The following is a 45,204-nucleotide window of genomic DNA, read 5'->3' on the forward strand; positions in this document are numbered from 1 at the left end:
CCTCGTCTACGCGCGGGCGTCCGGCTGGGGCGAGGCCCTCGGGCCCACCCCGCCGCTCGGCACCGACTACCTGGTGCAGGCGGGCAGTGGTCTGGCCGGGCTGACCGCGCGGCACGGCGAGCCACCGACGCCCTCGCTGATGACGCTGCTCGACGTGCTCGGCGGCCTGGTCTGCGCCGAGGGGGTGCTGGCCGCGCTGGCGGCGCGCTCCACCAGCGGCCGGGACACGCACGGCAGCGCCCCACTGCTGCATGTGGACACCTCCCTGCTCTCCGCCGCGACCGTACTGACCCGGCACGGATCCGGCGCTGCCGCCTCCCGCCGTCCGGGGCCGTCGGTGCCGCTGACGTCCGACCTCACCGAACTCGCCGCGGACCCGCGGTTCGGCGCCGCACTGACCCGGGCCGGCTGCGTCCTGCCCGGCACGCCCTGGGAGTTCACCGCATGACGGGGACCTGGACCACGGCCGGAGGCGCCGAGGTGCCCGACCGGGTGCCGGCCCGGCTGCGCCGCCGGTACGTCGAACAGGGCCTCGTGCCCGGCCGTGACCTCTCCGCGCTCTTCCGCGCGCAGGCCACGGCCCACCCCGAACGGCCCGCGGTCATCGACCCCGAGGGCACGCTCGGTTATGCGGCCCTCGACCGGCGTGCCCGGCGGATCGCCGCGGCGCTGACGGCTTCCGGCGTCGGCGCGGGCGACGTGGTCGGCGTCCAACTGCCCAACGGATGGCGGGCGCTCGCCGCCGACCTCGCCCTGGCCGCGATCGGCGCCGTGGCGCTGCCCTATCCGGTCGGGCGCGGCCGCCGGGACTCCCTCGCACTGCTCGGCGGGGCGCGGGCCGGCGCCGTGATCACGACGGCCGAGTGGAGCGGCATCCCCCTGGCGCGGGTCCTGTCCGGACTGCGGGCCGACCTGCCGTGTCTGCGGACCGTCGCCGTCCTCGGCCCGGCACCGGACGGCTGCGTGCCCCTCGACCCCTGGCTCGCGTGCTCGACCGGCTCCGGCACACCGTCATCCGCGGCGGCTGCACCATCAGCCCGGCCGAGGTCGAGCGCCACCTCGGCGCACACCCGGCGGTCGGTGACGTGGCCTGCGTGCCGGTGCCCGACCCGGATCTGCAGGAGCGGCTGTGCGCCTGCGTGACGCGGCCCCGCGACGGCGAGACGCCCACCCTGGCGGAGCTTCAGCGGTTCCTGGAGCAGGAACGGGGGCTGGAGCGCCGCAAGCTGCCCGAGCGACTGCTGACGCTCGATCAGCTCCCGCTCGGCCCCACCGGGAAGGTGTGCCGCGCCACCCTGGCCCGTCTCGCCGCCGCGCAGGTCACCGGCTCCGCGCCGCCGGCCACGACCTCGCTGGGGGCCCCCGGATGAGCGGACGCGACCCTACCCGTGCCGTCGTGATCGGCGCCGGAGTGGCCGGGCTGCTGGCCGCGTTCGTGCTCGCCGGCAGCGTCGACGAGGTCACCGTGATCGAGCGGGACCGGCTGCCGGACGGGCCGGAGCCGAGGGCCGGAGTGCCGCAGGGCCATCACGCGCACGTCCTGCTGCCGTGCGGCGCCGCCGCGATCGACGAACTGGTTCCCGGCACCCTGGCCGCCCTCGTCGGGGCGGGCGCCCCCGGCGTCGGACTCCCCCGCGACATCGTGGTGCGTGGGCCCTTCGGCCGGCCGGCGCGCCACGGGCCCTGGGAGACGGTCCTCACCTGCACCCGGGGCCTGATCGAGTGGACGCTGCGCCAACGCCTCGTCGCGGACACCGGCACCACTCTGCCGGCGGGCACCGAGGTGGTGGGCCTGCTCGGCGGCCCCGGCCGGGTCACCGGCGTCCTGACCCGGCGGCGCGGCGACGGCCGCCTCGGCCGGGCCGAGGCGGACCTCGTCGTGGACGCGTCCGGCCACGGCTCGGCCGCACCACGCTGGCTCGCCGGCTTCGGCGCCTTCGTACGGGAGACGGTCGCCGACAGCGGCGTCGCCTACGCGACCCGCCCCTGCCGCCTGCCTTCGTCGCTCGCCGAAGGACTCCCCGCCGTGTACGTCAGGCTCGGCATGCGGAAGGTGAGCCGGGGCGGCCTGCTGGTGCCGGTGGAGGACGGCCGCCGGCTCGCCACGCTGTTCGGCACCCGGGGCGCCGTCCCGGCCTCCGGCGCCGACGGCCACACCGCGTTCGCGCGGGAGCTGCCGGACCCGCTCATCGCCGACATGCTGGCCCGTGCCGAACCCGCCGGGCCCGTCCGCGCGTTCCGCCGGACCGCCAGTCACCGCCCCCACTACGAGCGGATGCGGCAGCGGCCGGAGGGCTTCGTCGTGCTCGGCGACGCGGCCTGCACCTTCAACCCGGCCTACGGGCAGGGCGTCTCGGTCGCCGCGCTGGGCGCCCTCGCCCTGCGCGAGGCGTACGTGGCGGGCCCGCGTCCCGGCGCCGCGCGCGGCGCCCAGCGCGCGGTGGCACGCTCGGCGGACACCGCCAGGCGGATCGCGGTCGGCCTGGACCAGCGCCATCCGCCGGCCCGCGGCGCACGCCCGGGGCCTCCCCGCCGCCTGCTGAACCGCTACCTGGACCGGCTCGACGCGGTCTCGGCCCAGGACCCGCGCGTCCAGCGGTCGATGGTGGGGGTCTACGCGCTGACCGTCCCTCCGGCACGACTGCTCGGCCCCGCGACACTGCTCGCCGCCGTACGCGGCCCCCTCGTCCCGCCGGCCGCCGCTCACCCCGACGGAGCGGACCACGCTGGCCGGGGCGGGCCCCGCTCGGGCGACACCGCTGCTCCGCGTCCCGCGGACGCCCGACGCCACGACCACAGGGAGCGTCCATGACCAGTGAGCTCAGCACCGAAACCGCCACGGAGCCGCCGTCCCAGGAGGCCGGCGTCCGCACGGGCCGGCGTCCGGGGGCGCGGCTGCCCGCCTACCTTCGGCCGGCCAAGCTCGGCATGGTCGACTACTACCTCAGCCTGGCCGTCGTCTGGTCGCTGCTCCCCGCGTCCCAGCGGCTCGACGGGGCGTCCCTGGTGACGCTGGCGGCGTTCCTGCTGGGCGAGGTGTGCCTGGTGGCGGCGGCCGTCGCGTTCGACGACGTCACCGGCCACCGGGACGGAAGCGACGCCGCGAACTACGGCCCCGACGCCCCGGCTCGGGCACTGGCCCGCAAACCGCTGCTGGCCGGGACGCTCACCGAGGCAGCCGCGGTCCGTTTCGCCTGGTGCGCGCTCGTCGCCGGGTGCCTGTGCTGGACGGCGGCGCTGGTCTGGGCGCCGCACCGCCCGTTGTGGGCGGTGCTCGCCCTCGTGGCCGCCGCCGTCGTCGTCCCGCAGTACTCGTGGGGCCTGCGGCTCAGCTACCGGGGCTTCCAGGAAGTGTTCCTCGCCGTGGTCGGCTGGGCCTTCGTGCTGCCGCTGTTCGGCCTGCTCACCGGGGAGGTGACCGGGCTCGCGGCCGTGGAGGCGTTCCTGTTCGGGCTGGGTCCGGTCCTGTTCGGCGTGTACTCCAACACCCACGACGCCGAAGGGGACCGCGCGGTGGGCCGGCCGACCGCCGCGTGTCTGCTGTCCCTGCGTGGCAACCGCCGGTTCATCGGCGCGCTGTCGGTGCTCGAGACCACGGCGATCGTCACCGCGCCGCCGCTGGGGATCGCCCCGTGGTGGTTCCCGCTCGCCTTCGTCCCGCTGAAGGCGACCCGCGTCCGGCAGTTCACGGTCGGCATGGTGCGCGGCGACGTCCTGCGCGGCCGGCTGATCGGCATCCGGGCCCACCGGATCCTGGTCGTCACGCTCGTGGCGGTCAATCTCACGATCAGCGGCCTCCCCTGAGCCGGAAGGGCGGGGCGAGGACCCGAGCGGCGTCCCCGCGCTCCGTGCGGAAGCCCGCCCGAACCGCAGCCCCTCACCTTCCATCAGCTCCCGTGCGCCTAACGGGATTTCTCGGAGGTCACCCGATGAAACTCCTCGCCCCCGGACCGTTCTTCGACGTCCTGGCCGACCGCGGCACCGGAACGACGGTCCATCTGAGCCGGCCGCTGGACATCGCGGACGACGGCAGGACGACGTACGACATCCCGGACCTGGCCCACCTGGTGAGCCAGGCCGCGGGCTGGCTGGAGGGGCTGGGCGTGACGCCGGGCGACCGGGTCGCCGTGATCAAACCCAACCACTGGGACTACGTCCTGCTCGCCTGCGCCACCGCCCGCATCGGCGCGGTGCCCGCGCTGATCTCCGACCGCCTCCCGGTGGAGACGCTCCAGGTGCTGCTCAAACGCCTCGACGCCAAGGCCCTGGTCACCACCTCGGCCACGCTGGCGGCCGCGCGCGGCGCGGAGACCGACCTCACCGCCTTCACCCGCCGCACCCTCACCCTCGACGCCCCCGCACCCGGCGCGATCCCGCTCGCGGACGTGCGCGGCCACCGGACGCCGCCGCCCCGCCCCCGCCCGGACGACCTGACCCTGGCCATCATGCACACCTCGGGAACCACCGGGATCCCCAAGCTGGTCCGGCACTCCGCCAGAACGCTGATCCACCGGATCGCCGCGGCCGAGGCCCGGCGCCTGCCCCTGGTGTCCACCCGGCGTGCCGACACCGTCGCCCAGGCGGCGTCGTACGCGCACGGGCGGGGCCTCGCCTGGACGATCAGCGTGTTCTGGCTCGCCCCGCGCGCGGCGGTGATCCTGGACGCCTACGACGCCCGGCTCGCCGAACCCGTCCTGCGCGCGCATCCGCCGACCGTGCTGGAGGCCGCGCCCTCGGCCTTCGTGCGCTGGCAGCCGCTGGCGGCGGCGCCGGACAACCCCTTCCACGACGTGCGGCTCTACATCAACGCCTTCGACGCCGTGCACCCGCCCACGGTACGGACGTTCCTGACCGCGACCCGGCGCCGGCTGCCGTTGTGGGTGCAGGTCTGGGGGCAGTCCGAGACCGGGCCGCTCACCTTCCGCTGCCTGACGCGCAGGTCGGTACGCGCGACCGGGGAGCGCCACCCCACCACCCGGGACCTGGGGCGGACCGTGCCCGGCAGGGCCGGACTGCGCGTGGTGGACCCGACGACCCTCCAGCCGGTGGGGCGCGGCAGGCCCGGCCTGGTGCAGGCCCGTACCAGAACGCTGTGCGCCGGATACGTCAGCGAACCGGAGCGGATGCGCGCCAAGTTGTCCGGGCCCTGGTTCACCACCGGGGACCTCGGCCTCATCACCCACTCCGGCCGGCTGCTGCTGCTCGACCGCGAGGTGGACACGATTCCCGACGGCAGCTGCGTCGAGACCGAGGACGTGATCCACGACCGGCTGCCGGAGGTCGTCGAGGCGGTGGTGCTCGGTCGTGCGAGCGGACTGCCGCAGCCGGTCCTGGTGACCCGGGACGGCACGCTGGACCTCGGCGCGTGGAAGCAGGCCGTGACCGACCTTCCGCCGCTCGGCGAGCCGACGGTGCTGTCCCTGGACCAGCTCCCGCTCACCGCGACGGGCAAGGTCCGGCGGCAGGAACTGCGCGACCGGCTGCTCGACGGGGCACCGCCCTACGGCACCGGACGGTGGACCTGATCCGCACCCGGGCCCCGTCCGCGCGCCGCCGCCCATCCGCACGCGCGCGGCCACCCATCCGTACGCGCACCACCGCCCACCCGTACGCGCACCACCGCCCACCCGTCCACGCACCACCGCCCACCCGTCCACGCACCACCGCCCACCCGTCCACGCACCACCGCCCACCCGTACACGTGCGGTCACCCATCCGTCCGCGCACCACACCCGTTCCGTATGACACCTCGACAAGGGAGGGACCTCCGATGGCCGGGACAGACGTCGACATCGCCGTGGTGGGAGCCGGGATCTCCGGTCTGGCCTGCGCCTTCCATCTGGCCCGAGCGGGCCGCTCCGTGCGGGTGTTCGAGGCGGACGGCAGGGTGGGCGGGCGGATGGCCAGCCGCCGCCACGACGGCTACGTCCTGGACGAGGGAGCCGAACACATCGCGGTCCGGGGCTACGACAGCACCTGGCGGCTGCTGCGGGCGACCGGACTGGACCAGGACGCCGTCGTCCCCGTGGGAGGCCGGATCGCCGTGTGGCGCGACGGCCGCGCCCACGCCAACCTCGGCCATCCGGCGGGGCTGGTGACCGGCGCCGGCATGTCGTGGCGCGGACGGCTGGCCTGGCTGCGGTTCACCGGCGGGCTGCTGAGACGACGGGGAGCCTTCGACCAGGACCACCCCGAGGCGACGCCCCTGGGCGACGCGACCGTGACCGCGTACGCGCGCCGCTACCACCGAGACCTGCACGACCGGCTGTTGCAGCCGATGGCCAGTGGGTTCTTCGGCTGGCGGCCGGAGCGTTCGGCGATCGGGCCGATGGCCGCGCTGCTGCTCGCCGTCGGCGGCGCCGGGGCGCGCTGGGTGGCGTACCGCGACGGCATGGGCACCCTCGCCACGACGCTGGCCGAGCGGCTCGACGTCGTCACCGGCAGGGCGGCCCTCGCCGTCAAGCCGAAGGCGAACGCCGTGCGCCTGGACCTGACCGGTGGTCGGAGCGTGACCGCCCGGCGCGTCGTGCTCGCCGTCCCCGCCCCGGTGGCGCTGCGCCTCCACGCCGGCCTGCCGGACGACGAGCGTCCCTATCTCGCGGCGAGCACCTACAGCCCGATGCTGAAGGTGATGTGCCTGTTGGACCGCCCGCTGCCGAGCCCCACCCGGGAGCCGTCCTACGCACTGGAGGTTCCGGCCCTGGACGACCGGGTGTTCGCCGGCGCGATCCTCGACCACGTCAAGGTCCCCGACCGGGTCCCGCCCGGCCGCGGTCTGATCAGCCTCTTCGCCTCCCCGTACGCCTCACCGGACCTGCTGGAGCGGCCCGACGAGGAGGTCGTGTCCGTGGTCGCCGGGCGCGCCGAGCGGTATCTGCCGGGCCTGACGGAGGCGACCCGCGAGGCGCACGTGGTGCGCTGGCCGGTGGGGCTGCCGGAGGCGACGCCGGCCGCGCTGCGGCTGCGGCGGACGTTCCTGGACCGCCCTGCGCGCCGCGTCGACTACGCCGGGGACTGGGTGATGCTCCGTCCCAACAGCGAGGCCGCCGTCCGTTCGGCCGAGATCGCCGCCCATCGGGTCCTGTCCGCCGACGCGCGCTGAGGTCTCAGGGTCTGGTGGTCAGGACGACGCTGTTGGCCGCCTTGTCGTGCAGGCACTGCTGGAACGGCTTGTCCCACAGGCACCACAGCACGTCGAGCAGGCCCAGGAACGGCACGAATCCCATCAGGAAGCCGGTGAACCAGCGCAGCCACGCGCGTCCGAAGGAGAGGTGCCGCCCGTCGTCGAGCCTGGCGACACGCAACCCGCAGATCCGCTTGCCGTAGGTGGCGCCGGACTTCCAGTGCATGACGGGCTCGTAGCAGAGCAGGACCACGCCGATCCCGGAGTACCCGATCACCCCGGCCACCATGCCGATGCTGTCGTTGTCCACCGTCAGGTTCTGGATCAGGACGACCAGACCGGCCACGAGCAGCAGCGCCAGCAGCATGAACACCCCGTCCAGGAAGCGGGCGGCGAGCCGCGCGCCCTGGTTGCCGAGGGCCCCGGGAGGCGGGCCCACCGGAGCGGGCCCGGCGGGCGGGGGGTACGTCGGCTGCCCGTATCCGTAGGGCTGCTGCGGGGGCTGGTACATGCTCATGCGCGGTCCTGGGTCGTCGGAAGGTGGGTGAGCGGGGGCCGTCGTGACGCGAACCGTCCACGATCAGCGGGGTGGTCGGAGCGAGCCACGGTGTCCGGAGGGTCGCGGAGTCCTGACCGCACGTCAACGCCCTGGGCGATCTTGGCAGTTGCCCGCGTCGAACGCCCGTGTCCCGCGTGCCCGATCGCGGAACTGACAGGGTATTGACTCCCCTACGGCCATTAGGCTTTCCTAAGGGCATGAGGGAGGACCGGAGGCTACGTCGGCGCAACGACACCGTGCGGGAGATCCTCGACATCGCGCTCGAGGTGATGGCGGAAGAAGGCGTTGCCGCGCTGAGCATGGCCGAGGTGGCCCGGCGGATGGGCATGCGGCCGCCCTCGCTCTACCAGTACTTCCCGTCCAAGACGGCCGTCTACGACGCCCTGTTCGAGCGAGGGATGCGCGAGACGGTCGACGTCCTGGAGCCGTACCGGGCCATGCTCTCCCGCGATCCGCGCGGTGCCCTCCTGGCGGGCCAGCAGGCCACCGTCGCCTGGGCGATGGCCCATCCGGTCCTGGCACAACTGCTGTACTGGCGGCCCGTGCCCGGGTTCGAACCGACCCTGCGGGCCTTCGAACCCGCGGTGCGGCAACTGGAACTCCTGCGGGCCACCCTCCGGGCCGCGGTGCGCGCCGGGCAGCTGTCGCCCGCCGCGGCCGAGGAGGACGGGGTGGCCCTCTACACGGCGCTGATGGCCGGTGTGATCAGCCAGCAGCTCGCCAACGAGCCGTCCGCACGGGTCGAGGAGGGCCGTTTCACCCGGCTCACCCGGACGACGGTCGACATGTTCTTCCACTTCTACGCCCCCGAGGAGGGCGAGTGCGATGACTCAGACCTACGGGGAGGCCGCACGCCTGCCGCAGACCGGCCGTGACCAGTCGGCCGCGGTCGCCGAGGCGGAAGGCCGGGCCGCCATGGACGTACTCGGCAAGCTCGGGGACGAGGACTGGCACCGTCCGACCGACTGCGCGGAGTGGGACGTGCGCACGCTGGTCTCCCACCTCGTCGCCCAGTGCGAGGACAACATCTCCCTGGCCACCATGGTGCGCAGGGAGATCACGGGCAGGCGGCGCCACCGGGGCATGGGCCCGGTCGACGCGCACATGGCGGCGCAGGTCGCCGACCATGCCACCGCCTCCGGACCGGAGTTGGCCGAGCGGTTCACGCTGCTGTGGCCGCGCGCCGTACGGGCCCGTCGGCGCCGCCCGGGACTGATGCGGCGTGCCAGGGTCGACACCGGTGTGGCCGACGCACCCCGGATGTCCGTGGGCCATCTGCTCGACACCATCTACAACCGTGACCTGTGGATGCACCGCGTCGACCTGGCACGGGCCACGGGGCAGCCCCTCGTGGTGGGAGAGCACGACCGGCTCATCGTCGAGCAGGTGATCCGCGACCTGGCCCTGACCTGGTCCGGGGCACCCGTCGTGCTGGAGCTCACCGGGCCCGCCGGGGGCACGTGGCTGATCGGCTCGGGCGAGCCCGCGTCGGTCGTGCGGGCGGACGCCGTCGCCTATCTGCGCGCCCTGGCCGGACGCGATCCGGACGTGCCGCTGGAACTGCTCTCCGGATCCGACGCGGCCCTCGCGGCCGCCCGCCGGGCCCGGGTCGTGTTCTGATCCTCCGTCGGGCGCCCTGGGAGCGGACCCGGTCGGAATCGTGGGGCAGCCGTCGCGGTACCGACGCGCCGGTTGCCCGACCCGGTACGCTCGGCCCCCCGCCCCCAGCGGGAACTCGACCGCGCGTACACATGGCAGGAAGGGGCCGAAGAGCGTGCATCCCACAGTGCGGCCGGGCAACGGGCGGCCGTTGCCCGAAGGGCTCGCGGAGGCGATACGTGAGACCGCCGGTGACATCGCCGCACTGCTGCGGGGCGCGGCCGACTCGGCGCTTCCCGTTCCGGGGTCGGAGTGGACGGTCGGCGAGGCGGCGGCCCATCTGGCGCTGGCCAACGAGCTGATGGCCGACCTCGCACGCGGGCGGGAACGCCCCTACGGGGACGGCACACCGCAGAGCCTGGCCGCGGCCAACGCGCGGGCCCTCGACGCGTTCGAGGAGCGCCGGCCCGAGCCACTCGCGGCGCTGATCGCGGAACAGGCCGAGGCGTTCCTGGACGCCGTGGACCGGGCCGCGGACGAGGGCGCCGCGGACGACCCGGCACTCGTCACGCCGCTGGGCCCCATGGGCAGGGCCGCACTCGCGTCCTACCTACTGACGCACATGCTGGGCCACGGCTACGACCTGGCCCGGGCCCTGGGCCGCCCGCACATGGTCGACCGTGCCCGTGTCGGGCTGTGCATGCCGTTCATGCTCCTGGTCATGCCGAGGGTCACCGCCGCGTCCGCCGCGGGTATGACGGCGCGTTACGCCATCCGCCTGCGCGGCGGCGCCGCGTTCGGCGTCGCTCTCGACGACGGCGCCGTGCACGTGACCCCGGGGCCCGCGATCCGGCCCGACTGCACGATCCTGATCGAACCGGTCGCCTTCCTCCTCATCGCGCTGGGCCGCCTCAACCCGTGGCGGGCCATGGCCCGGGGGCACGTCATGGCCTGGGGCCGCAAGCCCTGGCTCGCGCCCCGCTTCCCGAACCTGTTCACGGCGCCCTGATCCGCCTTCCCGTGGCGCGGACCCCGGCCGTCCTGTCGGCGCCGCTACGAGGAGAAGGTCTCGACGTACTCCTCGGCCTCCCCCAGCTCCGGCGCGTCGCACAACTCGATCCGCTCCCCGAGGCGTTCCAGCTCCAGCAGGGTGACGGTGTTCTCGCCCGGCACCAGGAGCGGCGCCGGGACGTACAGCGTCGCCTGGGGGCCGATCTCCCAGTACCGCCCGAGCAGGAAGCCGTTGATCCAGACGAACCCCTTGCCGAAACCGGGAAATGCCAGGAAGGTGTCCGCCCGCTCGTCCACCGTGAACCCTGCCGTCGCGAATCCGGCCGGGCCCCGCGGGTCGGTGGCGGCCGCCGCGCGGCCGACCTCCTGCGGCGTCCACTCGTCCAGCGGCAGCGGGTGCGTCGTCCAGCCGTGGACCATCCGGCGTCCCACCCGGACATGGCCGAGGATGCCCTTGCCCTGGCCGAGGAGCGGGCCGTAGTTGATCCGCCCCTGGTTCTCGACGAGCAGTTCCAGCCGCACCCGCCGCCCCGTGCCGTGGAGGGTGAGCGAGCCGGTCTCCCGGTCGACCACGCCGGCCCGGGCGCCGTCCACGAAGACCTGGGCGCGGTCGTGCAGTCCGCTGACGGTCAATTCGAGGACGCCGTCGGGGAGTTTCGGGTGCGCACGGTAGAGCACCAGGCCGGATGACTGTCCCAGTTCCTCGAAGCTCGGCGGGTGGGGTGAGTCCACCGCCCGGGAGACGGCTTCCAGCCCGCCCAGCAGTTCGGCGCCCCGGACGACCGGGACGACGCGGGGTGCCAGCAGCGCGGGGTCGGTGGGCAGTGGCCGCTCCGGGAGGCCGGTCACGGCGCCGAGCCGGTCGCGCAGGGCGAAGAACTTCGCGGTGAGCCCGCCGTGTTCGGCGATCGGCGCGTCCGAGTCATAGCTGGTCACGGTCGGCTGGATGGCCTCGCCGTCGTGGTTGGCGCCTGCCCAGAGTCCGAAGTTGGTACCGCCGTGGGCCATGTAGAGGCTCACCGATCCACCGGCGTCGAGGATGTCGCCCAGCGTTCCCGCCGCGCTCCGCGGCGACCGGACGTGGTGCCGCTCCCCCCAGTGGTCGAACCAGCCGTTCCAGAACTCCGCGCAGAAGAACGGCTCGCCTCGGCGGCGCGCCCGCAGCAGTGCGGCGGCCTCTGCCGCCTGGGAGCCGAACGTCGCGGTCGCGAGCTCGTCGGGCAGCGTGCCGCCGTCGAGCATCAGCTCGGTCGGGCCGTCGGCCGTGAAGAGCAGTTCGGTGATGCCGCGTTCCACCAGGGCGTCGCGGACCCGGCGCAGATACACGTGGTCGTCGCCGTAGCTGCCGTACTCGTTCTCGACCTGCACCCCGACGACGGGGCCTCCCCGCGCCGACTGAAGCGCGGCGAGACGCGGGATCAACTGGTCGAACCAGCCCGCCACCGCGTCCAGGAAGGGGCCGTGCGAGGACCGCGGCCGCATCCCGGGGGTGCCCGTCAGCCAGGCGGGCAGCCCGCCGTTGTCCCATTCGGCACAGATGTACGGGCCGGGTCGCACGATCGCGTCCAGCCCGGCCTCCTGCGCGAGACGGAGGAACCGTTCGACGTCGCACCAGCCGTCGAAGCGCACGCGGCCCCGGTGCCGCTCGTGGAAGTTCCACGGCACGTAGGTGTCGACCGTGTTCAGCCCCAGGGCGGCGAGTCGTGCCAGCCGGTCCGGCCACTGGTCGGGATGGACTCGGAAGTAGTGCAGCGATCCGGCGAGGACACGGTGCGGGCGGCCGTGCCGCAGGAGTTCGCCGTCGGGGTGGGACAGGGCAGGCGTCGACCGGCGCATCGGGTGTGCCTCTCTCATGGCGCGGTGGTGCCCGAGGCCGGCCCGCGACCGCGGGGTCGGCGCGCGGGAACGGGTCCGGGCGGGACCGCGCTCGCCACTGCCGCCCTGCGCGTGGTTGGCTTCCTCACGGCCTCTCCTTCGACGTGGGGTGGGGAGGGCGGAACCCGGCTCCCCTGCGGTCCGCCGCACGGCCGGGACACGCTGACGTGCCGGAACTATGACACAGGATGATAGCGATGCCAATGGGGGGTCGCCGCCGCTGCGGTGGGCGCTCCGAGCAGCACGGACACCGCTGTACGGGCGCTATCATCACGGTGGGACGAGCGGACGAGGGAACGTATGAAGAAGCGGAGCGAGGACGACGGCGCCGCACGGCCCCCGGGCATGACCGATGTCGCCCGGCTCGCCGGGGTATCCCCGCAGACCGTGTCGCGGACCCTGTCCGGCCACCCCAACGTGCGGGAGAGGACGCGGGCCAAGGTCCTCGCGGCCGTCGACCAGCTCGGGTACCGCAAGAACAACGCGGCGCGGATGCTGTCGTCCGGCCGCAGCCGCACCATCGGCGTGGTGACGCTTCAGACCACCTTCTACTCGCGCACCGCCGTGCTGTACGGCATCGAGAGCGCGGCGCGCGAGGCGGGCTACTCGGTCTCCACCGCCACCACCGCCTCCCTGGACACCTCCGCCATCGAGGGAGCGCTGGCGCGGCTCGCGGAGCAGGATGTCGAGGGGATCGTCCTCGCCGTCCCGCTGATCCATGTGAGCAGGCGGATCGAGCAGCTCACGGGCTCGGTCCCCACCGTCACCATCGACGGGTCGCGCACCTCCGCCACCGAGGTGGTGGCCGTCGACCAGACCCAGGCCGCACGCCTGGCCACGAAGCATCTGCTGGACCTCGGGCACGAGACGGTCTGGCACGTCGCCGGTCCGCGCGAGTGGCTCGACGCGGTCAGCCGCACCCAGGGCTGGCGCGACACGCTGGAGGCCGAGGGCAGAAGCGTCCCGCCCGAGCTGGAGGGTGACTGGTCGCCCGCGTCCGGGTACCGCAACGGCCTCGTCCTGGGCCGGATCCCGGACGTCACGGCCGTCTTCGTGGCCAGCGACGAGATGGCGTTCGGAGTGATCCGGGCGCTGCACGAGCTCGGCAGGCGGGTGCCCGACGACATCTCCGTCGTCGGCGTCGACGACATCGCGCTGGCCGAGTACTGCTCGCCGTCGCTGACCACCGTCGCCCAGCCGTTCACGCAGATGGGAGCTCTCGCCGTCTCCCATCTGATGCGCCATCTGGAGAACCCGGACGCCGCCCCCGAACCCGCGTCCGTCGAGCCGGCCCTGGTCGTGCGCGCGAGCACCGCGCCGATGCGGCGGGGCGGCGGCCGGTAGAGAGCCTTCCGCTCCGGCCGCGGACGGCTGCCGGCGGACGCCGTTGTCCGGCGATGCACGGCGATGCCACATACACCGGGCAATCGCAGTCGGCATCTGGTGTTATCGATGCCATTCCCCTACTGTCTCCCCCGCCCCATCAGCGTCATGACGGCCCCGGCAGGGGCCACGCGTCTTCCTCGCTCTCCCGTAACGGAGTCATCAGGAGGCCCCACCGTGGATGCCATCCACCCGCAACGCCCTCGACGTACAACCCGGTCAAGAACAGGCGCCGCCGCCGCGACCGCCGCGCTGCTCACCCTGGGCACGCTGTCGGCCGGTGCCCTTCCCGCCCAGGCCGGCCCGGCCACCGCGTCCGCGACGGCGGCACCGGCTCCCCCGGACCACCCCGCGACACCGGTCGAGCTGACCGGTCCCGGCCTGACGGTCCAGGTGGCCAAGGAGTTCCCGCAGGTCATCTCGTACACGATGGGCGGCAGAACGCTCGGCGGCCAGGCTCGGGCCCTGGACACCTTCGTCGTCAACGGCACGGCGCACACCGCCACCACGACCATGACGGCGCGCGGCAACCAGGCCGTCTACACCTCGGTCTTCGCCGATCTGCCGGACCTCACCATCACCTCGACGATCACGGTGACCGACGAGCGGACCGTCGTCTTCGCGGTGAAGAGCATCGAGGGCGCCGCCGCGTCCACCGTCGACCAGCTGTCGATCCCCGACCAGTCACTCGTCTCCGCCGACTCCTCCTCCCCGCAAACAACCCTGGCCCGTACGAAGATCTCGACGAACTCGACCACCACAGCCGACGAGTTCGTCCCGATCACCGCCGCCACGGCCCCCGACAAGGCCGCCGTCGGCACGCCGTACGGCTTCGTGAGCAACGGCGATCTGGCGGGCGGCGTCATCACCAACGCCACCGACGACTCCGCGCAGGACAACAACGACAACTGGAACACCCGCCTCCAGTCGCGGATCGTGGACGCGGGCAACGGCGCCCGGCGCGCGGAGCTGTCGGCCGGCACGTACACCTACGCGCCCCGGGGCGCCACCGACCCGCGGGTGAGGACGTACGCCCTGCCCAAGGCGACCGTCGTACTCGCCGCGGACGCCAACGGGAACGGCCGGGTGGACTGGCAGGACGGCGCCATCGCCTACCGCGACCACATGCCCCGGCCACTCGGCGCGGAGCGGGTGCCCGAGCGCGTCGTGCAGCACATCCCGTTCAACTTCGCCAGCCAGGCGACCAATCCGTTCCTCAAGACGCTCGACAACGTCAAACGCGTCTCGATGGCCACCGACGACCTCGGCCAGTGGGTCCTGGAGAAGGGCTACGCGAGCGAGGGCCACGACTCGGCCCACCCGGACTACGGCGGCAACTACAACACCCGGGCCGGCGGGCTCGGCGACCTGAACAAGCTCACCAAGGCCGGTGCCGAGTACAACTCCGACTTCGCCGTGCACGTGAACGCCACCGAGGCGTACCCGCAGGCGAAGAACTTCAGTGAGGCCCTGGTCAAGGGCCAGGTCAACGGCTGGAACTGGCTGAACCAGTCGTACCACATCGACCAGCGCGCCGACCTGGGCTCCGGAGCCGTCCTCGACCGGTTCGAGCAGCTGCGCCGCGAGGCCCCGGGCGTCAAGGGCCTCTACATAGACGTCTACTACTCCAGCGGCTGGCTGGCCGACTCGCTGGCGGCGCGGCTGCGGACGATGGGCTTCGAGGTCGCGACCGAGTGGGCCTACAAGTTCGAGGGCACGTCGACCTGGTCCCACTGGGCGAGCGACAAGGGCTACGGCGGCGCCACCAACAAGGGCATCAACTCCAACATCGTCCGGTTCATCGCCAACTCCGACCGCGACGTGTGGAACGTGGACCCGCTGCTCGGCGGGGCCAGCGTCAGGGAGTTCGAGGGCTGGACCGGCCACGACGACTTCAACGCCTTCTACCGGAACATCTGGACCGACAACCTGCCGACCAAGTTCCTCCAGCACTACCAGGTCATGAACTGGGACTTCGGCAAGTCCGCCACCCTCACCGGCGGCGTCCGGGTCGCGATGGCCGACGGCAAGCGCCAGGTGTCGATGGACGGCACGGTCGTGCTCGACGGCGACACCTATCTGCTGCCCTGGGGCGAGGCGAAGGGCGGCAACGGCACCTCCTCGCCGAGCCGGGCCGACAAGATGTACTACTACAGCGCCTCCGGCGGCACCCGCACCTTCGACCTGACCCGGCAGTTCGCCTCCACCCGCAACTTCACGCTGTACAAGCTCACCGACCAGGGCCGGGTGAAGGCCGCCCAGGTGAAGGCCCAGGACGGGCGGGTGACGCTCACCGGCGACAAGGACCAGCCCTACGTCCTGGTGCCGAACGGGAACCAGGCCCCGCACCGCGACGCGCACTACGGCGAGGGCACCGGCCTGGCCGACCCCGGCTTCAACGCCGGTGACCTGGACGCCTGGAACCCGCGGGGCGGGGCGGCGGTCGCGCGCAGCGCCACCGGTGACAACGTCGCGCGGCTCGGCGCCGGCGAGTCCGGCATCTCCCAGCAGGTCAAGGATCTCAAGCCGGGCCGGCGGTACACGCTGAGCGCCCATGTCGAGGTCGCCGCCGGGCAGCGCCGCGCCGTCACACTGGGTGTGACCGGCGACGGGGTGAAGGCGCACAACGGTTTCGACACCACCCCGCTGCGGAACACCATGGCCGCCGACTCCAAGCAGGGCACCTACGCGCAGCGCGCGTCCGTCGCCTTCACCGCGCCCGCCGACGGCGAGGTCACCGTGGCGATCGGAGCGGCCGCCGGGGACGCGGCGGTCACCCTCGACGACGTGCGGATCATGGCCGACACCTCCACGCCGCTGCCGCGGGGCGCGAACGGCCCGTCCGGCGGCACCGTGGTCGCCCACGACGACTTCGAGGGCAACCAGCCCGGCTGGGGACCGTTCGTGAAGGGCGACGCGGGCGGCTCCACCGACCCGCGCACCAGCATCAGCGACCTGCACGCCCCGTACAGCCAGAAGACCTGGAAGAACACCTACTCGCCCTACGCCTCGGGCGCCCTCAAGGGCCAGGCGGTGGACGACGTCATCGGCGGGAAGCACTCGCTGAAGGCCCACGAGGAGAACACGGGACTGGTGTACCGGACGGTCCCCGCCACGGTGCCGTTCGTCGCCGGGCACAAGTACGCGGTCTCGTTCCGCTACCAGACCAACGTCGAAGGCCAGTGGGCCTGGGTGACGGGAGCGGACCGGGTCGGCGACGGCAAGGTGGTCTCGAAGGACATCACCCGCGAGACGCTCGCCCCCGCGCTGGACACCGCGACCTACTCCAAGGAGATCGTCGCCGGCTGCGGCGACACCTGGGTCGGCCTGCGCAAGCTCGGCGGCGCGGCCGGTACGGACTTCGTCCTCGACGACTTCCGCGTGACCGACCTCGGCCCGGTGAGCGGCGGCGCCGCCTGCGCGAGCGTGACCACCCCGGCCGGCGCCGACCTGAGCCCGGGTGTGCCGGGCGAGTACGTCACGACATTCACCAACAACGAGCAGAGCGACGTCACGAACGTCGCCCTGCGGCTCGACGGCCTGCCCGACGGCTGGACCGCGATGGTCGAGAAGCGCGACGGCAACCTCTTCGAGAGCGTGAAGCCGGGCGCGACCGTGAGCACCACCTGGATCCTCACGCCGCCGGCGAGCGCCGCGGGGACGTCGGCGACCTGGAAGGCGACGGCCGTCTACGCCGACTCCGGCGTCACCAAGACGGTGTCGGCGGACGCCAGGGCGACGGTCTCGACCGTGCCGGTCCTCTCGCCCGGCTCGATGACGGCGACCGCGGACTCGGAGAACCTCTCCTCGGGACCGGCGGAGGGCCCGGTGTCGAACGTGCTGGACGGTGACGCGGGCACCATCTGGCACACCGACTACAGCCACGGGAACGCGCCGTACCCGCACTGGGTGACGCTGAAGCCGGCCGGTCCGGCCGACGTGAACGGCTTCGGCTACCTCGACCGGCAGAGCGGCGGTCAGAACGGCCGTGTGGCGGACTACGAGGTGGCCGTCTCCGACGACGGCCGCACCTGGACCACGGTGGCCAGGGGCACCCTCGTCGACTCGCCGCAGATGCAGCGGATCTCCTTCCCCTCGGTGCGCGCCTCCTACGTGAGGTTCACCGCGCTGAACGCTCTCAACGGCCAGCCGTTCGCGGCCGCCGCCGAGATGCGCGTGTACGGCACTCCGGTGGACCTGCCCACCGGGTACCCGCCGGCCGACCGGCCGTAGCGGCCGTAACGGCACCACCCGCCTGCCGCCATCGGTGTGTTCACCACCGGTGGCGGCGGGCCCGTCTACGGGACGTGCCGGGCCGGCCCGGTGGCCACGTGGAGCAGGGACTCCAGGGGGCCGCGCCGGAACAGCCTGGTCCATGCCGTGGCCAGCAGCACGGCGGCGGCGATGAAGGCGAGGAGCACCGGAAGCGCGGACATGCCGTCGTCGTCGATCGCGGCCACGTGCCAGACGTCGGAGAGCAGCCACAGGGCGACGATGTGCAGGACGTACACGGTCAGCGCGGTCATGCCGACCGCGGCGACGGGCCTGGCCGCGCGCGTGAACCGTGGCAGCCGGTCGGCGACGGTCAGGCACACGGCCATCACGGCCAGGGCCACGCCCGTGTTGCCGAGGATGGAGAACGTCGTCTCACTGTGCGGTGCGGCCACCAGCAGCCAGGCGGGCGGGATGTGGTGCCCGGTGTCGCCGACCCGGTCGGACCACCACGCCGAGTTCGCCGCGCCCCCGTCCGTGGCGGCCGAGATGGCCGACAGGGCGCGCGGGACCAGGCGCAGGGCCAGCCAGGAGCCGCCGTAACCGAGCAGGACGAGGGCGCCGCCGGCGGCGGCCAGCCGGGACCGGACGCCGGGCCGGGTGAGGTCGAGCCGGGCCACCGCCATGCCCGCGATCAGGTACGGCACCCAGGCGAGGACCGGATACCCCCCGGTGAACAGCAGTTCGATGACGCCGTTCGTGCCGGTGATCCGGGCCAGCGGATCCCGGGCGACGACCGCGTCCGCCCAGTGCCCCTCCTCGATCGACGTCCGCACCACGTAGAGGATCTGCGGCAGGACCAGCGCACCGGCGGCGGCAATGAGCGCCAGCGCCCCGGCCCGCAGCCGGTACAGCGGCAGGACGGCCAGGAAGAGCAGTCCGTAGAAGCTGAGGATCACCTCGACGCCGGTGTCGAGGGCGGTCAGGGCGTAGCCGAGCGGGACGAGCACGGCGGAGCGGATCATGATCCTGGCCATCGCCTGACGGCCGGCCCGCCCGGTCCGGGGGCGCGGCCGGCCGGTCAGGATGATCAACGAGAAGCCGGCCAGCAGCGCGAAGAGCGCGGACGACCGGCCCCGTGCCGCCTCCAGCAGGAACCCCACCGGTCCGCCCACGGTCACGTCGGGGCCGACATGGGCGGAGTACATGCCGAAGACCGCGAGTCCGCGGGCCAGGTCGATGCCGATCATCCGTCCCGTCGACGGGGGCCCGGCGGGCGTGGCGGTGGGCTCGGTCCCCGGCCCGGACGGCGCCTGTGACGGCACGGTCGACGATGCGTTCTGCGTCATGTCATCAGACTCTGCCAAATACCCGGCACAACGTACATGTCTCCTTTCCGGAAGCACCCGGCTGGTCGGCCGGAGGAGCCCGGGTCCGCGAGCGGGCGGACACCCCGCGTGATGCCGACATCCGCAAACACGCGCCCGGCGCCAGGGCGACCGTCCGCGTCCAGCACACAGCGGCGGCACCCTGCGCGCCACGGTCGCCAACACCGCCCCCACCCGGCCCGCCCTCCCGCTGCCCAGCGCCCGCCACGGCCTGGCGGGACTGCGCCGGCACGCCGAACTCCTCGGCGGCACCGTCACCTCCGGGCCCACGGCCGACGGGGGCTACGAACTCCTCCTGGAACTGCCGACCGGCGACCCGTCGTGACCACCCGCGGCGAACGGACCGCGACGGCGAAGCCGTCGGACGGCATGGCCTCACGCGGCCCGGGCGCCGGCCCCGAGTGCCCTGGCCGGCATGGAGAGTTCGGACAGGTGGTCGTCCTCGCTCAGGAACTCCTTCCCGACGGTGCCGGGACCCGCGTCCGACCGGGTGAACACATCGGTGTGCGGGCTGCGTCCGCCGCACGTCTCCAGGAACAGCGTCACGGTCGGCTCGCTCGTGTCGCACCATGCGCGGTGCAGGGTGCGCGCGGGAAGGGCGCAGGAGGAGCCCGCGGCGTACCGGGCGGTGCGGAGCGACCGCAGCCGCGCCGGTCCCACGGCGGTGAGCTGCCCGTGCGCGTCGTGTTCCGACAGTGATTGGCCTTGATCCGCCGTGCGGTGTTCGCGGTGTCCCCGGGCGCGGCCGGAGTCGAGGTGTGCAGGACGTACTCGATGGGTGTGGGCCGTCCTGTCCCCCGAAGACGCACCCGCGCAGCGACAGCGCCAGGACAGACCCGGGATGCCCGGTTGGTCGTCCGCCGGGACGGCTGTCCCGCACCGTCAGGACCTCCATCGCACATATGACTTGAAGGCCGGGCCGGGCAGCCGGGCGGCGAGGCGGTCCTGGCTGTGGCGGGACAGGCCGGCGAACGCGCAGCCGATCGCCGGGGCGGCGAGGAGCGCGATGAGGACGGCGACCAGTGCCGCGTCGAGCGCGCTCTCCCTCTGGTAGCCGCCGATGATCAGGGAGCGGACCCGGATCCGTCCTCCCGCCTCGCCCTCCGCCCAGTGCAGGACCGCGGCCGTGTCGACGAGGCTTCCGTCCTCGGCGACGAACGACCCGGAGCAGGCCATGCTCTTGCCTCCCCTGCCGCCCTCCTCCCGATGGCACTCGCGGGCCGTGAACATGCCCGGGGTGCCCGCCCATCCCACCGCGGAGGCGGCCACCGTGCCCAGCAGCACGATGCCGGTCAGGAACACGGCGGACCCGCACCACCACACGAGCCGCCGGAGCGGGGCGGCCGCGGACGCGTCCGCTCGATCGGCCAGTTTCCGCAGGGTCCGCTGCCGGTCCGTGCCGATGCCCCATCCGGCACCCCCCGGGACGCCGGGCGCGCGGTACGTGCGCGCGCCACCGGCCGCGGCCCTGCGGCGCCGCGCTCTCCGGCGCAGCGCCGACCTGTTGCGTGACCTCGCCACACCTGCCTCCCGCCCGACCGCGGCGTCGCCGCCGGCACGCCGGCTTCGTCGTCGACATCGGCCCGGCATCGTCGCCCGTCTCAGAGGCGACTGTACGTCTCGATGTCCTCGGTGAACTCCTCGATCGCTCGCGCGGTGAGCGTGGGCCGGGTGTCGGCTATGGCGTCGAGGTAGTCCTCGGTGGTGGCCGGACGGCCCTGCCGATGCGTGACCTCGCGTTCGAACGCCGCCTGCGCGCCCTTGCGGGCGGCGAACTCGATGTCGGCCGGGGTGAACAGCTCGCTGGCGGCGACCAGTTGTGCCACGTCCACCGAGTCGGCGGCCCGGAGATAGCGGTCCCAGATCGCCGAGCGGGCCGTCGCGTCGGGGGGTCCGATCGGGATGACGTAGTCGAACCGGCCCGGCCGCAGGAACGCCGGGTCGAGGGAGCGCACCGAGTTCGTGGCGCAGGCCAGCAGCCGGGAGTCGTGCTCGCGGAAGCCGGGTATGAGCTTCAGCAGTTCGTTGGTCACCCCGTGCCCCGGGTCCACCGCCATGCCGGATCGCACACCGGCGATCTCCTCGACCTCGTCGATGAACAGCAGCACCGAGTCCAGTTCCGCCAGATCGGCGAACACCACCCGCAGCGCCGCAGCCAGCCCCTCGCTCGTGTCGGCGGCGAGCCGGGACGGGAAGAGTTCCACGAACGGCCAGCCGAGCCGCGAGGCCACCGCCTTGGCGAAACTGGTCTTCCCGGTGCCGGGCGGGCCGAAGAGGATGACCCCTTTCGGCGGGGCGACGCCGTAGCGGTCGGCGAGCGTCGGCTCCGCCAGGGGGAGCACGACACGCCGTTCGACGACCTGCTTCTCCCGTTCCATGCCGGCCATGCCGTCCCAGAGCCCCTCGGGAAGCATGCGACCGCCCAGTTCCGTGAGGGCGCCGGCGTTGGAGGGGCCCTGCGGTTCGAGTTTCTCGTAGTAGACCAGGTCGTCCCGGAGCCGGTAGCCGCAGTGTTCCAGGGCCGTGGTTCCGGCGGCACCGGGGGGCAGCAGGGCGCTGATGCGACGCACGCCCAGTGCCCTCAGACGCCGTTCCAGCTCGGTGAGGAGGGCGCTCCCGATGCCGCGCCGACGCCACCGGGCGGCGAGCGCCACCAGGAGGACCCATCCCCGCTGGCCGCTCGCCCGTGCCGCGGCCATGCCCACCAGTTCGTCACCCACGACGGCGACCACGGCGTTCTGTCCGGCCCGGGCCTCGGCCATCACCTCCGAGACCGGGAAGACCGGATCCTCGTTGGCCTGCCGGCTCTCCTCCCAGATCAGGATCGCCTGGTCAAGATCGTCGTCGCGATAGTCGCGCAGGTGCCATGGGGGCATCGCAACCACCTCACCGCTCCCGGCAGTCCATTGTCTCCGCCGGGGCGCCGGGCGGCGAGCCATGCAGGCCGGGGTGGGTGCGACACGCACTGGTACGCACCCTTCCCGGTTCGTCAGCTTCGCGAGCTCGAGGCGAGGTGGGCGAACACGACCACGTTCTCCTGGTAGCCCCCCTTGGCACGGTCGAATTTCCCGCCGCAGGTGATCAGCCGCAGCTGGGGAGTCGCGGTGTCCGCGTAGACCCTGTCGTCGGGGAAGTGCGCCTTGCTGAAGGCGTCGATGGAGTCGACCTTGAAGCGGGCGACGGTGCCGTCCGCGCGGGTGATGTTCACGACGGCTCCGGGTTCGAGCGAGTCCAGCTCGGCGAAGACCGCGGGACCGGTCTTGGTGTCCAGATGACCGACGACGACCGAGGCTCCGCGCTCGCCGGGCGACGGCCCGCCCTTGAACCATCCGACCAGGTTGGTGTTCTCGGCCGGCGGCGAATTCAGTTGTCCCGAGGCGTTGACGGACAGTTTGGTGAACGGCGCGTCCACCCCGATGTCCGGGATCGAGATCCGTGTCGGTGCCGAGCGGGGCAACGACTTGCCGGCTTTGGTGCCGGACTTGGTGCCGGTCCTGGCGTGCGTTCCGGGGTCGGTCGTCGTGCCGGTCCTGGGATCGATCGTGGAGCCGGTCCTGGGATCGGCCGTCGAGCCGGTCCTGGGACCGCTCGTCGAGCCGGCCTTGGGCTCGGCCCTCGTGCCGGTGTCGACGCTCGGCTCCGGAGACATGGGAGCCAGGGAGGTGACCGCCGCCGGACGGTTCGTGTGCGTGGGGTGCGCCACGGGCGCGGCGACCAGGGAGTTGTGAATGAGAGCGATGCCCAGCCCGACCGCTGCCGCGGGCCACAGCAGGCGGAGCCGAAAACGACGCCTGGCGGGCTTGATCCCGCTCTGCTCCGTCTGGGGCGGCTGCTGAGAAGCCATGGACGGTGCCTTTCGTCAAGAGGTGGTACTGGCCGCGGGCGACGGTTGGGGTCGGCCGCCGCTGCCGCGGCCCGCGCTGCCCTCCTGGGGAGGTGACGCGGACCGCGGCAGCCCAGCGACAAGCAAGAGCAGCCCGATCAGGCCGCGGAGGGGTCCGACGCCTGACGGCGGCGGAGCATGTACGCACCGGCGCCCAGGCCGCCGAGCAGCAGCGCGGCACCCGCCCCGAGGCCCAGGGTGTTGGAGGACTGGGCCAGCCCGCCACCGCCGGCGTGCACGCCGCCGTGCAGCCGGCCCTCACGGCCCTCGCCACCGCCCTTGCCGCCCTTGTCACGGCCCTCGCGACCCTCGCCACGGTCCTCGCCGCCGTCGTCACGGCCCTCGCGACCCTCGTCACGGTCACCGCGCTCGTCCTCGTCACGACCACCGCGCTCGCTGTCGGCCTTCAACATGGCCAGGGCTCCGCCACCGGCGTGCACGCCACCGTGCGGCCGGCCCTTACGACCCTCACGGCAACCGTCGTCGCAACCCTCGCCACGGCCCTTGCCGCCCTTGTCACGGCCCTCGCGACCCTCTTCACGGTCACCGCGCTCGTCCTCGTCACGACCACCGCGCTCGCTGTCGGCCTTCAACATGGCCAGGGCTCCGCCACCGGCGTGCACGCCACCGTGCGGCCGGCCCTCACGGCCCTCGCCACCGCCCTTGCCGCCCTTGCCGCCCTTGTCACGGCCCTCGCGACCCTCGCCACGGTCCTCGCCGCCGTTGTCACGGCCCTCGCCGCCCTTGTCGCCGTAGTCGCGGCCCTCGTCGCCGTTGTCGCGGCCTTCGTCGTCGCCGCGGCCCTCGCTCTTCTGGCCCTCGTCGCTGTCGTTGTCGTCGGAGTCCTCGCCGCCGGAGTCGTCGGCCTTGACGGCCTGCTGCTGCGAGGAGGGGAGCGCGGTCAGGGTCAGCGCGCTCACAGCAGGGGCGGAGAACGCCACAGCCGCGGCCAGGGCCGCGGAGGTGAACAGAGTACGGGTGATACGCATGGGTGTTCCTTCCGTCACGACTGCGAGAGCCGGCCCAACGCCCACTCAATCGGGAATCGCAGCCGCGACGTGATCACCTTCAGCGGAATCCTGACGCCCCACCACCTGAGCGTCGCATTCGGACTACTGACGCCCTCTCCATACCTCCGCACGAGGGAACGAGGGCGTTCTTGGCCGCGGCTGCCCCTCGCTAGGTCGGGAAGGGCCCAATCCCGTTGTCCGGGTCGGTCTCCCGTTCTCCGGAGCCGTCCGCGGGCCGGCCGCGGGCCGAACGAAGCCGTGCGGGGGTCAGCGGCCCGTGCCGACCATCCATATGGCCCACAGCCGATCAATGACAGCCCGTTTTCAGCGTCGAACAGCCATCCGTCTTTGGTAAACCCGCGCACTGAATACGCAAAGAGGACACAAAGATTCATGAAACCACACAAAGACGCGACGGTCGCGCATCACCGCACGTGAGTCACGCGTTCGGAACAACGGCGGGGACGGAATCGGCACCCGATTGTCGTACGGCGTGTGTCGAAGTGTCCCCGAAGTCGTGGGCACGCCTGCACAGATGGGTCACCGGTGCGGTCAACCCCCCTCATGCGCCGTACCGGTTGAGTGGAGACCCCGGCCTGCCCCGTGCTTGGATCCTTCGCGTCGCGGGGGTGATCCAGTCGCGACCCGCACCCTGTCCCCAGCGGGTCGGCCCCCGTCGGCGGACATCGGTACGAAGGGAAGTTTCATGAACACCGCTCCCCGGATCCAGACGGCCGAGATCTCCGAGGCCGCGCTCGACGACATCTCCGGCGGCCTGAGCCCGCACGCCGGCATCGCCGTCGGCCCCACGGAGGTCAGCGACTCGGACCTGCTGGGCCAGGTCGCCGCCACCGGCGAACAGGTCCTCGGCACCGTCGGCCAGTACCGTCAGGCGAGCGTCAGCGTCTCCTTCTGAGCCGCACTGACGAGCACTGACCAGCACTGACCAGCACTGACCAGTGCTGACCGACACGGATCGACACCGGCCCGCGCCATGGACCGGTCTCTCCCGGCGGGAACGGGTGACACCTGCGCCCGCCGGGCACGTCGGACCCGCCTCCGGGCCGCGGTTCGGATCGCGCTTCCGGACCGTGGTTCCGGACCGTGGTTCCGGACCGTGGTTCCGGACCGTGGTTCCGGACCGCTCAGGGGGCTCTGCCCGCCCCTCGAGGAGTATAATTTTCATCATCTGATGAATTACTGCTCTCCTGAGAGGCAGGGCCGTGATGGAGCGGACCACATGTTGTGTGGTGGGGGGCGGTCCCGCGGGCATGGTGTTCGCCCTGCTGCTGGCCCGGTCGGGCGTCCCCGTGACCGTGCTGGAACAGCACGGCGACTTCCTGCGCGACTTCCGCGGCGACACCGTGCACCCCTCGACCTTGGCGTTGCTGGACGACCTGGGACTGGCCGAGCGCTTCGCGCGGCTGCCCCAGCGCCGGGTGCGCACCGTCCAACTGCCCGCCGGACCCGGCCGGTCGATGGTGACGGTGGCGGACCTCGCGGCGCTTCCCGGCCCGTACAACTACGTCGCGATGGTGCCCCAGTGGGACCTGCTCGACCTCCTCGTGGACGAGGCCCGACGCGAGCCGTCCTTCGACGTGCGCATGAACACCGAGGCGACCTCCTTCCTGATCGAGCACGGACGGGTCACCGGGGTGCGCTACCGCACCTCCGACGGCCGCACCGGTGAACTGCGCGCGGTCCTCACGGTCGCCTGCGACGGCCGCGGCTCACTGGCCCGCTCGCGGCCGGAACTGGGGCTGCGCCGCTTCGACTGCCCGATGGACGCCTGGTGGTTCCGGCTGCCGCGGCACGACGGCGACCCGAGCGGACTGGTCGGCGGCGCGGGCGACCGCATCCTGACGGCGATGATCGACCGCGGGTCGTACTGGCAGTGCGCCGCGCTCATTCCCAAGGGCACCGACGCCGAGCGCCGCGCCGCCGGCCTCGACCGCTTCCTGGCCGACTTCACCACCGCCGTGCCCTGGGTCGCGGACCGCACGCACACCCTGCGCTCCTGGGACGAGGTCAAGCTCCTGGACGTGCGGCTGGACAGGCTGCGCCGCTGGCACCGGCCGGGGCTGCTGTGCATCGGCGACGCGGCGCACGCGATGTCCCCGGTCTTCGGCATCGGCATCAACCTCGCCGTGGAGGACGCCGTCGCCGCCGCCCGGCACCTGGTCGAGCCGCTGCGCCGAGGGACCGTGGGCCTGCGCGACGTACGCGCCGTGCAGCGCCGCCGCCGTCCCACCACCGTCGTGACGCAGGGGCTGCAACGGGCCGCCCACGCCGGATTCATCGCGCCCGTCCTGCGGGGGCGGCAACCCCTCGGCAGCGCCGACCGGGCCCGGCGCACCGCCGGCCTGCTCACCGGATCCCGGCTGGTCCGGCGGCTGCCCGCGTACTTCCTCGCCTACGGCGCGCTGCGCGAGCGCCCACCGGAGAGCGCCGTCCGCCGGCTCGGGCGGCCGTAAGACCGGGCCGTAAGACCGGAAGACCCGACGGCGGCTCGGCAGGACCGGCACCGATGGATTCGGGGCGGGGCCTCTCAGCCGGTGCCGTCGCGCAGTGCCTGGTGGATCTCCCGCAGCGAGCCGGTCAGCCGGGCGTAGTCGTCGCCCGCCACCGGTGTGACGAAGTAGCGCTCGACGACGTCCGCGTGCACGGCCGCGGCCCGGAGGAAGACGGCACGGCCCTGTTCGGTCGGCTCCACCAGGACGCTTCTGCGGTCCTCGGGGGACGGCACGCGCCGGACCAGGCCGGCCTCCTCCATACGGTCCACCAGGCGGGTGATGCCGCTGCTGGTGAGGGTGAGGTCGGTGGCGAGCACACGCTGCGAGACCTCCTCGTCCGGCTGCCGGCAGAGCCGTATGAGGACCTCGAACATCGTGTGGCCGATCCCGCACTCATGACGCAGAGCGGTGTCGATCCGCTGCTCCAGGCGGGTGGCGGCCTTGATCAGCAGGCCGAAGTCGTGCACGAGCGGACTGTTCGCGGCACGGGCGGCCTCGTCGTCCTGCCGGGTCGTGTCATTCACCTGCCTGACGTCCTCTCCCACTTCGGCGCTGCGCGGTCCCGTCCCGCCTACTTTACTGCCGAATCACCTACCGACAACTCAATCACTGAGCAATCAATTGCTGATCAGTCAACGAAGTTCTATGGTGGCCGGGTCCGCACGAGAGCCGGAGAGAGGGAGAGCAGTGGACCTGCAGCACTGGCTCGGCCGAGCCACCCAGGCGATACAGGAGTGGGCCGACACCTTCGCCCCCTACCAGCCGCACCCGTCGCTCCAGGTCGACGACGACCGGTTCGCCGCCGCCTTCGAGGAGTTCACCGGCCGGCTGAAGGACAACTACCCCTTCTTCCACCCGTCCTACGTGGGCCAGATGCTCAAGCCCCCGCACCCCGCGGCCGTGGCCGGCTACCTCACCGCCATGCTGATCAACCCCAACAACCACGCCCTGGACGGCGGTCCGGCCACCGCCCGCATGGAACGGGAGGCAGTCGCGCAACTCGCCGCGATGTTCGGCTACGACACCCACCTCGGCCACCTCACCACCAGCGGCACGATCGCCAACCTCGAAGCCCTCCATGTCGCCCGGGAACTCCACCCCGGGAGGGGCGTCGCCTACAGCGAGGACGCCCACTACACCCACGGCCGCATGTGCCGCGTCCTGGGCGTGGAGGGCCACTCCGTCCCCACCGACGACCGGGGCCGTATGGACCTCGGCGCGCTGGAGGACCTGCTGCGGACCGGCCGGGTGGGCACGGTGGTCGTCACCGCGGGCACCACGGGGCTCGGGGCCGTCGACCCGATCCACGACGCCGTACCCCTCGCGCGGCGTCACGGCGTCCGCGTCCACGTCGACGCCGCGTACGGCGGCTTCTTCACCCTGCTCGCGGGCGCCGACGGTGACGCGGGGCTGCCGCCCGAGCCGTGGCGGGCGATCGCCGGGTGCGACTCGGTCGTCGTCGACCCGCACAAGCACGGACTTCAGCCCTACGGCTGCGGTGCCGTCCTCTTCCGCGACCCGGAGGTGGGACGCTTCTATCTGCACGACTCCCCGTACACCTACTTCACCTCCGCCGAACTGCACCTCGGCGAGATCAGCCTGGAGTGCTCGCGCGCCGGCGCCTCGGCGGCCGCCCTGTGGCTCACGTTCCGGCTTCTCCCGCCCACGCCCGACGGTCTGGGCGGCGTCCTCGCGGCCGGCCGCCGGGCCGCGCTGAGGTGGGCGGACCTGATCGACGCCTCCGAGATCCTGGAGCTGTACCAGCGGCCCGAGTTGGACATCGTCACCTACTTCCCGGCGGTGGATCCCGCCACGCTGAGCGGCGTCGACGCCGCCTCCGCGCGCATCCTCGACGACGGCATGACCGGCCCCGACCCCGTGTTCCTGAGCACGCTGAGGGCAGGCCGTGAGGCGTTCACGGACCGCCACCCGAAGGTCACGGCGGACGCCGACGGCGCCCGCGTCCTGCGCAGCGTCCTGATGAAGCCGGAGTCCGAGCACCACGTGGAACACGTCCACGCCCGGGTGGAGCGGCTCGCCCGGTCGCGGTGACCGCCCGGAGCGGCCGCGACAGGCCCGCGCCCGGTGCGGAGCGCGGGCCCTCCCGCCCTCGCCTGGTCAGGGTCGCCGGGTGGTGCGACGCTAAGGGGGGTGAGGTGTCCGAGGAGAGGGTTCCGGGAGGGCCGATGGGACGTGACGTCCCGGCGCTGGTCTTCACCCGCGAGGACCGCCGCCGGTACCGGATCAAGATGCAGCAGTGCCTCGACGCGTTCGCGCAGATGCTGCGCGAGTCACGGTTCGAGTCCGAGCGGCCCCAGGTGGGGCTGGAGATCGAGCTGAACCTGGGCGACGACGGGGCGGAGCCCGCGATGCGCAACAGCGACGTGCTGGAGGCGATCGCGGACCCCGCCTGGGCGACGGAGCTGGGCCGGTTCAACCTCGAGATCAACATCCCGCCCCGCAGGCTGACCGAGGGCGGCCCGGACGCCTGGGAGTCCGAGATCCGCGCCGCGCTGAACCACGCGGAGGAACGTGCCGGTTCGGTGGGCGCGCATCTGATCATGATCGGCATCCTGCCCACGCTGCGGCAGGAGGACGTCGGCGAGGCGGCGCTGTCGGAGAACCCGCGCTACCGGCTGCTCAACGACCAGGTCTTCGCGGCCCGGGGCGAGGACCTGCACATCGAGGTGGACGGCGTGGACCGGCTGCGGACCTACGCCGACACGATCACTCCCGAGGCCGCGTGCACCAGTACCCAGTTCCACCTTCAGGTCTCCCCGGAGGAGTTCGCCGGCTACTGGAACGCCGCGCAGGCGATCGCCGGGGTCCAGGTCGCGCTGGCGGCCAATTCACCGTTCCTGTTCGGCAAGGAACTGTGGCACGAGACCCGTATCCCGCTGTTCGAGCAGGCCACCGACACCCGCCCGGAGGAGATCAAGGTGCAGGGGGTACGGCCCCGGGTGTGGTTCGGCGAGCGGTGGATCAACAGCGTCTTCGACCTCTTCGAGGAGAACCTGCGCTACTTCCCGGCGCTGCTGCCGCTGTGCGACGAGCAGGACCCCGCGGAGACACTGGACCGCGGCGACATCCCGGAGCTGGGCGAGCTCACCCTGCACAACGGCACCATCTACCGCTGGAACCGCCCCGTCTACGCCATCGACCACGACAAGCCGCACGTGCGGGTGGAGAACCGGGTGCTGCCCGCCGGCCCGACCGTCGCCGACACACTCGCCAACGGCGCCTTCTACTACGGGCTCACCCGCGCCCTGGTGGAGGAGGACCGGCCGGTGTGGTCGCGCATGTCCTTCTCGGCCGCCGAGGAGAACCTGCACACGGCGGCGCGGCACGGCATGGAGGCACGGCTGTACTGGCCCGGGATGGGTGAGGTGCCGGTGCCCGAACTCGTGCTGCGGCGGCTGCTGCCGCTGGCCCACCGTGGGCTGGAGCAGTCCGGCATGGACGACGCCTGGCGCGAGCCGCTGCTCGGCATCATCGAGCAGCGGTGCGTCACCGGCCGCAACGGTGCGATCTGGCAGAAGGAGATGTTCCACCACATCGACGCCACCACCCACTGCGGCCGGCACGAGGCGCTGCGGCGCATGACGCAGCAGTACGTCGACTACATGCACCTCAACGCCCCGGGCCATACGTGGCCGGTCGACTGACGGGACCGTCCGGGTATGTAATTGCGTTGCCGTGCAACTATGGTGGAGGTCCGCCGCCAACGCCGAGGAGGTGAGAGACATGGACTCCAGTAGTAGTCCGGGCCGTCCCCGGCCCCGCGTTCCCGTGTCCCCCAGCTCCTCGGGCATCCGGTAGCCCGCGGCCCCGCGCCGCCGGCGGCTGCCGTGCCCTCGTCCTGCCCCGCTCCCACGGGGCGAGGGGAGGTTCCATGGCGAACCCGACCACGTTCGATGTCGCTCTCCGGCCGGCGGCCTGCGCCGACTGCGACTCCGGCGGCCCCACCCGGACCGCCTCCTGCGTCGTCTCCGGCATCGGCTTCCTCGGCGGCGTCATCCCGCATGAGGGCGGCGGTGCTCGTGGCACCGACTGCGGGGTGGCCGCGACCGGGCCGCGGGTGCGGCGCGACAGCTGTAGGACCACGGCCCTGCGGGCCGCCGTCTCCCTGGCCAGGAGCCCGGCGGGCGGGCTGGAGCGGCTCGTCGCACGGCCGGCCCCGGAGTCCGGTGTCCGGGACCCGCGCCGGCATCCGGGCGACGCCAACCTCGGCACGGAGCGGAAGGCGGTGGCGGCATGAGCGACCTCGACGTGCTGCGCGCCCGCCGCGCCGTCCGCCGGGCGGCCCGGCAACTGGCCGAGGACGCCCCGAAGCTCGCCCGCGGCTCCGCGGCCGCGTACCGGGCCGGCCTCGCCGTACGCGCCGCCGCACTGCACAGGGCGGCGCTGGCCGCCTGGTCCTCCGGCATACCCGAGGACGTCATCGCGGCCGACGGGCACCTGCCGCGGGCCGTGGTGCGCCGATGGATCGCGGCCGGGTACCCGTCGCGACGCCCGTGCGACAGCCGCAGGTGACCGCCAGCGCCGGTGCCCACGAGGGCAGTCCGAGCCACTGACGCCAACCTGCCCCCGAACGCCACGACAGGCCCGCCGTGATGAGCGGCAACGCGGCGAAACAACGGGCAACGACCCGGACAGGTAAGGGCGGATGACGCCCGGCGCCCTGTGCGCGAGCCGGATCGTGTCCACGGCGACACGTGAGCCACCGCGGACCGGGGGCGGATCCCGCGCCTCGGTCGTCACGCTGTCCGAGGAGCGCCTGTATCCGGCGAACCTCGTCCGGTAGACGTGGAACGGCTCCGCCCGTTTCCGTCCGCATCCTACCCGGTGGTGATCATGGGCTCTCAACTCGCCCTGCCCGCACCCGTCCTCGGCCTCCCGCAGCACAAGCGCCCCTGGCGCGGCGCCCCGGCCACGGGAGCCGCCGGGTGACCGGCGACGGACCGGGCCCCGGCTTCCGGCCCCGGGCCGCGCCGGCCATGTCGCCGGACGCCGCCGCGGCCGTCCTCGACGTCGCCGAACCCGAAGTCCTGCCCGCCGACCACCCGTTGCGGGACTGGGAGCACGCGCTCCTGACCCCGCACCTCGCCGGATCCGAGGGCAACGCACGGCGGCGCCTGGCCGAGCCGGCCCTGGCCGGGACCGCCCGCTGGGCCTCGGGCTCCGGCTTCCACCGTCCCGTACGACACGAAAGGCCGGCCTTCCCCGCATGAGCAACCCTCTCGAACTCCCCGCCGAGGACCGCGTGTCGAGCCCGTACACCGGCTACACCCGGGCGCACTGGGAAACGGTGGCGGACGGCCTGACGGCGGCGGCCTGGCGGTGGAGCACCCCCGGCGACGCCCTGCTCGATCTGCCGGGGCGGCCCTCGCGTTCGGGAACGCGGTCCGACGGACTGGAGGGGTATGCCCGCACCTTTCTCGCCACCGCCTTCCGCGTGGCCGGTGCCGGCGGGGACGACCCGCGCGGCCTGCTGGAGCGCTACGCGCGCGGCCTCGCCTCGGGCACCCGTACGCCCGGCCGCGACGACACGGAGTCCTGGCCGTTGATCCTCGACCACCATGTGCGGGGCCAGCCGATGGTCGAGTCGGCGTCGGTCGCGCTCGGCCTGCGGCTGACCGCGCCCTGGCTGTGGAAGCACCTCGACGACGGCGTGCGGGACCGGGCGGAGGCCTGGCTGCGCGGGGCGCTGCGGCACACGCCCGCGCCGAACAACTGGTACCTCTTCCCGTTCACCGTCGCGGGGTTCCTGGACTCGGTGGGGCGCGGCGACGCGGAGACCGCCCGGGTCCGGGAGCGCGCGCTGGAGTTGTTGGAGGGCTGGTACGCGGGCGACGGCTGGTACTCCGACGGCGACGGCCGGGCCTTCGACCACTACAACGGCTGGGCGCTGCACCTGTATCCGGTGCTCGACGCCCACCTCGGCGGCGACACCGCGCTCCTCGCCCGCTACGGCGACCGGCTGCGCGCCCACCTGGAGAGCCTCTCGCTGATGTTCGGCGGGGACGGCGCCCCCGTGCACTACGGGCGCTCCCTCACCTACCGTTTCGCCGCGTCGGCCGCGGTCGGGCTCGGCGCCCTGACCGGCCACACGCCGCTGGCTCCGGGCACCTCGCGCCGCCTCCTGAGCGGCAGCCTGCGGTACTTCCTGGACCGGGGCGCGCTGACCGGCGACGGTCTGCTGAGCCTGGGCTGGCACGGTCCGCACGAGGCCACGCTCCAGGCGTACTCGGGGCCGGCCTCCCCGTACTGGGCGTCGAAGGCGTTCGTGTCGCTGCTGGCGCCGGCGACCCATCCGCTGTGGACGGCGGTGGAGACACCCGCGCCGGTGGAGGAGCGCGACCGCGTGCTCGCCCTGCCGGCCGCCGGGCTGCTGGTGCAGTCGACCCGCGCCGACGGGATCGTACGGCTGCACAACCACGGCAGCGACCACGTCGCTCCGCACGTGGGCGAGGCGGCGGCCGGCGACGCCCCGCACTACGGGCGACAGGCCTACTCGACCCGGACCGGCCCGACCGCGCCCGGGAACGTGGCGGACAACCACCTGTCGGTGGAGGTGGACGGCCGGCCCAGCACCCGGCGGCGCATCCACCCGCTGGGCGCCGGCCACGGCGACGGCTGGGGTCGGGCGGCGTCCTGGCACCGGCCCGTCTTCGTCACCGGGCCTCCGATGGTGCCGGGCCTGCGGGTGGAGAGCGTCACGGTGGCGTACGGACGTCACGAACTCCGGGTGCACCGGGTGGTCGGAGCCCCGGCCGATTCCCGTGTCACGCACACCGGTTGGGCCACCGGACCGGAGCAGGAGGTGGTCTCGGCGCTGCACGGGCTGCACGGCTGGGACCCCGCCCCCGGCACGGTCCGCGCTCCCCGGGACACCGCCTGCACCCGGCGGGCCCGGGTGCCGCGCCTCACGGGACGGGCGGAGGGCACGTGTGTGCGCGTCAGTCTCGCCACGCTGACTGCCGGGCCGGATCCCGCGCCCCTGGCGCAGGCCGTCTCCCGGTGCGTGGCCGACGAGACCGGCGTGGAAGTGACCTGGGCCGGCGGCGCGCGCACCCGGATCGCCTTCGACCCGCTGACCGTGTCGCACGACGGAACCGTTGAACGCCCGAGAGGCGTCCCTGCGTAATGACCTGTGGGCGTGGGCAGCCTCGTCTGTGAAAAAAGCGGTGCGGGGTTGTGAGCGTGTGGTGCGCCGGGCTCGCGATGGTCCGTCAGATCCACGCTGAGCGTGGGGACTTGACCGTATAAATCGTAGATATCCCGCAATCCGCCTTATGTAGCGAACACATAACGGTTAACGTCCCGGCTGCGGGAAGGCAACACCCCGCATATCAGGACGCGGCCAAGTGGCGAACGATGCCGGGCACTTGCTCTCGAGGAGTTGCGGAGGGTGCCCTAAGTCAGTGATAGCATCCCCGCGTCTGTGACCTTGGTCCACTCGGCTCGGGCACTGCATTGAGGTCGGCCTGCTCTCAACGCAACAGCGGTCGGGTCGCTCTGAGCGGTTGTGCCGCGGACTCCCACGAGGCGCCACCCACCGACGGCTGCAGGCTAAACGCCAGGAAAGGTTTCCATGATTCGAGACGCACTTGTTTGGTGCCTGGTTGCCGCGGTGGTGCTCGCCGTCGCCGCGGCCCTGGTGCTCTATCGTCGAAATAATGCCATCACGACGAAAAAGAGCCAGGCCGAGGCTGCCTACACACAGAAGCTGAGCGAGGCCGAGGGGCAACTTGCCACGGTGTGGCATGAATTGCAGCGTCACAAGGCCGAGCACGACCAGACCATCCAAGAAGCCGAAGAGGGGGCCGAGGAGAGCACCAAGGCCGTTCTCAAGGGTTCGGCCCGCTTTCTGCAGAGCCTTGCGGCCGAGCAGTTGGCACTCCTTGAGGAAATTCAGCGGAAGTACGGCGGCCACGCCGTACTGGCGGATCTGCTGGAAGTGAACCACGCCAATGCGCAAATGGCGCGGAAGGCTCAGGGTATTGCGGTGATGTGCGGTGCGCCGCTGGGTCGCCGCAGTAAGCCCGCCAGTGTTTATGACGTGGTGCGCAGCGCGCAGGGACAGATTCGCAACTTCCGCCGCGTCGAAATCATGCAGCAGACCGGTTTCGCGTTGAAGGCGTCCGCCGTTTCCCCGGTCGCTCTCGCCGTCGCGGAACTCCTCGACAACGCCGCCAGTTTCTCCCAGCAGGGTTCGCCGATCGAGGTGACCTTCCAGCGGGTGCAGAAGAACCTGTGCATCGTCATCGACGACGCCGGTGTCGGCATGAACGACGAGGACCGGCAGAAGGCGTCCACCCTGCTGTCCGGCGAGTTCCGCCCCCGGCTGTCCCAGCTGGGCAACCAGCCGAAGTTCGGTTTCCCCGTCATCGGCCTGCTCGCCCAGCAGTACGGGTTCCGGGTGGACGTCACCGGCATCTCCCGCTACGGCGGCGTCCGGGCGGTCGTCCTGCTGCCGGAGGAGCTGTGGACCGAGGAGGAGACCACGCCGACCGAACCGACCGAGGTCTCCCAGGTCAGCCCGATCCGCAGCGCGACGGGCCGGTCCGAGTCCGGTCCGCGCACCGCGCACGGTCTGCCCAAGCGGGGGGCGCGCCAGGTGCCCATCGCCAGTGTTCCCGACGCCGTTCCCGACAGCTTGCCCGACCGCGACGACTCGGGACAGTCCGTCGCGCCGCCGGACGAGGCCGGCCGCGCCGGCCGAAGCCTGGGAGCCTTCCAGCGCGGCACGCTCTCGGGCCGGAACCTCTCCGCGGCTCCGTTCGAAGGGTCCGATAACGCATGACCAACGACCTGTCGTGGATGCTCGAGGACATCGTGAGCAACGTGCCGAAGGCGCGGCACGCTGTTCTGCTGTCCGCAGACGGTCTCCCCCGCGGCGCGACCGACGGCATGTCGGAGAAGGACGTGCGCACCATATCCGCCGCCATGGCGGGGATGCAGGCGCTGAGCCGGGCGACCTCCCACTTCGCCGGTCCCGGCGAGGACAGGCAGTGGAACCAGACGATCATCGAGTTCTCCCACGGCTGGATCTTCCTGATCGGGGCGGGGCAGGGTGCCTACCTCGCCGCGGCCGCGGCGCCCGACGTCGACATGCAGCAGATCTCCTTCCGCATGCACCGGCTCGTCGCCCGGCTCGGCAACAACCTCACCTCGCCCCCCAGGGTCAACGCGGAGGCCGCGGCCGAGCGTTCCGACCGTGCCGGGGGCCAGTTGGGCGGCAGGCGGGGAACCGGCGTCCCGATCGCCGACCTCGACGAGGCGGTCGGCGAGGTGCGGGGCGCCCGCCACGCGGTGCTGCTGGGCGCCGACGGTCTGCCCCGCGGTGCCACCACGGGAATGAACCAGGACCTGGCGGACACGATCTCGGCGGCGATGACGGGCATCCACGCCTACAGCCGCGCCACCTCGCAGTTCGCCGGTGTGCACGAGCACGCCCGGTGGCGGCAGACCGTCATCGAGTTCCAGCACGGCTGGATCTTCCTGATCTCGGCCGGTCAGCGCGCCTTCCTGGCCGCGGCGGCCGACCACGACGCCGACATCGAGGAGTTCACGACCCGGCTGCACCAGGTGGTGCCTCGGCTGAGCGCGCATCTGTCACCACAGGGGGCGGTGAGCAGCAAGTGAACGACGAGCCCGATCTTGAGCTGACCTCGGCATTAGTGCCTCTGTTCGTGGTCACGAACGGGCGTTCCCTGCCCCCGGACCACGCCTACGAGCGCACGACCCTGGTGTCCGCGGAGGACGGTGCCTCCGCCGCCGGTCGCATGCTTTCCCCGGAGGCGGGCCAGGTTCTGGAGATGGTCACGGACGGCTTTCTGTCCGTCGCCGAAGTGGCCGGCCATACGCACCTGCCGCTGGGTATCGTCCGGATTCTTCTGGCGGAGTTGGAAGAGGGCGGCCTCGTCATCACGAGGAAGCCCGTCCCCCGCGCCGAACGTGTCGATCGAGAAATCCTCAGCGCGGTACTCGACGGCCTCAAAGCCCGATTCGGAGCGTGATACGTGTACCTGGATTCAGCGGTCTCCACCGCGGTCAAGATCCTTGTGGTGGGCCACTTCGGAGTCGGGAAGACCACGTGCATCGGAAGTATCTCCGAGATCGAGCCTTTGCGGACCGAAGAGGAGATCACCGAAGCGAGTGTGGGATTTGACGACCTGTCGGGAACTCCGGACAAGACGACCACGACGGTCGCCATGGACTTCGGCCGCCTGACCATCAGCGACGAGGTGGTGCTCTACCTCTTCGGAACGCCCGGTCAGGAACGTTTCAAGGAGATGTGGGAAGAGCTGTCCCGGGGCGCGCTCGGCGCCCTGGTGCTGGTCGACCCCGAGCGGCTCTCCGAGTCCTTCCCGGTCCTCGACCTGGTCGAGCGCTTCGGCCTGACCTACGCCATCGGCGTCAACCGCTTCGAAGGCACCACCAACTACCCGCTCTCGGAGGTGCGCGAGGCCCTGAACCTGTCCGCGGAGACCCCCGTCGTCGCCTGTGACGTACGGGACCAGAACTCGGCGGCGCAGGCCCTCATCACCCTCGTGCACCACCTCCTGTCCCTCATTTCTTAGGAGCCACCCGCTCATGCAGCAGCGTCCCGGCATACAGGGGCCACCTCCCGGCTGCCCCGCCCACGCCAATGTCCCGGTCTACGGAGCCCAGTTCGGCTCCGATCCCGACAGCCACTACGAGTACCTGCGCACCCTCGGCCCGAGCGCGCCGGTCGACGTCGCCCCGGACGTCCAGGTCGAGCTGGTCACCAGCTACGACGCCGCTCTGTACATCCTCCAGAACCCCGCCTCGTTCGTCCGGGACTCCCGGCGCTGGAACGCGCTGAACCAGGGACGTGTCCCCGAGGACAGCCCGGCGCTGCCGATGATGGGGTACCGGCCCAACGCGCTGTTCAGTGACGGCGCGGCGCACGCCCGCCTGCGCCAGGCGGTCACGGACAGTCTGGCCAGCGTCAACGAGCTCCAACTGGTGCGGCAGACCCAGCAGTCCGCCGACTACCTGATCAGCCGGTTCAGCACCGACCGACTGGGCCAGGCCGAGTTGATGGCCGACTACGCCCAGCCGCTGCCGCTGCTGGTCTTCAGCGACCTGTTCGGGTGCCCGCCGGAGATCGGCGACCGCGTCATCGTCGGCATCAGCGGCATCTTCGACGGCACCCCCAACGCCGACCAGGTACTGGGCGAGGCGCTCGCGGAGCTGATCGCCCTCAAGCGGCGCCGTCCCGGACAGGACCTGACCACCCGTCTGATGGAGCACGCCGCGGGGCTGACCGACGAGGAGGTGCTGCACCAGCTGGTGACCCTGCTCTCCGGAGGCACCGCTCCCCTGGCGGCGGCCATCGGCACGAGCAGCGCGCTGATCCTCGACGAGGGGTGGCAGGCCGGCCTGCCGATCGAGGACGCCGTCACGCAGGTCCTGTGGAACTACGCGCCGATCGCCAACTACGCGGCCCACTACCCGACCCACGACGTGGAGTTGGGTGGCAGGACGCTCAAGGCCAACGACCCGGTCCTCATCTCCTTCGCGGCGGCCAACACCGATCCCCGGCTGGCCGAGCACCGGGAGCAGCTCAGCGCGAAGGCGCATCTGGCCTTCGGCGCCGGCCCGCACGCCTGTCCGGCCAAGGACCCCGCGTTCATGATCGCCGTGACCGCCGTCGAGTCGCTCCTCAACCGGCTGCCCGACGTCGAAGTGCGCGTGCCGTTCAAGGACTTGAGCTGGGTTCCGGCCCCCTGGAGCCGTTCGCTGGTGACGCTCCCGGTCCGGTTCACGCCCCGGGCCGTGGCGCCGACGCCCGCGCAGACGCAGCAGGCGGCCGCCCCCGTCGCCCCGATGGCCGCCACCGCGGCGCCCAGGCCTGCGGTGACGTCCGCGGCCAAGCCCAAGGCGGGCATGTTCAGCCGCTTCCTGGCATGGACCCGAGGGGAGTGACGAAGGCAACCCCAACGCGCATAGTCATCTCGTATGTTTAAGCCACCGTTGGGGTATGCATGGCGGCTGATACCTAGAAAGGAGCCGTCGTGGAGACAGCGGTAACTCCGCCCCCCGACAGACGTTTTGCGGTCTCGCTCTTCTCTCGTCTACGGACAGCGAAGGGCCAGGCCAACCCCTTTCCGATCTACGCGGAGCTTCGGTCGAGGGGCGGAGTCGTCGCAGCGCCCTGGGGAGGTCATCTCGTCACTCGCTTCGATCTGTGCGATCAGATACTGCGCAACCGTGAGTGGCTGGAGCCCGACGCCCGCTGGCGAGAACAGCAGGGGGACGGCACCCGGTGGACCGCCCCCTCCTCTCGTGAGATGAGCAGGACGCTGCCCGCCCTCAATCCCCCCGAACACACCTGGGTGCGCCGGTCGGCCGGCATGTTCGACCGCACCTCCATGGAGGAGATCCGTGGCACGGTCGGCCGTATCACGGGTCGGCTCATGGACTCCCTCGCCGTTCAACTGCGCGACGGGGAAGCCGATTTCAACGCCCTGGTCAGCGAGGAGCTGCCGGTCGCCACCATCGGGCACTGGCTGGGCCTGCCGAGCGCCGACTTCCCCCGGCTGCGCGAGCTGACCCACGACCAGGTCTTCACCCAGGAGTTGCTGCCCTCGGCCAGTCAACTGGCGCTGTCCGACGCGGCCACGGCCGAGCTGCGCGCCTACTTCCTGGACCTGGTGCGCGAGCGGCGGGCCCACCCGGGCGACGACCCCGTATCGCGCTGGATCACCCTCTGGGACGCCATGGAGAGCGACCAGGACAAGGCGGACGAGGCCGTCTACTTCCTGGCGCTGTTCGTGCTGCTGGCGGCCCTGGAGACGACGTCCACCCTGTTGTCGACCATGACCCTGCTGCTCCTCGAACACCCCCGGCAGTGGAACCGGCTCACCATCCACCCCGACCTCGTGCCGGCCGCCGTGGAGGAGTCGTTGCGCTACGACCCGCCCACCCATGTGATCAGCCGCGTCTCCTCCAGGGACACCGAGCTGGGCGGTGTCGAGGTGCGCAAGGACGAGATGGTCCACCTCATGGTGGGAGCGGCCAACCGCGACCCCGCCAAGCACGAGGACCCCGAGCTGTTCAACCTGCACCGCAAACCGGCGCACCTGGCCTTCAGCGGCGGCATTCACTACTGCCTCGGTGCGCCCCTGGCCCGGCTGGAGGCCCAGACCCTCCTGCACCACCTGGTCAGGCGCTTCCCGCGGCTCACCCTCGTGCGCCGTCCGACGTGGGCGCCGCGCGTGGCCTTCCGGCGCCCGCTGAACCTGGATGTCGCTCTCATATGATTGAAATGACCAATACCTTCGACAACTTCCCCTACAAAGCGATACAAGTCGAGCACGACGGACCTGTCCTCCGGGTCCGGCTCAACCCGTCGGCGCAGGACAGCTCGCTGACGGTCGCGGCTCTCGACGACCTCGTCTCCCTGCTCAACAGCCTTCATGAACGGCCCGACATCCGGGTGCTGCTGCTGTCGGCGGAGGGCGACGACTTCTGCCTCGGCGCCGACCGCGACGAGTTCCAGGCGGCACTGGCGGAAGACCCGACCGGCGGCGCCATGCGCCGCATCGTGGACAAGGCCTACCGCGTGTGCGACGCCCTGGAGAACTCGCACGCGGTGACCATCGCCAGACTCCACGGCAGGGTCGTGGGCGCCGGCCTGGCGCTCGCCTCCTTCTGCGACCTGCGAGCGGGGGCGGACACCTGCCGGTTCCGTATGCCGGAGATCGCCCTCGGTCTGCCCCCCGCCTGGGGAGGCGCCATGGGCCGCCTGGTCGCCGAGGGCGGATCCGCCAGGATCCGTGAACTCATGCTCACCTGCGAACCGTTCGACGCGGCCACCGCGCACCGGCTCGGCCTCCTGCACAAGGTCGCGCCCGTGGAGGAGCTGGACGCGGCCGTCGACGCCTGGATCAGGCCCCTCGTCCGGCGCGCGCCGGAAGCCCTCACCCTCACCAAGCGCATGCTCGCCGGCTACGCGCGGGCCGACCGCACCGCGGACGTCGCGCTGCTCGACGCCCATCTCCTCACCGCACAGCTCAACCAGGGCCGGGCCATGGCCCAGCGCTGACCGCACTGCCGTCCGTACGCGCCCGACGCCCCTGGCGTCGGGCGCGTACGGCGTTTTCGGCGTCCCGACGACAGCGGGCCGACCGGGACGAGGGCAGGCCGGCCGGGACGACGCACGGGGACGCATCCGCCGCTCCCCTGCGGTGGCGGATGCGTCCCCGGTGCCCTAGCGGCACGGTGTGTGCCCGGAGCCGGTCAGGCGGTTCCTGCCTCCGGCGCCGGGCGGGTCAGGACGAGGGCGATGACGACGACGCTGAGGATCGTGAACACGGCGACCAGGGCGACCACCGCGGCCGGGACACCGCTGACGAAGAACGCCGGGAGGGCCGAGACCACCGACAGGATCCGGGAGGCCGCCACGACACGGGAGCCGGTCCGGTTCAGCGTGCGCCAGGTGTAGACGACCGCGAGCACCGTGATCACACCGAGCACGCCGTCTGCGATGCCGACGGCCATCGGCGGGCCCTGGGTGTCCGGGTCAGGTTCCGAGAGCGTGAAGAAGTTGGTCATGTCGAGCAGGCCCAGAAGACCCGCGAGGACGAGGCCCACCTTGTTCTTGCGGGTGAGGCCGGGGACGGTTTCCGTGCGGCTGGTCTGGCTCATCTGGGCTCCTGTGTCCGGGAGTCGGGGACGCCGGTGCGGCGACCCGGTGCGGTGAGCATGCGCCGGCGCCGGTCCGGCGCGCATCGGTGGACCGTCCCCGGCGGCAGGGAGGTTTTCCCGTACGTCCCGGGAGAAGAGCCTCCCCTCCGGGAACCGGTCTCCGCCATCATCGGGACATGACCTCCGCGGCCCGTCCCATCCGGGTGCTCATCGCCGACGACCATCCCGTAGTGCGACGCGGGATGAGCGCGCTGCTGACCTCGCTGGCCGGGGTGGACGTGGTGGCGGAGGCCGCCACGGGTGAAGAGGCGCTGCGCGAGGCGCAGTTGAGCCGTCCCGACGTGGTGGTGATGGACATCCGGATGCCGGCGATGGACGGGGTGGAGGCCACCCGGCGACTGACCGCCCTGCTGCCCCACGTCGCGGTGCTCGTCGTCACCATGTACGAGGACGACGAGACGGTGCTGTCGGCGCTGCGTGCCGGGGCCCGCGGCTATCTCCTCAAGGGGGCCCAGCAGGAGGAGATCCTGACCACCATCCGGTCCGTGGCGACCGGTCAGTTCGTCATCGCGCCGGGTGTGGCGGCCCGTCTGCTCGGCCAGGTCGGACCGCCGCCCCGGCCGGCCGATCCCTTCCCCGAACTGACCGCTCGCGAACGCGAGATCCTCGACCGGGTGGCACGCGGCCACGGCAACGCCCGTGTCGCGGCCGAGCTGGAACTGGCCGTCAAGACCGTCGCGAACCACCTGTCCGCCATCTTCGCCAAACTGGGGGTGAGCGGCCGGACCGAGGCCATCCTGCTCGCCCGCGAGCGGGGACTGGGCGACGACGCGTCCGGCACCACCTCATGACCGCGCGCCTGCGGACCGCTCTGCGGTGTGCGGCCCTCGCGCCGATCGCCGGTGCGTCGGTCGCGTCCCAGTGGTGGGCGCCGCCGTCGCCGTCCGGGCGGTGGGTCCTGTGGGCCGTCATCGTCGGCCTCGGGCTGACGGCGTCGTACGCCCTGGTCACCGCCCGGCGCGGGGCCTCGGCCGCCTCCCGGCTGCTCGGCCTGTCCGCGGCGGCGCTGCTGAGCGCACCGCTCCTGGCCGTGGCCGGTGTCCCGGAACTCGCCGTCGTACCGGTGGTGCTGGCCTCGACGGTCACCCTGCCGCTGGCCGCCCTCCGCGTCGTCGAGGTGCGGCCGGTGTCGCGGGCGCTGCGCTGGGCGGAGGCCTCGGTCGCCGTCTGCGGGGCGGGCTGCGCGGCCGCGTCGATGACGGGCGGCGAGCCGGCGCTGATCGCGGCCGGGGTGGCCTCCGGGACCGCGATGTGCGCCGGCACCTGGGTGCTGTTCGAGCTCACCTCCGGCGACGACCGGCGCCGCGTGCTGTGGCTGGTGCTGGGTACCGCCGCGACGACGCTGGCCGGGATGCTGCTCTTCGCGGTGGACAACTCCCTCACGCTGGGCTTCCCGGCCACCGCTGTGGCGGTCGGCGCGGTGTCCCTGCTGCTGCCGGGCTCCATCACGATGGCGCTGGTCGCGCCCCGCGCGGTGGACGTACGGGTGGTGATACGCGGCGCCGCCGTCCTCCTCGTCATGCTCGCGTTGAGCGCCGCGGTGTACGAGGGTGCCGCCGCCGTGTGGGAGCTGGCGGTGGGCGCCCGGCCGGGCAAGGGCGTACCGCCCCTGCTGGCGGCCGGGATCGCCGCCGGGTACCAGCCGGTCCGGCGTCATGTCGAGGCGGTGATGGACGAGATGCTGTTCGGCCGGTCGGCCGACCCGGTGGAGACGCTGACCCGGCTCGGCACGGACCTGACCACCGGCGCCCCGCCCCCGCTGTGGCTGCACACCCTGCGCACCACGCTCGGCGTGCCCGGCGTCGAGCTTCGCCAGGAGGACACCGTGGTCGCCACCGCGGGCACCGTCGACGCGGACCACGTCCAGGTCACCGCCCTGCGCGCGGACGGTGAGACGGTGGGCGATCTCGTGGTCGGTCTGCCGCCGGGACATCTGCGGCTGCCCCGCGCGGCCGCCGCGGTGGTCGACCTGGTCGCGGCCCCGCTCGCGCAGGCCCTGCACGCGGCCCGGCTCAGCGAGCAACTGCGCCTGTCCAGGGGCCGTACGGTGACCGCGCTGGAGGAGGAGCGGCGGCGCATGCGCCGCGATCTGCACGACGGGCTGGGCCCCACCCTGACCGGCATCGCCTACACGGCGGACGCGGTCGTCAACCTCATCGCCACCGACCCCGAGCACGCGGTCGGGACGCTGCGCGCGCTGCGCGCCGACGTGGGCGACACGATCACCGAGATCCGCCGGATCGTCTACGGGCTGCGCCCCCGCGCCCTCGACGAGCTCGGCCTCGTCGAGGCCATCCGCCAGCGCACCGCCCCGCTGCGGGTCGCCGACGGCCGCCTCCTCACGGTGACGGTCGACGCCCCGGAGCGGTTGCCGCAACTGCCCGCGGCCGTCGAGGTCGCCGCCTACCGGGTGGCGGTGGAGGCCGTCACCAACATCGCCCGGCACGCCGCCGTCACCGCCGCAACGCTCACCCTGGAACTGCGCGGCAGCACCCACCTGCGGGTGACGGTCGCCGACTCCGGCTGCTGCACCGAGCCGTGGACACCCGGCGTCGGCATCCAGTCCATGCACGAGCGCGTCGAGCAGATCGGCGGCACCCTGACCGTCCGCACCACGCCCGAGGGCGCCACGATCACCGCCGAACTGCCCCTGGCCATCCCGGAGTGACGCCGTGCGCCGCGCACGGCACAGCCGTCGTCCCCGGCCGCCGCCGCGAGAACACCGTCGCCGCTTCACACCTCTGGCCCCGGGGACTTACCGAACGGTATACAAGCCCAGTCGAACGTGCGACGGCGGTGCCCCGGTGCCGACGGCGTGCGATGTCCCGGCCCAGGGGGGAGAACTGATGGACCATCAGGAACGCACGGGTGCGGCGGTGGCGAGACGCCGGCGGTGGCCGGCCGCGGTGGGGGCGGCGCTCGGCGGATGCGCCCTCGTCGCCGCTTCCACGGCGCCCGCCTCGGCGCACGGTGCCGGGTCCGGCACGGGGTCCGGCCGCGCCGCGCACTACGTGTCGCTCGGGGACTCCTACACCTCCGGTCCCGGAATCCCACGGCAGGTCGACGACAACTGCGGTCGCTCGGACCGCAATTACCCGTCGCTCGTCGCGGCCGAGCGGAAGGTCGCCTCCTTCGAGGACGTGAGCTGCGGCGGGGCGACGACCGAGGAGATGTGGAAGCCTCAGGGCTCCAACGACGCCCAGCTCAACGCCCTGCGCAAGGACACGGACCTGGTGACGGTCCAGATCGGCGGCAACGACGTCGGGTTCGGCTCCATCATCGCCACCTGCGCCCAACTCGGCTCCCAGCAGCCGACCGGGGACCCCTGCCGGCGTCACTACGCCTCGTCCGGCATCGACCGGCTGGCGCTCGACATCGCGCGGACGGCACCGAAGGTGGACCGCGTGCTGCGGGCCGTGCACGCCAGGGCGCCGCACGCCCGGGTGCTCGTCGTCGGCTACCCGGACCTGCTGCCCGACGACGGCAGCGGCTGCTTTCCCTCGGTGCCGTTCGCCTCGCAGGACTTCCCCTATCTGCGGGACACCGAGAAACGGCTGAACACGATGCTCCGCCTGGTGGCCGCGTGGAACCACGCGGAGTACGTCGACACCTACCGGCCCACGGTCGGCCACGACATGTGCAAGGCCCCGGCGGACCGCTGGATCGAGCCCTTGCAGCCGGCCTCGCCCGCGGCCCCGGCCCACCCCAACGCCCGGGGCGAGGAGGCCATGGCACGCGCGGTGCTGGAAGTGCTGGGCAAGCGGCACGGGCGGGGCTGAGCCCCGGCCGGGGGGGGGGGGGGGGGGGGCCCCCCCCGGGGGCCCCCCCCCCCCCCCCGCCCCCCCGGGGCGCCCCCCCCCCCCCCCCCCCCCCCCCCCCCCCCCCCCCCCCCCCCCCCCGCCCCCC

39 protein-coding genes and 2 pseudogenes (1 of these 41 only partly in view) are annotated in these 45,204 nt (G+C 72.7%); 31 read left to right on the forward strand and 10 right to left on the reverse strand.

All coding sequences use genetic code 11. The features are described from left to right. From ACFY3J_RS24195 to ACFY3J_RS24225, 7 genes are all read left to right on the forward strand, one after another. Nucleotides 1-448 carry the end of a CoA transferase gene (locus ACFY3J_RS24195; protein ID WP_384178056.1) on the forward strand. Its footprint begins 1,322 nt before the window's first position, so 448 of the gene's 1,770 nt are visible here — the last part of the coding sequence; its start codon lies beyond the left edge, outside the window; its stop codon occupies nucleotides 446-448. Then, nucleotides 445-1,143 carry an AMP-binding protein gene (locus tag ACFY3J_RS24200; RefSeq protein ID WP_390841728.1) on the forward strand — a complete coding sequence of 233 codons (699 nt, stop codon included), beginning with the start codon at nucleotides 445-447 and terminating at the stop codon, nucleotides 1,141-1,143. Before ACFY3J_RS24195 ends, ACFY3J_RS24200 begins: the two co-directional genes overlap by 4 nt. After that, on the forward strand, nucleotides 1,101-1,370 hold the full coding sequence (locus tag ACFY3J_RS24205) for a hypothetical protein (protein ID WP_390841744.1): 270 nt from the start codon (nucleotides 1,101-1,103) through the stop codon (nucleotides 1,368-1,370). The genes ACFY3J_RS24200 and ACFY3J_RS24205 overlap by 43 nt, the downstream gene beginning before the upstream one ends. Further along, nucleotides 1,367-2,812, forward strand: coding sequence for an FAD-dependent oxidoreductase (locus ACFY3J_RS24210; RefSeq protein ID WP_390841729.1), 1,446 nt, complete (start codon nucleotides 1,367-1,369; stop codon nucleotides 2,810-2,812). Before ACFY3J_RS24205 ends, ACFY3J_RS24210 begins: the two co-directional genes overlap by 4 nt. Further along, nucleotides 2,809-3,804, forward strand: coding sequence for a UbiA family prenyltransferase (locus ACFY3J_RS24215; RefSeq protein WP_390841730.1), 996 nt, complete (start codon nucleotides 2,809-2,811; stop codon nucleotides 3,802-3,804). The genes ACFY3J_RS24210 and ACFY3J_RS24215 overlap by 4 nt, the downstream gene beginning before the upstream one ends. 125 nt (nucleotides 3,805-3,929) lie before the next feature. Continuing rightward, nucleotides 3,930-5,525, forward strand: a complete 1,596-nt coding sequence (locus tag ACFY3J_RS24220) for a class I adenylate-forming enzyme family protein (protein WP_390841731.1) — start codon at nucleotides 3,930-3,932, stop codon at nucleotides 5,523-5,525. Nucleotides 5,526-5,770: 245 nt separating this feature from the next. After that, nucleotides 5,771-7,102, forward strand: coding sequence for a protoporphyrinogen/coproporphyrinogen oxidase (locus ACFY3J_RS24225; protein WP_384178038.1), 1,332 nt, complete (start codon nucleotides 5,771-5,773; stop codon nucleotides 7,100-7,102). A gap of 4 nt (nucleotides 7,103-7,106) precedes the next feature. Here the strand turns inward: ACFY3J_RS24225 and ACFY3J_RS24230 are convergent, their stop codons facing one another. Next, entirely contained in the window at nucleotides 7,107-7,640 is a 534-nt protein-coding gene (locus ACFY3J_RS24230) for an RDD family protein (protein WP_384178035.1), read from the reverse strand. Nucleotides 7,641-7,879: 239 nt separating this feature from the next. Here ACFY3J_RS24230 and ACFY3J_RS24235 point away from each other — a divergent pair, with 239 nt between their 5' ends. From ACFY3J_RS24235 to ACFY3J_RS24245, 3 genes are all read left to right on the forward strand, one after another. Continuing rightward, nucleotides 7,880-8,557 (forward strand): TetR/AcrR family transcriptional regulator, encoded by a 678-nt coding sequence (locus ACFY3J_RS24235; protein ID WP_390841732.1) that lies wholly within the window; start codon nucleotides 7,880-7,882, stop codon nucleotides 8,555-8,557. Beyond that, nucleotides 8,508-9,302 (forward strand): maleylpyruvate isomerase family mycothiol-dependent enzyme, encoded by a 795-nt coding sequence (locus tag ACFY3J_RS24240; RefSeq protein ID WP_384178029.1) that lies wholly within the window; start codon nucleotides 8,508-8,510, stop codon nucleotides 9,300-9,302. Before ACFY3J_RS24235 ends, ACFY3J_RS24240 begins: the two co-directional genes overlap by 50 nt. 154 nt (nucleotides 9,303-9,456) lie before the next feature. Beyond that, nucleotides 9,457-10,290, forward strand: coding sequence for a maleylpyruvate isomerase family mycothiol-dependent enzyme (locus ACFY3J_RS24245; RefSeq protein WP_384178025.1), 834 nt, complete (start codon nucleotides 9,457-9,459; stop codon nucleotides 10,288-10,290). 44 nt (nucleotides 10,291-10,334) lie between these two features. On the opposite strand, the gene ACFY3J_RS24250 is transcribed toward ACFY3J_RS24245, so the two are convergent. Then, on the reverse strand, nucleotides 10,335-12,146 hold the full coding sequence (locus ACFY3J_RS24250) for a beta-galactosidase (protein ID WP_390841733.1): 1,812 nt from the start codon (nucleotides 12,144-12,146) through the stop codon (nucleotides 10,335-10,337). 321 nt (nucleotides 12,147-12,467) lie between these two features. On the opposite strand from ACFY3J_RS24250, the gene ACFY3J_RS24255 reads away from it, so the two are divergent. Then, nucleotides 12,468-13,511 carry a LacI family DNA-binding transcriptional regulator gene (locus ACFY3J_RS24255; RefSeq protein ID WP_384178019.1) on the forward strand — a complete coding sequence of 348 codons (1,044 nt, stop codon included), beginning with the start codon at nucleotides 12,468-12,470 and terminating at the stop codon, nucleotides 13,509-13,511. Nucleotides 13,512-13,727: 216 nt separating this feature from the next. Next, entirely contained in the window at nucleotides 13,728-17,783 is a 4,056-nt protein-coding gene (locus ACFY3J_RS24260; RefSeq protein WP_390841734.1) for an endo-alpha-N-acetylgalactosaminidase family protein, read from the forward strand. 65 nt (nucleotides 17,784-17,848) lie between these two features. Here ACFY3J_RS24260 and ACFY3J_RS24265 read toward each other — a convergent pair whose 3' ends face one another. Next, entirely contained in the window at nucleotides 17,849-19,111 is a 1,263-nt protein-coding gene (locus ACFY3J_RS24265) for a DUF418 domain-containing protein (protein WP_384178013.1), read from the reverse strand. Nucleotides 19,112-19,227: 116 nt separating this feature from the next. Here ACFY3J_RS24265 and ACFY3J_RS24270 point away from each other — a divergent pair. Continuing rightward, nucleotides 19,228-19,475, forward strand: a pseudogene (locus tag ACFY3J_RS24270) (two-component sensor histidine kinase); the annotation flags it as partial. Between the two features lie 50 nt (nucleotides 19,476-19,525). Here the strand turns inward: ACFY3J_RS24270 and ACFY3J_RS24275 are convergent. From ACFY3J_RS24275 to ACFY3J_RS24295, 5 genes are all read right to left on the reverse strand, one after another. After that, complete coding sequence (locus tag ACFY3J_RS24275; protein ID WP_384178010.1) at nucleotides 19,526-19,810, reverse strand: hypothetical protein; 285 nt, start codon at nucleotides 19,808-19,810, stop codon at nucleotides 19,526-19,528. A 222-nt stretch (nucleotides 19,811-20,032) separates the two neighbouring features. After that, on the reverse strand, nucleotides 20,033-20,671 hold the full coding sequence (locus tag ACFY3J_RS24280) for a hypothetical protein (protein WP_384178007.1): 639 nt from the start codon (nucleotides 20,669-20,671) through the stop codon (nucleotides 20,033-20,035). Nucleotides 20,672-20,751: 80 nt separating this feature from the next. After that, nucleotides 20,752-22,026: an ATP-binding protein gene (locus tag ACFY3J_RS24285; RefSeq protein ID WP_390841735.1), complete on the reverse strand. Its 1,275-nt coding sequence runs from the start codon at nucleotides 22,024-22,026 to the stop codon at nucleotides 20,752-20,754. A gap of 113 nt (nucleotides 22,027-22,139) precedes the next feature. After that, a complete protein-coding gene (locus ACFY3J_RS24290; protein WP_384178001.1) occupies nucleotides 22,140-22,994 on the reverse strand; it encodes a class F sortase in 855 nt (284 codons plus the stop codon). 137 nt (nucleotides 22,995-23,131) lie between these two features. After that, a complete protein-coding gene (locus ACFY3J_RS24295) occupies nucleotides 23,132-24,022 on the reverse strand; it encodes a hypothetical protein (protein ID WP_390841736.1) in 891 nt (296 codons plus the stop codon). A 727-nt stretch (nucleotides 24,023-24,749) separates the two neighbouring features. Here ACFY3J_RS24295 and ACFY3J_RS24300 point away from each other — a divergent pair. Both ACFY3J_RS24300 and ACFY3J_RS24305 read left to right on the forward strand, forming a co-directional pair. After that, nucleotides 24,750-24,959 (forward strand): hypothetical protein, encoded by a 210-nt coding sequence (locus tag ACFY3J_RS24300; protein ID WP_384177995.1) that lies wholly within the window; start codon nucleotides 24,750-24,752, stop codon nucleotides 24,957-24,959. A gap of 310 nt (nucleotides 24,960-25,269) precedes the next feature. Continuing rightward, nucleotides 25,270-26,517, forward strand: coding sequence for an FAD-dependent oxidoreductase (locus ACFY3J_RS24305; RefSeq protein ID WP_390841737.1), 1,248 nt, complete (start codon nucleotides 25,270-25,272; stop codon nucleotides 26,515-26,517). Between the two features lie 74 nt (nucleotides 26,518-26,591). On the opposite strand, the gene ACFY3J_RS24310 is transcribed toward ACFY3J_RS24305, so the two are convergent. After that, the gene (locus ACFY3J_RS24310) at nucleotides 26,592-27,080 is read right to left on the reverse strand and encodes a MarR family winged helix-turn-helix transcriptional regulator (RefSeq protein ID WP_384177989.1); all 489 of its coding nucleotides are present in this window, start codon (nucleotides 27,078-27,080) and stop codon (nucleotides 26,592-26,594) included. Nucleotides 27,081-27,243: 163 nt separating this feature from the next. Here ACFY3J_RS24310 and ACFY3J_RS24315 point away from each other — a divergent pair, with 163 nt between their 5' ends. The 13 genes and pseudogenes from ACFY3J_RS24315 to ACFY3J_RS24375 all read left to right on the forward strand — a co-directional run bounded on the left by ACFY3J_RS24315 (nucleotide 27,244) and on the right by ACFY3J_RS24375 (nucleotide 40,636). Further along, the gene (locus ACFY3J_RS24315; RefSeq protein ID WP_384177986.1) at nucleotides 27,244-28,608 is read left to right on the forward strand and encodes a pyridoxal phosphate-dependent decarboxylase family protein; all 1,365 of its coding nucleotides are present in this window, start codon (nucleotides 27,244-27,246) and stop codon (nucleotides 28,606-28,608) included. Nucleotides 28,609-28,742: 134 nt separating this feature from the next. Then, nucleotides 28,743-30,221 (forward strand): glutamate-cysteine ligase family protein, encoded by a 1,479-nt coding sequence (locus ACFY3J_RS24320; RefSeq protein ID WP_384177983.1) that lies wholly within the window; start codon nucleotides 28,743-28,745, stop codon nucleotides 30,219-30,221. A gap of 227 nt (nucleotides 30,222-30,448) precedes the next feature. Beyond that, nucleotides 30,449-30,814, forward strand: coding sequence for a hypothetical protein (locus ACFY3J_RS24325; RefSeq protein ID WP_390841738.1), 366 nt, complete (start codon nucleotides 30,449-30,451; stop codon nucleotides 30,812-30,814). After that, nucleotides 30,811-31,089: a hypothetical protein gene (locus ACFY3J_RS24330; protein WP_384177978.1), complete on the forward strand. Its 279-nt coding sequence runs from the start codon at nucleotides 30,811-30,813 to the stop codon at nucleotides 31,087-31,089. Before ACFY3J_RS24325 ends, ACFY3J_RS24330 begins: the two co-directional genes overlap by 4 nt. A 485-nt stretch (nucleotides 31,090-31,574) precedes the next feature. Further along, nucleotides 31,575-31,787 (forward strand): annotated as a pseudogene (locus ACFY3J_RS24335) (hydroxyacid dehydrogenase); the annotation flags it as partial. Next, nucleotides 31,784-33,703: a DUF2264 domain-containing protein gene (locus tag ACFY3J_RS24340; RefSeq protein ID WP_390841739.1), complete on the forward strand. Its 1,920-nt coding sequence runs from the start codon at nucleotides 31,784-31,786 to the stop codon at nucleotides 33,701-33,703. The pseudogene ACFY3J_RS24335 and the gene ACFY3J_RS24340, both read left to right, overlap by 4 nt. A 447-nt stretch (nucleotides 33,704-34,150) precedes the next feature. After that, a complete protein-coding gene (locus tag ACFY3J_RS24345; protein WP_384177972.1) occupies nucleotides 34,151-35,362 on the forward strand; it encodes an ATP-binding protein in 1,212 nt (403 codons plus the stop codon). Beyond that, the gene (locus ACFY3J_RS24350) at nucleotides 35,359-36,204 is read left to right on the forward strand and encodes a roadblock/LC7 domain-containing protein (protein ID WP_384177969.1); all 846 of its coding nucleotides are present in this window, start codon (nucleotides 35,359-35,361) and stop codon (nucleotides 36,202-36,204) included. The genes ACFY3J_RS24345 and ACFY3J_RS24350 overlap by 4 nt, the downstream gene beginning before the upstream one ends. Next, nucleotides 36,201-36,578 (forward strand): DUF742 domain-containing protein, encoded by a 378-nt coding sequence (locus ACFY3J_RS24355; protein ID WP_384177966.1) that lies wholly within the window; start codon nucleotides 36,201-36,203, stop codon nucleotides 36,576-36,578. Before ACFY3J_RS24350 ends, ACFY3J_RS24355 begins: the two co-directional genes overlap by 4 nt. 3 nt (nucleotides 36,579-36,581) lie before the next feature. Next, nucleotides 36,582-37,142, forward strand: a complete 561-nt coding sequence (locus ACFY3J_RS24360; protein WP_384177963.1) for an ATP/GTP-binding protein — start codon at nucleotides 36,582-36,584, stop codon at nucleotides 37,140-37,142. 13 nt (nucleotides 37,143-37,155) lie between these two features. Beyond that, the gene (locus ACFY3J_RS24365) at nucleotides 37,156-38,514 is read left to right on the forward strand and encodes a cytochrome P450 (protein WP_384177960.1); all 1,359 of its coding nucleotides are present in this window, start codon (nucleotides 37,156-37,158) and stop codon (nucleotides 38,512-38,514) included. Between the two features lie 89 nt (nucleotides 38,515-38,603). Next, on the forward strand, nucleotides 38,604-39,851 hold the full coding sequence (locus tag ACFY3J_RS24370) for a cytochrome P450 (protein ID WP_384177957.1): 1,248 nt from the start codon (nucleotides 38,604-38,606) through the stop codon (nucleotides 39,849-39,851). A gap of 5 nt (nucleotides 39,852-39,856) precedes the next feature. Next, entirely contained in the window at nucleotides 39,857-40,636 is a 780-nt protein-coding gene (locus tag ACFY3J_RS24375) for an enoyl-CoA hydratase/isomerase family protein (protein ID WP_384177954.1), read from the forward strand. 194 nt (nucleotides 40,637-40,830) lie between these two features. Here ACFY3J_RS24375 and ACFY3J_RS24380 read toward each other — a convergent pair whose 3' ends face one another. After that, the gene (locus ACFY3J_RS24380) at nucleotides 40,831-41,238 is read right to left on the reverse strand and encodes a hypothetical protein (RefSeq protein WP_384177951.1); all 408 of its coding nucleotides are present in this window, start codon (nucleotides 41,236-41,238) and stop codon (nucleotides 40,831-40,833) included. Nucleotides 41,239-41,414: 176 nt separating this feature from the next. On the opposite strand from ACFY3J_RS24380, the gene ACFY3J_RS24385 reads away from it, so the two are divergent. From ACFY3J_RS24385 to ACFY3J_RS24395, 3 genes are all read left to right on the forward strand, one after another. After that, nucleotides 41,415-42,089, forward strand: coding sequence for a response regulator (locus ACFY3J_RS24385; protein ID WP_390841740.1), 675 nt, complete (start codon nucleotides 41,415-41,417; stop codon nucleotides 42,087-42,089). After that, nucleotides 42,086-43,966 (forward strand): sensor histidine kinase, encoded by a 1,881-nt coding sequence (locus tag ACFY3J_RS24390; protein WP_384177945.1) that lies wholly within the window; start codon nucleotides 42,086-42,088, stop codon nucleotides 43,964-43,966. Before ACFY3J_RS24385 ends, ACFY3J_RS24390 begins: the two co-directional genes overlap by 4 nt. A gap of 178 nt (nucleotides 43,967-44,144) precedes the next feature. Further along, nucleotides 44,145-45,077: an SGNH/GDSL hydrolase family protein gene (locus ACFY3J_RS24395; RefSeq protein ID WP_390841741.1), complete on the forward strand. Its 933-nt coding sequence runs from the start codon at nucleotides 44,145-44,147 to the stop codon at nucleotides 45,075-45,077. Nucleotides 45,078-45,204 lie beyond the last annotated feature (127 nt).

This window comes from Streptomyces sp. NPDC001231 (genome assembly GCF_042896885.1).
Taxonomy (GTDB): Bacteria; Actinomycetota; Actinomycetes; order Streptomycetales; family Streptomycetaceae; genus Streptomyces.

Excerpts from the sequence above, each read along its gene's own strand:
- ACFY3J_RS24230 (WP_384178035.1), bottom strand. The coding sequence starts at position 7,640 with ATGAGCATGTACCAGCCCCCGCAGCAGCCCTACGGATACGGGCAGCCG.
- ACFY3J_RS24235 (WP_390841732.1), top strand. The coding sequence starts at position 7,880 with ATGAGGGAGGACCGGAGGCTACGTCGGCGCAACGACACCGTGCGGGAG.
- ACFY3J_RS24210 (WP_390841729.1), top strand. The coding sequence starts at position 1,367 with ATGAGCGGACGCGACCCTACCCGTGCCGTCGTGATCGGCGCCGGAGTG.
- ACFY3J_RS24265 (WP_384178013.1), bottom strand. The coding sequence starts at position 19,111 with ATGACGCAGAACGCATCGTCGACCGTGCCGTCACAGGCGCCGTCCGGG.
- ACFY3J_RS24365 (WP_384177960.1), top strand. The coding sequence starts at position 37,156 with ATGCAGCAGCGTCCCGGCATACAGGGGCCACCTCCCGGCTGCCCCGCC.
- ACFY3J_RS24380 (WP_384177951.1), bottom strand. The coding sequence starts at position 41,238 with ATGAGCCAGACCAGCCGCACGGAAACCGTCCCCGGCCTCACCCGCAAG.
- ACFY3J_RS24290 (WP_384178001.1), bottom strand. The coding sequence starts at position 22,994 with ATGGCTTCTCAGCAGCCGCCCCAGACGGAGCAGAGCGGGATCAAGCCC.
- ACFY3J_RS24220 (WP_390841731.1), top strand. The coding sequence starts at position 3,930 with ATGAAACTCCTCGCCCCCGGACCGTTCTTCGACGTCCTGGCCGACCGC.
- ACFY3J_RS24215 (WP_390841730.1), top strand. The coding sequence starts at position 2,809 with ATGACCAGTGAGCTCAGCACCGAAACCGCCACGGAGCCGCCGTCCCAG.
- ACFY3J_RS24300 (WP_384177995.1), top strand. The coding sequence starts at position 24,750 with ATGAACACCGCTCCCCGGATCCAGACGGCCGAGATCTCCGAGGCCGCG.
- ACFY3J_RS24325 (WP_390841738.1), top strand. The coding sequence starts at position 30,449 with ATGGCGAACCCGACCACGTTCGATGTCGCTCTCCGGCCGGCGGCCTGC.
- ACFY3J_RS24200 (WP_390841728.1), top strand. The coding sequence starts at position 445 with ATGACGGGGACCTGGACCACGGCCGGAGGCGCCGAGGTGCCCGACCGG.
- ACFY3J_RS24350 (WP_384177969.1), top strand. The coding sequence starts at position 35,359 with ATGACCAACGACCTGTCGTGGATGCTCGAGGACATCGTGAGCAACGTG.
- ACFY3J_RS24225 (WP_384178038.1), top strand. The coding sequence starts at position 5,771 with ATGGCCGGGACAGACGTCGACATCGCCGTGGTGGGAGCCGGGATCTCC.
- ACFY3J_RS24390 (WP_384177945.1), top strand. The coding sequence starts at position 42,086 with ATGACCGCGCGCCTGCGGACCGCTCTGCGGTGTGCGGCCCTCGCGCCG.
- ACFY3J_RS24255 (WP_384178019.1), top strand. The coding sequence starts at position 12,468 with ATGAAGAAGCGGAGCGAGGACGACGGCGCCGCACGGCCCCCGGGCATG.
- ACFY3J_RS24345 (WP_384177972.1), top strand. The coding sequence starts at position 34,151 with ATGATTCGAGACGCACTTGTTTGGTGCCTGGTTGCCGCGGTGGTGCTC.
- ACFY3J_RS24285 (WP_390841735.1), bottom strand. The coding sequence starts at position 22,026 with ATGCCCCCATGGCACCTGCGCGACTATCGCGACGACGATCTTGACCAG.
- ACFY3J_RS24250 (WP_390841733.1), bottom strand. The coding sequence starts at position 12,146 with ATGAGAGAGGCACACCCGATGCGCCGGTCGACGCCTGCCCTGTCCCAC.
- ACFY3J_RS24330 (WP_384177978.1), top strand. The coding sequence starts at position 30,811 with ATGAGCGACCTCGACGTGCTGCGCGCCCGCCGCGCCGTCCGCCGGGCG.
- ACFY3J_RS24240 (WP_384178029.1), top strand. The coding sequence starts at position 8,508 with ATGACTCAGACCTACGGGGAGGCCGCACGCCTGCCGCAGACCGGCCGT.
- ACFY3J_RS24395 (WP_390841741.1), top strand. The coding sequence starts at position 44,145 with ATGGACCATCAGGAACGCACGGGTGCGGCGGTGGCGAGACGCCGGCGG.
- ACFY3J_RS24295 (WP_390841736.1), bottom strand. The coding sequence starts at position 24,022 with ATGCGTATCACCCGTACTCTGTTCACCTCCGCGGCCCTGGCCGCGGCT.
- ACFY3J_RS24320 (WP_384177983.1), top strand. The coding sequence starts at position 28,743 with ATGGGACGTGACGTCCCGGCGCTGGTCTTCACCCGCGAGGACCGCCGC.
- ACFY3J_RS24375 (WP_384177954.1), top strand. The coding sequence starts at position 39,857 with ATGACCAATACCTTCGACAACTTCCCCTACAAAGCGATACAAGTCGAG.
- ACFY3J_RS24340 (WP_390841739.1), top strand. The coding sequence starts at position 31,784 with ATGAGCAACCCTCTCGAACTCCCCGCCGAGGACCGCGTGTCGAGCCCG.
- ACFY3J_RS24305 (WP_390841737.1), top strand. The coding sequence starts at position 25,270 with ATGGAGCGGACCACATGTTGTGTGGTGGGGGGCGGTCCCGCGGGCATG.
- ACFY3J_RS24385 (WP_390841740.1), top strand. The coding sequence starts at position 41,415 with ATGACCTCCGCGGCCCGTCCCATCCGGGTGCTCATCGCCGACGACCAT.